This window comes from Flavobacterium hibernum, assembly GCF_000832125.1.
Lineage (GTDB): Bacteria > Bacteroidota > Bacteroidia > Flavobacteriales > Flavobacteriaceae > Flavobacterium > Flavobacterium hibernum.
Genome location: NZ_JPRK01000023.1, coordinates 115,343 through 173,013, shown reverse-complemented (window position 1 = coordinate 173,013; position 57,671 = coordinate 115,343). Strand labels below are relative to the sequence as shown.

Annotated in this window: 53 protein-coding genes (2 of these 53 running past the window's edge); 36 read left to right on the top strand and 17 right to left on the bottom strand. The window is 34.0% G+C overall.

Features of this window, described 5'->3' with window-relative positions; genetic code table 11:
• From IW18_RS21425 to IW18_RS21415, 3 genes are all read left to right on the top strand, one after another.
• Nucleotides 1–259, top strand: the end of a protein-coding gene (locus tag IW18_RS21425; RefSeq protein WP_041520236.1) for a SusC/RagA family TonB-linked outer membrane protein. Its footprint begins 3,026 nt before the window's first position; the window shows 259 of its 3,285 coding nt (coding positions 3,027–3,285); the start codon falls outside the window, past its left edge; its stop codon occupies nt 257–259.
• Nucleotides 260–265: 6 nt separating this feature from the next.
• Complete coding sequence (locus IW18_RS21420) at nt 266–2,038, top strand: RagB/SusD family nutrient uptake outer membrane protein (protein WP_041520235.1); 1,773 nt, start codon at nt 266–268, stop codon at nt 2,036–2,038.
• 323 nt (nt 2,039–2,361) lie between these two features.
• Entirely contained in the window at nt 2,362–2,742 is a 381-nt protein-coding gene (locus IW18_RS21415; protein WP_041520254.1) for a SpoIIAA family protein, read from the top strand.
• A 105-nt stretch (nt 2,743–2,847) separates the two neighbouring features.
• Here the strand turns inward: IW18_RS21415 and IW18_RS21410 are convergent, their stop codons facing one another.
• From IW18_RS21410 to IW18_RS23260, 4 genes are all read right to left on the bottom strand, one after another.
• A complete protein-coding gene (locus IW18_RS21410) occupies nt 2,848–3,117 on the bottom strand; it encodes a hypothetical protein (protein WP_041520234.1) in 270 nt (89 codons plus the stop codon).
• 39 nt (nt 3,118–3,156) lie between these two features.
• Nucleotides 3,157–3,552, bottom strand: a complete 396-nt coding sequence (locus IW18_RS21405; RefSeq protein ID WP_041520233.1) for a hypothetical protein — start codon at nt 3,550–3,552, stop codon at nt 3,157–3,159.
• 188 nt (nt 3,553–3,740) lie between these two features.
• Nucleotides 3,741–4,097 carry a hypothetical protein gene (locus IW18_RS21400; RefSeq protein ID WP_041520232.1) on the bottom strand — a complete coding sequence of 119 codons (357 nt, stop codon included), beginning with the start codon at nt 4,095–4,097 and terminating at the stop codon, nt 3,741–3,743.
• 22 nt (nt 4,098–4,119) lie between these two features.
• Nucleotides 4,120–4,269 carry a hypothetical protein gene (locus IW18_RS23260; protein ID WP_160113222.1) on the bottom strand — a complete coding sequence of 50 codons (150 nt, stop codon included), beginning with the start codon at nt 4,267–4,269 and terminating at the stop codon, nt 4,120–4,122.
• Nucleotides 4,270–4,534: 265 nt separating this feature from the next.
• On the opposite strand from IW18_RS23260, the gene IW18_RS21395 reads away from it, so the two are divergent.
• From IW18_RS21395 to IW18_RS21385, 3 genes are all read left to right on the top strand, one after another.
• The gene (locus IW18_RS21395) at nt 4,535–4,933 is read left to right on the top strand and encodes a hypothetical protein (RefSeq protein WP_041520231.1); all 399 of its coding nucleotides are present in this window, start codon (nt 4,535–4,537) and stop codon (nt 4,931–4,933) included.
• A 138-nt stretch (nt 4,934–5,071) separates the two neighbouring features.
• Nucleotides 5,072–5,545: a TlpA disulfide reductase family protein gene (locus IW18_RS21390; RefSeq protein WP_041520230.1), complete on the top strand. Its 474-nt coding sequence runs from the start codon at nt 5,072–5,074 to the stop codon at nt 5,543–5,545.
• An 11-nt stretch (nt 5,546–5,556) separates the two neighbouring features.
• On the top strand, nt 5,557–6,168 hold the full coding sequence (locus IW18_RS21385) for a thioredoxin family protein (RefSeq protein WP_041520229.1): 612 nt from the start codon (nt 5,557–5,559) through the stop codon (nt 6,166–6,168).
• A 51-nt stretch (nt 6,169–6,219) separates the two neighbouring features.
• Here IW18_RS21385 and IW18_RS21380 read toward each other — a convergent pair whose 3' ends face one another.
• Nucleotides 6,220–6,954 carry an AAA family ATPase gene (locus IW18_RS21380; RefSeq protein WP_041520228.1) on the bottom strand — a complete coding sequence of 245 codons (735 nt, stop codon included), beginning with the start codon at nt 6,952–6,954 and terminating at the stop codon, nt 6,220–6,222.
• Between the two features lie 309 nt (nt 6,955–7,263).
• On the opposite strand from IW18_RS21380, the gene IW18_RS21375 reads away from it, so the two are divergent.
• Entirely contained in the window at nt 7,264–7,497 is a 234-nt protein-coding gene (locus IW18_RS21375) for a hypothetical protein (protein ID WP_041520227.1), read from the top strand.
• 83 nt (nt 7,498–7,580) lie between these two features.
• Nucleotides 7,581–7,841, top strand: coding sequence for a DUF2024 family protein (locus tag IW18_RS21370; RefSeq protein WP_041520226.1), 261 nt, complete (start codon nt 7,581–7,583; stop codon nt 7,839–7,841).
• 60 nt (nt 7,842–7,901) lie between these two features.
• On the opposite strand, the gene IW18_RS21365 is transcribed toward IW18_RS21370, so the two are convergent.
• Genes IW18_RS21365 through IW18_RS21355 form a run of 3 tightly spaced genes read right to left on the bottom strand, consistent with a single transcriptional unit; the run spans nt 7,902 to nt 9,990 of the window.
• A complete protein-coding gene (locus IW18_RS21365) occupies nt 7,902–8,195 on the bottom strand; it encodes a DUF3861 domain-containing protein (RefSeq protein ID WP_041520225.1) in 294 nt (97 codons plus the stop codon).
• A 17-nt stretch (nt 8,196–8,212) separates the two neighbouring features.
• Nucleotides 8,213–8,944 (bottom strand): LytR/AlgR family response regulator transcription factor, encoded by a 732-nt coding sequence (locus IW18_RS21360; RefSeq protein ID WP_041520224.1) that lies wholly within the window; start codon nt 8,942–8,944, stop codon nt 8,213–8,215.
• The gene (locus IW18_RS21355; RefSeq protein WP_041520223.1) at nt 8,941–9,990 is read right to left on the bottom strand and encodes a sensor histidine kinase; all 1,050 of its coding nucleotides are present in this window, start codon (nt 9,988–9,990) and stop codon (nt 8,941–8,943) included. The genes IW18_RS21360 and IW18_RS21355 overlap by 4 nt, the downstream gene beginning before the upstream one ends.
• 266 nt (nt 9,991–10,256) lie before the next feature.
• On the opposite strand from IW18_RS21355, the gene IW18_RS21350 reads away from it, so the two are divergent.
• From IW18_RS21350 to IW18_RS21295, 14 genes are all read left to right on the top strand, one after another.
• Complete coding sequence (locus IW18_RS21350) at nt 10,257–11,420, top strand: efflux RND transporter periplasmic adaptor subunit (RefSeq protein WP_041520222.1); 1,164 nt, start codon at nt 10,257–10,259, stop codon at nt 11,418–11,420.
• Nucleotides 11,421–11,427: 7 nt separating this feature from the next.
• Complete coding sequence (locus tag IW18_RS21345; RefSeq protein ID WP_041520221.1) at nt 11,428–14,598, top strand: efflux RND transporter permease subunit; 3,171 nt, start codon at nt 11,428–11,430, stop codon at nt 14,596–14,598.
• An 18-nt stretch (nt 14,599–14,616) separates the two neighbouring features.
• Nucleotides 14,617–16,023 carry an efflux transporter outer membrane subunit gene (locus IW18_RS21340; RefSeq protein WP_041520220.1) on the top strand — a complete coding sequence of 469 codons (1,407 nt, stop codon included), beginning with the start codon at nt 14,617–14,619 and terminating at the stop codon, nt 16,021–16,023.
• Between the two features lie 341 nt (nt 16,024–16,364).
• Complete coding sequence (tssD, locus tag IW18_RS21335; protein ID WP_041520219.1) at nt 16,365–16,757, top strand: type VI secretion system tube protein TssD; 393 nt, start codon at nt 16,365–16,367, stop codon at nt 16,755–16,757.
• A gap of 20 nt (nt 16,758–16,777) precedes the next feature.
• The gene (locus IW18_RS21330; protein WP_041520218.1) at nt 16,778–18,628 is read left to right on the top strand and encodes a phage baseplate assembly protein V; all 1,851 of its coding nucleotides are present in this window, start codon (nt 16,778–16,780) and stop codon (nt 18,626–18,628) included.
• A 12-nt stretch (nt 18,629–18,640) separates the two neighbouring features.
• A complete protein-coding gene (locus IW18_RS23255) occupies nt 18,641–18,811 on the top strand; it encodes a hypothetical protein (protein ID WP_160113223.1) in 171 nt (56 codons plus the stop codon).
• On the top strand, nt 18,795–19,682 hold the full coding sequence (locus IW18_RS21325) for a hypothetical protein (protein ID WP_041520217.1): 888 nt from the start codon (nt 18,795–18,797) through the stop codon (nt 19,680–19,682). The genes IW18_RS23255 and IW18_RS21325 overlap by 17 nt, the downstream gene beginning before the upstream one ends.
• A complete protein-coding gene (locus IW18_RS21320) occupies nt 19,679–20,335 on the top strand; it encodes a membrane lipoprotein lipid attachment site-containing protein (RefSeq protein WP_041520216.1) in 657 nt (218 codons plus the stop codon). The genes IW18_RS21325 and IW18_RS21320 overlap by 4 nt, the downstream gene beginning before the upstream one ends.
• Before the next feature lie 97 nt (nt 20,336–20,432).
• Nucleotides 20,433–20,675, top strand: a complete 243-nt coding sequence (locus tag IW18_RS23470) for a hypothetical protein (protein ID WP_394331637.1) — start codon at nt 20,433–20,435, stop codon at nt 20,673–20,675.
• A gap of 150 nt (nt 20,676–20,825) precedes the next feature.
• The gene (locus tag IW18_RS21315; RefSeq protein WP_041520215.1) at nt 20,826–21,323 is read left to right on the top strand and encodes a hypothetical protein; all 498 of its coding nucleotides are present in this window, start codon (nt 20,826–20,828) and stop codon (nt 21,321–21,323) included.
• Between the two features lie 200 nt (nt 21,324–21,523).
• Complete coding sequence (locus IW18_RS21310; protein ID WP_041520214.1) at nt 21,524–21,832, top strand: hypothetical protein; 309 nt, start codon at nt 21,524–21,526, stop codon at nt 21,830–21,832.
• A 134-nt stretch (nt 21,833–21,966) separates the two neighbouring features.
• Nucleotides 21,967–23,703: a thiamine pyrophosphate-dependent enzyme gene (locus IW18_RS21305; RefSeq protein WP_041520213.1), complete on the top strand. Its 1,737-nt coding sequence runs from the start codon at nt 21,967–21,969 to the stop codon at nt 23,701–23,703.
• 28 nt (nt 23,704–23,731) lie between these two features.
• Nucleotides 23,732–25,024: an MFS transporter gene (locus IW18_RS21300; RefSeq protein ID WP_052480266.1), complete on the top strand. Its 1,293-nt coding sequence runs from the start codon at nt 23,732–23,734 to the stop codon at nt 25,022–25,024.
• A gap of 3 nt (nt 25,025–25,027) precedes the next feature.
• Complete coding sequence (locus IW18_RS21295) at nt 25,028–25,906, top strand: urea transporter (protein ID WP_052480265.1); 879 nt, start codon at nt 25,028–25,030, stop codon at nt 25,904–25,906.
• Between the two features lie 122 nt (nt 25,907–26,028).
• Here IW18_RS21295 and fucP read toward each other — a convergent pair whose 3' ends face one another.
• From fucP to IW18_RS21260, 7 genes are all read right to left on the bottom strand, one after another.
• The gene (gene fucP / locus IW18_RS21290) at nt 26,029–27,330 is read right to left on the bottom strand and encodes an L-fucose:H+ symporter permease (RefSeq protein WP_041520212.1); all 1,302 of its coding nucleotides are present in this window, start codon (nt 27,328–27,330) and stop codon (nt 26,029–26,031) included.
• A 119-nt stretch (nt 27,331–27,449) separates the two neighbouring features.
• Complete coding sequence (locus IW18_RS21285; RefSeq protein ID WP_026983107.1) at nt 27,450–27,893, bottom strand: MaoC/PaaZ C-terminal domain-containing protein; 444 nt, start codon at nt 27,891–27,893, stop codon at nt 27,450–27,452.
• A 105-nt stretch (nt 27,894–27,998) separates the two neighbouring features.
• On the bottom strand, nt 27,999–29,060 hold the full coding sequence (locus IW18_RS21280; RefSeq protein ID WP_041520211.1) for a Gfo/Idh/MocA family protein: 1,062 nt from the start codon (nt 29,058–29,060) through the stop codon (nt 27,999–28,001).
• A gap of 2 nt (nt 29,061–29,062) precedes the next feature.
• Nucleotides 29,063–30,286, bottom strand: a complete 1,224-nt coding sequence (locus IW18_RS21275) for an extracellular solute-binding protein (protein WP_041520210.1) — start codon at nt 30,284–30,286, stop codon at nt 29,063–29,065.
• Nucleotides 30,286–31,425: a CaiB/BaiF CoA transferase family protein gene (locus IW18_RS21270; RefSeq protein WP_041520209.1), complete on the bottom strand. Its 1,140-nt coding sequence runs from the start codon at nt 31,423–31,425 to the stop codon at nt 30,286–30,288. Before IW18_RS21270 ends, IW18_RS21275 begins: the two co-directional genes overlap by 1 nt.
• 5 nt (nt 31,426–31,430) lie before the next feature.
• Entirely contained in the window at nt 31,431–32,573 is a 1,143-nt protein-coding gene (locus IW18_RS21265) for a CaiB/BaiF CoA transferase family protein (RefSeq protein ID WP_041520208.1), read from the bottom strand.
• Nucleotides 32,570–33,718, bottom strand: a complete 1,149-nt coding sequence (locus IW18_RS21260) for an ABC transporter substrate-binding protein (RefSeq protein ID WP_041520207.1) — start codon at nt 33,716–33,718, stop codon at nt 32,570–32,572. The genes IW18_RS21265 and IW18_RS21260 overlap by 4 nt, the downstream gene beginning before the upstream one ends.
• 327 nt (nt 33,719–34,045) lie before the next feature.
• On the opposite strand from IW18_RS21260, the gene IW18_RS21255 reads away from it, so the two are divergent.
• The 5 genes from IW18_RS21255 (at nt 34,046) to IW18_RS21235 (ending at nt 38,764) form a co-directional block, all read left to right on the top strand.
• Nucleotides 34,046–34,810, top strand: coding sequence for an SDR family NAD(P)-dependent oxidoreductase (locus IW18_RS21255; protein ID WP_041520206.1), 765 nt, complete (start codon nt 34,046–34,048; stop codon nt 34,808–34,810).
• A 293-nt stretch (nt 34,811–35,103) separates the two neighbouring features.
• Nucleotides 35,104–35,958: a fumarylacetoacetate hydrolase family protein gene (locus IW18_RS21250; protein WP_041520205.1), complete on the top strand. Its 855-nt coding sequence runs from the start codon at nt 35,104–35,106 to the stop codon at nt 35,956–35,958.
• 18 nt (nt 35,959–35,976) lie between these two features.
• Complete coding sequence (locus IW18_RS21245) at nt 35,977–36,990, top strand: zinc-binding alcohol dehydrogenase family protein (protein ID WP_041520204.1); 1,014 nt, start codon at nt 35,977–35,979, stop codon at nt 36,988–36,990.
• A 140-nt stretch (nt 36,991–37,130) separates the two neighbouring features.
• The gene (locus IW18_RS21240; RefSeq protein ID WP_041520203.1) at nt 37,131–37,928 is read left to right on the top strand and encodes an SDR family oxidoreductase; all 798 of its coding nucleotides are present in this window, start codon (nt 37,131–37,133) and stop codon (nt 37,926–37,928) included.
• A 5-nt stretch (nt 37,929–37,933) separates the two neighbouring features.
• Nucleotides 37,934–38,764 carry an amidohydrolase family protein gene (locus IW18_RS21235; RefSeq protein ID WP_041520202.1) on the top strand — a complete coding sequence of 277 codons (831 nt, stop codon included), beginning with the start codon at nt 37,934–37,936 and terminating at the stop codon, nt 38,762–38,764.
• 323 nt (nt 38,765–39,087) lie between these two features.
• On the opposite strand, the gene IW18_RS21230 is transcribed toward IW18_RS21235, so the two are convergent.
• Nucleotides 39,088–40,776, bottom strand: coding sequence for a glycoside hydrolase family 28 protein (locus IW18_RS21230; protein WP_041520201.1), 1,689 nt, complete (start codon nt 40,774–40,776; stop codon nt 39,088–39,090).
• 399 nt (nt 40,777–41,175) lie between these two features.
• On the opposite strand from IW18_RS21230, the gene IW18_RS21225 reads away from it, so the two are divergent.
• The 4 genes from IW18_RS21225 to IW18_RS21210 all read left to right on the top strand — a co-directional run bounded on the left by IW18_RS21225 (nt 41,176) and on the right by IW18_RS21210 (nt 48,365).
• Nucleotides 41,176–43,683 carry a right-handed parallel beta-helix repeat-containing protein gene (locus IW18_RS21225; RefSeq protein WP_041520200.1) on the top strand — a complete coding sequence of 836 codons (2,508 nt, stop codon included), beginning with the start codon at nt 41,176–41,178 and terminating at the stop codon, nt 43,681–43,683.
• A gap of 177 nt (nt 43,684–43,860) precedes the next feature.
• Entirely contained in the window at nt 43,861–44,925 is a 1,065-nt protein-coding gene (locus tag IW18_RS21220) for a Gfo/Idh/MocA family protein (protein ID WP_041520199.1), read from the top strand.
• The gene (locus tag IW18_RS21215) at nt 44,922–46,505 is read left to right on the top strand and encodes a sodium:solute symporter (protein WP_041520198.1); all 1,584 of its coding nucleotides are present in this window, start codon (nt 44,922–44,924) and stop codon (nt 46,503–46,505) included. Before IW18_RS21220 ends, IW18_RS21215 begins: the two co-directional genes overlap by 4 nt.
• A 165-nt stretch (nt 46,506–46,670) precedes the next feature.
• Complete coding sequence (locus IW18_RS21210) at nt 46,671–48,365, top strand: ATP-dependent nuclease (protein WP_041520197.1); 1,695 nt, start codon at nt 46,671–46,673, stop codon at nt 48,363–48,365.
• A gap of 48 nt (nt 48,366–48,413) precedes the next feature.
• Here the strand turns inward: IW18_RS21210 and IW18_RS21205 are convergent, their stop codons facing one another.
• Nucleotides 48,414–48,626 (bottom strand): helix-turn-helix transcriptional regulator, encoded by a 213-nt coding sequence (locus IW18_RS21205; RefSeq protein WP_041520196.1) that lies wholly within the window; start codon nt 48,624–48,626, stop codon nt 48,414–48,416.
• 163 nt (nt 48,627–48,789) lie between these two features.
• Between IW18_RS21205 and IW18_RS21200 the strand changes: the two genes are divergently transcribed.
• The 5 genes from IW18_RS21200 to IW18_RS21180 form a co-directional block, all read left to right on the top strand.
• The gene (locus tag IW18_RS21200; protein ID WP_041520195.1) at nt 48,790–48,999 is read left to right on the top strand and encodes a SymE family type I addiction module toxin; all 210 of its coding nucleotides are present in this window, start codon (nt 48,790–48,792) and stop codon (nt 48,997–48,999) included.
• A gap of 311 nt (nt 49,000–49,310) precedes the next feature.
• A complete protein-coding gene (locus IW18_RS21195) occupies nt 49,311–51,497 on the top strand; it encodes an alpha-L-rhamnosidase-related protein (RefSeq protein WP_041520194.1) in 2,187 nt (728 codons plus the stop codon).
• 218 nt (nt 51,498–51,715) lie between these two features.
• Nucleotides 51,716–53,389: a glycoside hydrolase family protein gene (locus IW18_RS21190; protein ID WP_041520193.1), complete on the top strand. Its 1,674-nt coding sequence runs from the start codon at nt 51,716–51,718 to the stop codon at nt 53,387–53,389.
• A gap of 214 nt (nt 53,390–53,603) precedes the next feature.
• Complete coding sequence (locus IW18_RS21185) at nt 53,604–54,737, top strand: glycoside hydrolase family protein (protein ID WP_041520192.1); 1,134 nt, start codon at nt 53,604–53,606, stop codon at nt 54,735–54,737.
• Between the two features lie 194 nt (nt 54,738–54,931).
• Nucleotides 54,932–57,671 carry the 5' portion of a glycoside hydrolase family 2 TIM barrel-domain containing protein gene (locus IW18_RS21180; RefSeq protein ID WP_041520191.1) on the top strand. 596 nt of this gene lie beyond the right edge of the window, so only the first 2,740 of its 3,336 coding nucleotides appear in the window; it begins with the start codon at nt 54,932–54,934; its stop codon lies off the right edge, out of view.

The following is a 57,671-nucleotide window of genomic DNA, read 5'->3' as shown; positions in this document are numbered from 1 at the left end:
GTTTTTAGAGAAATCAGACTTTATCAGATTGAATACAGCACGTATTGGTTACAATTTTGACTTAAAAGGTGTGAATTGGATAAACGGATTGACGCTTTACGTAACAGGTCAAAACTTAATTACAATTACAAACTATTCTGGTTATGATCCTTTAATCAATAGTCCAAAATCAAACGGAGGAAATCAATCTATTGGTATTGATTATGCTAGTTACCCAACTTCTAGAACATTTAGTTTTGGAGCAACTTTAAAATTATAATTTATTATGAAAACAAATACATTTTTTAATATAAAAGTAATAACGGTATTCTCATTTATCTGGTTGTTTACCGGTTGTACCAATCTTGATGAGGTGGTGCTTGATGAGGTATTAGGAGACAATGCTTCAAATCCTGCCGGAGCGCTTGCAGCAGCTTATGACAGGTTAGGAGACGGAACTTTTGTAGATCATGGTGGTGTTTTTTCTTTACAAGAATATACTACAGATGAGGCTATTTTACCAACTCGTGGAAGTGACTGGGGAGATGGAGGAAAATGGAGAGATATGCATGAGTTTACTTGGAAGTCTGATAATGCAATTGTAGGTAGTAACTGGAATTTATTGACCAATGGTATCACACGATCTTTAACAGCAATTCAATCTGTTGAAGAAAGCTCAATTTCGCAAAAGAAGTTATTTTTAGCAGAAGCAAAAGGACTTTTAGCATATTATTTGTACACCACTTTAGATTTGTACGGGCAAGCACCATACAGAGATCCAATGAATCCAAGCGCGCCATTGCAAATTTTAAAAGCCGATACTCAAATTGATAAATTAATTACTGATGTTGAAGCTTTAATTCCTGATTTGGCTGATCTTGGAGAGCAACAAACCCATAACGGGCGTTTTACAAAGCAAGCAGCATATGGTTTTTTAAGTGTTATGTATTTAAATCGTGCTGTGTTTAAAGATCGTTTTAATACGTCTTCAAATTTTAATTTTAATGAGCCTGCCGTAACCGGATCAACAGGAACAGATATGGATCGTGTAATTTATTATACATCATTATTAATTAATTCAGGAAAGTTTAGTTTAGAAAGTGATTACTTTAAAAACTTTGCAAGAGACAATAATAACGGAAAAGAATTAATTTTTGCGATCACTCAAAAAATAGATTACATCCGTAACGGTTCAAACAGTTTTGCTTACGTATGTATGGAGCGTAACCAGAGAACATCGGCAGCAAATAGAGGAACAAACGCAGCTTGTACAACTCCGGAATTCTACGCAACTTGGGATGGAAATCATGAAGACCCAAGATTCAATCAAGCTTATCAATATTCTGATGGAACATGGTTTACAAACGACGGTACAACGCCAAGTGTTCCTGCAACAGATATTGTACCTAAAAGTACAAATCTACCTTGGTTTCATTTTACAAGAGGTATTGTAGCCGGACCACAATTTGGCCCAATATTATTACCTTCAGGTTCTCTAGAAATGGTTGGTAATCGTATTAAAGTTTCTCCGTTATATATGGAAAAAAGTACCACTACAAGAATGGATTTTACGCCATCTTTAACCTTTAAGAATCCAACTCAGGCAGTTTTTGCACAAAACGAAATCAATCAGGGAGCACGTATTTTTAAATATGAATTTGATCCTGAAGGAGGAAACGGAAATAGTAATGTCGATATTCCATTATTTCGTTTAGGGGGAATGTACACAATGAGAGCTGAAGCTTATTTTAGAAAAGGAAGTGCAGCATTAGCGATGGATGATCTTAATAAATTACGTACAAGCAGAAAAAGAGAATCTCTATATGGAGGTGTTTCCGGTAAAGCATTAACATCATTAAATGCAACGCAATTGTACAACGAAATAGGTTTCGAATTGTACTGGGAATTGTATAGAAGACCGCAAATGATCCGTTTTGGTAAGTTTGATTTACCAGGAACTGCAAAACCTGCATCAGAACCTTTTAGAAGAGTATTCCCAATTCCGCAAGGAGTAATAGATGTTACCAAAGAATTCAAACAAAATCAAGGATATAATTAAAGTTTCGTGTTAGTGTGTTTATTTATTTTTTTTACAAAAAGCCTGTTTCGAAAGAAACGGGCTTTAGTTTTTATATACCAGTATCTAGTAAGTGTTTGAAGATCTAAGTTTTAACTTTCATATAATAGAACATAAGGCTAAACCTTTGTACCTTTATGACTTATAAATTAAAAGCCTTAAAAATATAGTTATTGTATAAAAATGCGATTAGAAATAGATATTATTTGAATTGAGATCTGCAAGTACTAGTGATAAGATTTTGTATTCAAATATGAAATGTGGACGACTTAAAATTAGTAACAATTCAAAAAAACAAGAATATCATGATACATCAAATTGACACTACTGATAATATAGTAGCTTTTCGAGCATTGGCAGAAGTAACAAATGAAGATTTTTTAAGTGTAGTTATTCCTGCAGTTGAACATTTGGTAAAGCAAACCAACGAAATTAATTTTTTATTAGTTTTAGATACAGATAATGATGCTCAAAGTTTTTCGTCTGGAGCTTGGTTGCAAGAAGCTTTGCTAGGATTAAAACATTTAGGAAAATGGAATAGAGCTGCAATAATTTCAGATTCTGAAGAAATCATTTCTTTTACTAACGGTTTTAGCTACGTAGTTCCGGGAGAATTTCACGGTTTTAAAAAAGAAAATTTTAATAAAGCCCTAAATTGGGTCGAAGGGAATATTAATATTTCTTAAAGTAAATCTTTTTGATTCAGGTTTTCTTTGTTTCAAATTGTCTTAGGTATTATAAAGATTACTTAAAACTCGAAACAAAGAAAACGTGAAACTTATAAACAAAAATTAGTGATTGTATTCGATACCACTACTATCTGTAATTTCTTTTTTTGCTTTATGATTTTTAGACAACTGCTTATAACAAGCCGATGCCAATAATGGTAATGCTAGACTTCCAACAACTGCGGCAGTTTTATTTTGTCCTGTTTTTTTTAAAACAGCACCAACTAAAAGCGAACCTACTCCGGCCAAAACCAAATTTTTTACAGAAAGTTTAGAAGGCGGATTTGGTGTAATTCCGTGTAATAGAGGGTCTATAAAATTTAATTTTTCCATGATTTTAATAATTTATTTAATTAAACGTGTTTGTATTTACTAAGATAGTTTCTCACTATCAACTTCATTTTCAATTTTTTCAATTTCGACTTTTTCTTTTTTTATAGCCTGTCTCAGCAATGCAAAAAGACTCATATAGATATTTGCCATAAAAATAAGCGAAAATCCTGCCAAAATATATCCTCGCCAATCATTTAGCAAAAGTTTATAATTACAAAGTATCAAAAAAGCAATTGTAACATAATGACTAAAACAATATTCGCATGTAAACAAATAAAACGCTTTTCTCGTCAAAAGATACCTATCATTTTTAGAATGCTTTGTGCACCATTCACGAGGTTCTTTAAATATTTCTTCGTGCGTTACCGTCCAGCTAATACAAGCTATTGGAAGAGCCAAAACAAACAACCAGACAATTTGAATTGTTAAATCCATGATACAAATGCATTTACTCAGTCTATTTTAATTTATCCAAAACAGATATTTTTAAAATTACTTAAATTCAACTTAGTAACATTATATAGTTTTGGACATTTGTTATAAAATTTCATTCTAAATTTAAAAAAAATAACCGTTAAAGCTTATGTCTTTAACGGTTATTTAAGTGTAATATGTCATAATGTCTAAAATTTTTCCGGATTTAAACTCGGAAAAGGATCGTGTGTTACTTCTTGTAAATCCTCATCCAAATCATCCTCGTCTTCTTCTTTTAAATCATCCTCATCCTCCTCATCCTCATCAAGGTCATCAGATTCCTGATCATTTGTAATTTGATCTTCATCGTTTACTATTGGTTCTTCGCCAGGATTATTTTCATTTCTGTTATAATCATTAGTTTGATGATTTATATCATCAATAAACTCTTCCTGATTTTGATGTTTATCGTTTTGATAGTTATTTTCTTTATCGATAAGAGTATCTAAGTCTTGATTAAAATCACGATTATCTTGATCGTAATTTTGATTGTTTCCATTTCCCATAGTTATTATACTTTAGAATTAATTACTTTTTTGTTGTCGTAGGTTTTTTATCGTCTTTTTCATTGTGCTTAACTTCTCTTTTTGGAGAGGTTTCTTTTTTATCTATTTTTTTGTCCATAGATTTTGCACCAGAAGTTGAAGTGCTGCTGCTTTTTTGATCTGTAGTTTTCATGATATTTTTTTTAGTTTGTTATTATACAAATCTAGCTTCTAATGCTTCGTAACTATTTATAGAAAAACAGAATGTAATTGTATAATTAACAGTTGGTTATGATGTAATTTTTCTATTTAATGATATAACTTGTAAAATGAAGTAAAATTTTATTTTTTTACTTCAGAAAAGCGGTTAACAATCTATTTAATAAAATATTAATTTTGTCAAAAAAAAGAAAACTTCTAAGATAAAATCGAAACACATAATTAAACAATAAAGAAACATGAAAAAGCTGTTTTTTGTTTTACTGTTGCTCTTACAAATCCCAACCACTTTTGGAAATAACCAAAGTGAAGATCCTTCATCAAAAAAAATAATTGGTACATGGTACACAGATACCAATCGAAGTACAAAATGGGTATTTACTCCGGATGGAAAGGTTTACAATTATAACAAAGACCGTTTTCAGGTAATGTATCGCTATAGAATTTCGAATAGTTGCCAGAACAACTCAGATGATACTACTGAATTTATAACTTTAATGGACAGAGATGCTAATGAATATTGCTTTAGAATCAATTCAATAAATGTGAATAAAAACGGGATTTTATCACTTACTAAAATGGATAATATGGAGCAATTATTGTTTGTTAACGATATCAATTTAAAAATAACAAACTAGTTTTCCAGAATTATCTTGAGTTTCAGTAAAAGCTTAATCTAATTTCAACTTATTTGATATTAGGCTTTTATTAACAAAAACTAAAATTTCATTCGGTTATATTTGTAAGACACAAATTTATTCTAAGCACTTTACCCTATGAAAATCAAGTCAGTTTATATTTTTTTACTGTTCATTTTTACGACATCGGCTTTTAGCCAAAATGTAAAATTGATAAATATTGATCAGCTGAATGAACGAATAAAAAAAGGGAAAGACAGTACTTATGTCGTTAACTTTTGGGCGACTTGGTGCGCGCCTTGCGTTAAAGAATTACCTCATTTTGAAAAGCTGAGTGCAGAACATAAATCAGATAAATTAGCGGTTTTATTAATAAGTCTGGATTTTAAATCAAAACTTGCTTCGAACGTGATTCCATTTGTGAAAAGAAAAAACTTAAAGAATAAAGTTTTTTTGTTTAATGAAAGTAGCCCGCAGGAATTTATAGATCGAATTGATCCATCATGGTCAGGAGGTATTCCGGCAACACTTTTTATTAAAAATGATAAACGAAAATTTGTCGAAAGCGAATTTACCTACGAACAATTATTAGCTGAATATAAAAAACTGTAAATCCATAAACCATGAAAAAAATAATTCTTTTATTAGTATTAGCATTCTCTGCCTTTATTGCTCAGGCACAAACAGCAACTCTTAAAGCCGGAGATACCGCACCAGATTTTAAACTTAAAAATGTAAATAATAAAGAAGTTTCTTTTGCCAGTTTTCCAAAAGCAAAAGGTTTTATTGTTGTTTTTACTTGTAATACGTGTCCTTATGCTGTAGGTTACGAACAAAGAATTATCGATTTAGATAAAAAATTCAGTTCGCAGGGATATCCAGTAATTGCGATAAATCCAAACGATCCAGAAGCTTCAAAAGCAGATGCGTTTGATAAAATGCAGGATTTGGCAAAACAGAAAAAATATCCTTTCCCGTATTTATTTGATGCAGGACAAAAGGTTACAGATGCATATGGTGCAAAACACACACCGCATATTTTTATTGTTTCTAAGACTTCAAAAGGTAATGTTATAGAATATGTTGGTGCAATTGATAATGATCCAGAGGGAACTAAAGCAGAAAAAATAAAATATGCCGAAGATGTTATTGCAGCATTAAAAAGCAATCAAAAGCCAGCCGTTACACAAACTAAAGAAATTGGCTGCTCCGTAAAAAGAAAAGCAAAAGCTTAAACTGGATAAGTTTATAAAAGAAAAAACGCCTCAATTTTTTGAGGCGTTTTTTTATGCTATTGTTTCGTTGAGCTGCTGTTGTTCAAGAAGTTCAAGCTCGGCAATAATTTGTCTTTTCATTGTGGTATGAATATAATCTTTTGCTTCGGCATAGGAGATATTATATGTACGTGGAATATCTTGTAAATGATCCGGAAAATGAAACAGTAATTTATCGTAATAAATATCAAGCTCTTCATTATTTGGCATTTCAAATTTTAAACGAATCTGAAATCTTCTTAAAATCGCTTTGTCAATACTATTATAAAAATTGGTGGCACAAATAAGTAAAGTGTCTGCAGGCAAATAATCAATTAATTGAATTATGGTGTTTGCCAAACGTTTCATTTCGCCAACATCCGTATCTTCGGCATCTCTGCTTTTGCCAATTTGGTCAAATTCGTCTAGAAATAAAACGGCTCTTTCGCGACTGGCTTTATCAAAAACAGCCTTAACATTTTTAGATGTTTCACCAATTCGCGAACTAATTAAAGTACTTAAATTAATAATGACAATATTTTTGTTTAATGCCGTTGCAATGGCTTTTGCAGTAGTTGTTTTACCACATCCGGAATAGCCGTGAAGCAGTATTTTATGATCGACCTTAAGATTGTATTTTTTTAATTCGTCAATATATTTATGCTCTTTTATAGTTTGCAATAATGCAGTTTTATTCTCTTCGCTAAAAAGTAAATCGTTCAGAGCGATTTTTTCAGTATCATTTACAACAAGTTCGTACAGATTCATTTGAGATTTATTTGATGCAAAATTATGTTTTATTCCTACCCGTTGGATGCAATTCTAAATATTTTATTTAAACAGATAGAAACATAGATTTTATACCTGGAAAAGAATACAAAAAGAAACACATTTCTTTAACACAGCTGCAAATTTAGATAGAATGTAAACTATGAGCAAGATCCAGTTTTTAGTATTTAAAATAGTCCAGATTGCGCTTTAAACTGGACCAGAAAGGTGTTATAAATCGGAAAACTGGATTATTTACCCGCGTCATGTTCTATCTAATTTTGTAGTGAAAATTAAAACTCTATTAAAATGAAAAAATCAATTTTTTATCATGCCGGTTGTCCGGTTTGTGTAAGTGCTGAACAAGATATTTTAAATCTAATAAATACTTCAGAAATTGAAGTAGTTAATCTTGGCGAAGATAAATCTAGAATTCCTGAAGCTCAAAAAGCAGGATTATTGTCTGTTCCTGCATTGGTAACTCCAAACGGAAATGTGTTGCACATTAATTTTGGTGCTTCAATGGCAGATGTAATTGGATAAGTATAACGACCTCTCTAAATTTTTTGGAGAGGTTTTTAAATTGATGTCAAAAACTAATTTTAGTTCTATAAAAAAAAAATAAGATGAAAGTAGCAGTATGGGATACTTATGTAACCCGAAAAGATGGAAAAATTATGCATTTTGATATTCTCGTAAATGAGAGTGATAAGGCAGACCAGGTTTTTGAATATGGTAAAAATTACCTTAAAACAATTTCTCAGGAAGGGCAGGTTTTAACTTCAAAAGAATGTAAGTTTTGCCATATTGATAAAGCTCCTGAAGCGATAGAAAATCAGATTTTAAAAAATGGATTCTCTATTATCGAAATGGAAAATTGTAATTGATTGTTTTTTAATCAAACAAAAAAAGAGCCAAACTTATTGATTAGTTTGGCTGTTTTGATTTTACATGCTTTTAAGTTTTTTCATAAATACAGGAAAGACTTCGTTCAATTCATCAAACAAAGGATTCTTGCGATGTTTGAGTTTTATTTCTCCAAATAATTTAAGACCCAACGCAAATTGTGTTGCTTCTTGATCGTTATCAAATAAGTTCTTTTCTTTTATTCTTTCGATGATACTAAAAATTTCATCGTGATTGTCAAATTCTATTCCAAGTTCTTTTGCTGGAGTAGTTTCACCATTTGCATATTGTTTTAGACTTAATGTCAAATAATATTTGTTTGATCTTTTTTCCATGGGGTATTATATTATAGTTATTTCAACCATTTTTCAACGATGGTTTTAAAGGTTTCTTTGTATTGCTCGCCAACAGTTATTTCGGTTTTATTTACAAAAATGGAGTTTTTGCTAATAGCATTTATTTTTTCAAGAGAAACTATGAAAGAGCGATTAATACGCATAAATTTTAACGTAGGTAATTTTTCTTCTAAGGCTTTTAAGGAAATCAACGAAACTACTGATTTTTGAGTATCTTCCAGATGAACTTTTACATAATCCTTAAGACTTTCGATGTATAAAATATCTTTTAAAGGAATTCTAACCCACTGATATTCTACTTTTAAGAAAATAAACTCTTCATCAGTTGTTACAGAATTATATTGGTTTGAGGCTTCTTCAGTCAATTGTAATACCTTGTTGGCTGCTCGCAAAAATTCTTCGTAGCTAAAAGGCTTTAAAAGATAATCAACCGCATTAACTCTATAACCTTCTATCGCATAATGATTGTAAGCTGTTGTAAAAATGATTTTAGGCAAAGGTCCAGGCTGTTCTTGTAAAAGTCTAGCCAATTCCATACCTGTTAAGTTGGGCATGTTTATGTCTAAAAAAACAATGTCTGGCTGTTGTTCGCGAATTAAACTCATAGCTTCGACAGCATTATCGCAACTACATGCCAATTGCAAAAATGGCGTTTGTTCTATAAAGGTTTCCACCAGCCTTAAAGCTAGTGGTTCATCATCTACTGCTATACATTTTAATACCGTCATTGTTCAAGAGTTATTTGCAGATTTACTTTGTATTTTCCGTTTTGGTCAATACCCGCCGTCATAACATGGTTGTTAGGATAAATCAAATGTAACCTGCGTTTTGTATTCGTTAATCCAATTCCACCTTGATCTGTAGTCGTAGTTTTTTCAAAAAAAGTATTTTCTACTTCAAATTCAAGATTGGCATCCTTTTGCTTCAGTGTAATATGAATTTCACTTTTATCTGTTGCATGTACACCATGTTTGAAAGCATTTTCGACTAAAGGTAATAACAACATTGGAACAATTGGATAATCGTGTATTTTTTCGGGAATATCTATTGTTATCGTTAGTTTACTATTGGCACGGAGTTTCATCAAAGCTATAAAATCTTTCATGAAATCTGCTTCTTTTAATAAAGTAGTTCTTTCTCCTTCGGTGCTGTAAAGTAAATACCGCATCATACGGCTTAAGGTATGAAGGGCCTTGCGGGAATCTTCGATATTACTATAAGTAAGCGAATAAATACTATTAAGAGAATTAAAGAAAAAGTGTGGGTTAATTTGTGCTTTTAACATTGCCAACTCTGCCATTGTTTTATCCTGTTCCAGCTTTTGTTTATGCTGTGCAGCTTTTTGCCAGTGATGTAACATTGCCCAACTGGTACTAATACCAAGAACCAATAACGTTATTGTAAAAACATAATTGTCAAAATAATCATTTCGGTACTTTTTAAAACCTAGAATTTCTGCCAATTTACTGTGCAAATCAGTATTGATATTATAAACATATGCAACAAGCTGCATGGCAAAAATGATAAAAAGTGCCCACAAGAAAAACGGACTTATATTGTCTTTAATAATGGTTTTTGGAACTATTATTTTGGCATTAGAATAAAAAATGACAATCATAAAAAACAAGACTATAGATTGCCATATCCAAAAGATTATTGGAAGCACAATATTCCAGGTCAAGGGTATGTAAAATAACAGCGTAAAGCCTAATAATAACCATCCCAGAATATGTAATCCGGCGTGAATATAAGGTTTGAAAAAGGTTGGTGACATTGTTAATTGTTATTTTTAATGACAATATTACATTATATTTATACATAATATAAAATCAATCGCCCAAAATAGACTTAGAACCTCTAAAAACCATTTTAGAGCCGACGAGCCTTTTTTAAAATACATATTTAAAGTAGAATAAGTTCCATCGGTTCTTATGTTACATCTATCGATTGTCTTATGCCCTTCGTCTATTGAAAATTTTTCGTTTAAGATATTTTAGTTCTTTTGTTCACATATAAATTGATAATTACACATTTTTCACAATGAATAAGCAATCCTTTTTAAGCATTCTCGCAGTAGCTGTTATGATCGCATCTTGCGGTAATAAAAACGACAAGTCGGCTCAGGCCGGAGGTGCACCACAAGTTAAAGAGTATAAAACGCTGACTTTACAGCAAAAATCAGCAACTTTAAATACAGACTTTCCTGCGAGTATTCAGGGACAGCAAAACATTGAAATCCGACCAAGGGTGGAAGGTTACATTGATAAGATTTTTGTAGATGAAGGTGCAGTCGTTAAGGCCGGACAACCTTTGTTTAAAATCAATGCTCCAGAATACGAACAAGAAGTTCGTACGGCAACAGCAAGTATAAAAAGTGCTCAGGCAAATTTAAGTTCTGCAAAACTTGCGGTAAACAAAGTAAAACCTCTTGTAGAAAAAGGAATCATTAGCAAGTATGATTTAGAATCTGCTCAATATACTTACGAATCAGCTTTAGCAACACTTGCGCAGGCAAATGCAGCTTTAGTAAATGCTAAAGTAAATTTAGGATATACTACTGTAACAAGTCCAGTAAATGGAGTTGTAGGTTCAATTCCGTTTCGTTTAGGAAGTTTAGTAAGTTCTAATACTACAGAACCATTAACGACCGTATCAAGCATAGGAAATGTATATGCTTATTTTGCCGTGAATGAAAAAATGTTTTTAAAGTTTACTGAAAAATCAGGTTCAGGAGCTTCAATGGCGCAGAAAATTAAACAAATACCTGCAGTGTCATTACTTCTTTCTGATGGTTCTATTTACAGTGAAAAAGGAAATATAGAAACTGTAAACGGATTAATCAATACAGAAACTGGTTCAGTAAATGTTAGAGCTCGTTTTCCAAATCCAAAAGGAATTATTAGAAGCGGAAGCAGTGCAACAGTTAGAATTCCAAATGAAGTTAAAGACGTAATTATAGTACCTCAGAGTGCAACATTCGAGCTTCAGGATAAAATTTTCGCAGTAACCGTTGGGAAAGATGGTAAAACAAAAAATGTCAATATCACCGTACTTGAGAATACTGCAGGAAACTATTATGTTGTAACAAGTGGTTTAAAACCAGGCGATCAAATTGTATTAGAAGGAGTAGCTTCATTAAAAGATGGAAGCGAGATTAAACCTCAGAATCAAAATGCCGAAACTGTTTACGCAGACTTAAAATAAGAAAAAAATGTTTAAAAAATTCATACAAAGACCTGTACTTTCGACAGTAATATCTGTTATTATTGTCATCCTGGGTGTTTTAGGCTTGATTGAACTGCCTATTTCTCAATATCCAGATATTGCACCACCAACAGTAAACGTTTCAGCAAGTTATACAGGAGCCAATGCAGATGTAGTATTAAAAAGTATTGTAATTCCGCTTGAAGAACAAATTAATGGTGTAGAGAACATGACATACATGACCTCTACAGCAACAAATGATGGTAACGCTTCTATAAAAATCTTCTTTAAAGTAGGAACAAACCCTGACTTAGCAGCGGTAAACGTTCAGAACAGAGTTTCCAGAGCTACCAGTTTATTACCTGTAGAGGTAACTCAGGCCGGTGTAACTGTAACAAAGAGTCAGAGTAGTAACTTGTTGATTTTCTCTTTATACAGCGATGGTAATGCCTACAGTCAGACTTTCCTTCAAAATTATGCTAAGATCAACCTTGTTCCACAAATTCAGCGTGTAGTTGGAGTAGGAGATGTAACCGTATTTGGAGCAAACGATTACTCGATGAGAATCTGGTTAAGACCAGATGTAATGCAACAATACAAATTGATTCCAAGTGATATTTCGGCTGCATTAGCAGAACAAAATATCGAAGCAGCACCAGGTAAATTTGGTGAGAATGGAAATCAGGCTTTTCAATACGTAATTAAATATAAAGGTCGTTTAACAAGTGCCAAAGAATTTGGAGATATTATCATTAAATCTGTTGGAAACGGACAATTGTTACGATTAAAAGATGTTGCCAAGGTAGAACTAGGTTCACTTAGTTATGCTTCGACAACCAAAACAAATGGTATCGAATCTACGGCTATGGCGATTAGCCAGACTCCGGGATCTAATGCACGTGATGTAATCATCAACTCAAAAAAGCTTATTGAAGAAGCAGCAAAGACTTTCCCTAAAGGAGTAAAATATACAATTCTTGTTGACGTTAACGAAAACTTGGATGCTTCTATCTCAAAAGTAATTCATACTTTAATCGAAGCTTTTATATTAGTTTTCATCGTAGTATTTATTTTCCTTCAGGATTTTAGATCAACCTTAATTCCGGCGATCGCAGTTCCGGTAGCTATTGTAGGAACATTTTTCTTCCTGAATTTGTTTGGGTTTACGATTAACTTACTAACGCTTTTTGCAATGGTTCTTGCCATTGGTATTGTGGTCGATGATGCCATTGTAGTCGTCGAGGCCGTGCATGCCAAACTAGATCATGGTTATAAATCGTCGAAGAAAGCTACTATTGATGCGATGGACGAAATTTCGGGAGCGATTATTTCGATTACACTTGTAATGGCTGCTGTATTTATTCCAGTAACTTTTATTACGGGTTCTACAGGAGTTTTCTACAAACAATTTGGTATTACATTGGCGGTTGCGATTATTCTTTCGGCAATTAACGCCTTGACTTTAAGTCCTGCATTGTGTGCTTTACTTTTAAAACCACACGCAGACGATCATAAACATAAAAGCTATTTACAAAGATTTTATACCTCGTTTAACGTTGCATTTGATAATGTTACGGGTAGATACAAACGTTCGGTTCAGTTTCTTTCAGTAAAAAAATGGATTGTATTAGGCTCAATTGTGGTAGCCGGTGCAGCATTATTTTATATGATGAAAACTACACCATCTGCTTTCGTTCCTGCAGAAGATCAAGGTACCGTTTTTGCCAACATTAGTTTACCGCCATCAGCTTCTATGGAACGTTCTGATGTAATTGCTAAAAAAGTAGACAGTATTGCCAAAACAATTCCAGGAGTTAAAAATACACTTCGAATCGTAGGACAAAACTTTACCGCTGGAGCAGGTAGTGCTTACAGTATGGTTATTATAAAATTAGAAACTTGGGAAAAACGTGATTTAAGCGTTAACGATGTAATTGGTCAGCTTTTTGCCAAAACAAGTGGAATACGTGAAGCTAACATCTTCTTTATTTCGCCACCTACAATTCAGGGATTTGGACAAAGTGGTGGATTCGAATTCCAATTGCAGGATAAAGGAGGACATACTACAGCAGAATTCTTTAAAGTGAATACGGACTTTTTAGAAAAATTGTCTAAACGTCCGGAAATACAATATGCAACAACACCTTTTAACCCAGGATTTCCACAATACATGATGGATATTAATCTGGCAAAAGCAAAAGATGCTGGAGTTCCCGTAAATACGATCTTGTCGACAATGCAAGGTTATTATGGTGGATTGTATGCATCGAATTTCAATAAATTCGGAAAACAATACCGTGTAATGATTCAGGCTTCTCCAGAGTTTAGAACAAATACAGAAGGACTGAATAAGATTTTTGTGAGAAACAGTTCTGGAACAATGGCGCCAATTACAGAGTTTGTAAAAATGACCAGAGTTTTTGGACCGGAATCTATTTCAAGATTTAACCTTTTCTCTTCTATTGCAATAACTGGAGCTCCAAACCCTGGATATAGTTCGGGAGATGCGATTAAAGCAATTCAGGAAGTTGCCGCACAAGAATTACCTGCCGGTTATGGTTATGAGTTCTCTGGATTAACGCGTGAGGAATTAGCATCAGGAAGTGAAACTATTTTCATCTTTATATTATGTCTGGTATTCGTTTACTTCTTATTAAGTGCACAATACGAGAGTTACATTTTACCATTTGCCGTTTTATTCTCTATTCCGTTTGGATTGGCCGGAGCATATTTGTTCTCGATCATATTCAAATTAAACAGTAATATTTATTTACAGATTTCCTTAATCATGTTGATTGGATTGCTGGCGAAGAACGGTATTTTGATTGTCGAATTTGCGCTGGACAGAAGGCGTAAAGGAATGCCAGTTGTACAAGCAGCAGTCGAAGGAGCAGTAGCGCGTTTAAGACCAATCTTAATGACCTCTTTTGCCTTTATTTTAGGACTTGTTCCTTTAATGTTTGCTTCTGGAGCAGGAGCCGTTGGAAATAAATCTATTGGAACAGGAGCTGTTGGAGGTATGTTAATAGGAACCATTTTAGGAGTATTTGTTATTCCTGTATTGTTCATTATTTTTCAAACATTGCAAGAAAGAGTGAGTGGTCCGCCTAAAGAAAATTATGATGACGAAGGAGACGACGAAGACGAAACACTTGCAATAGAAGCTCATAAAGAGTAATAATTTAATTAAGAAAAAATGACTCATAGTTCAAATAAATATATTCTTATAGTAATCACAGCCGCACTTTTAAGTGCGTGCTCGATTACTAAGAAATACGAACGTCCATCGACAATTGAGACGGATAAGTTGTATAGAGATCAGGCTTCTGCCGATTCGACTACGATTGCCAATATGCCTTGGCAAACTGTTTTTAAAGATCAAAAACTGAATGCCTTAATTCAAAAAGGATTAGATCAGAATTTGAATTTAAAAAATGCGATCGAAAACATCGTGCAGGCGCGTGCTACATTACGTCAAACCAAGTTGGCTTATTATCCAACTTTAAATGTAGATGCAAATGCAACACGTAACAAGCAATCAGTAGCGGCATTAAACTTTCCTCCGGGAATTAATATTAATACCTTAACTACAACCTATAAATTAGGTTTAAGTACTTCTTGGGAAGCTGATATTTGGGGAAAACTAAGCAGTTCTAAAAGAGCAGCTTTGGCAACTTACCTTTCTACAGATGCTGCAAAACAAGCCGTGCAAACACAATTAATTTCAGATATTGCCAATAATTACTTTTTATTGATATCGTATGATAAACAATTAGAAATTACAAAAGCAACATTGGCAAGTCGTATTAAAAATGTTGAGGTTATAAAAGCCCTAAAAGAAGGAGCAATTGTAACCGGTGCTGCAGTAGTACAAAGTGAAGCAAACCAACATGCTGCAGAGGTTTTGATTCCAGATTTGAAAAGAAATATTCGTGAGACCGAAAACGCCATTAATATCTTGTTAGGCCAAGCTTCCGGTCCAATCGAAAGAGGAGTTTTGGGAGATCAGGTAATTCCTGAAAAAATTGCTATAGGTTTACCGGCTCAATTGTTAGAAAATCGTCCGGATGTTCGTCAGGCGGAGTTTAATTTCAGAACAGCTTTTGAAACCACAAACATGGCTAAAACCTATTTTTATCCAAGTTTGACGCTTACAGCAAGTGGCGGATTATCGACTTTGCAATTAGAGAATTTCTTTAATAATTCTATATTTTATTCTTTAATTGGAGGATTAACACAACCAATTTTTAATCAGGGAATAAACAAAGCAAGATTAACAAACGCACAATCAAAACAAGTTCAGGCTTATAATAGTTTTCAACAAAGTCTTTTAGTAGCAGGTCAGGAAGTTTCGAATGCTTTATATGCATACGAAATGGCTGTTGACAAAGAAGATTCAAGAGAAAAGCAAATTGAAGCATTAGAAAAAGCAGTAGATTTTACACAACAGCTTTTAGAATATAGTTCTGCAACCAATTATACAGATGTATTAACTTCAGAACAAAACCTTTTAGCAGCACAATTAAGTGGTGTTAACGATAATTTACAAAAATTACAAGCAGTAGTCGATTTGTATCGTGCTCTGGGTGGTGGATGGAAATAGATATTAAATCTACGGTAAATTAAAATTGTTAAAAACGAAAAGCGCCTCAAATATTTTAGGCGTTTTTTTTTATTAAAAAATAATATTTTATAAGAAAATATTTATAAATTTGCAATATACTTGTTCAGTGAAAACTGGGCCTTAAACCTCGGAAGCTATTATTGACTTTCGGGGTTTTTTATTTTTATGAATATTAAATTAATATTTTTCTTACATTTAAAAATATTCGCTATATTCACAACTAAATTATATACTATTTTATTTACTTAAATACCACTTTTCTAATCGATTAAGGTTATAAAAATTATGTACAACTTAATGCATAATCAATACCTACATATATGAGTTTTTTAGCAAAATTAGAATTAGACAATGAAACGTTCAATGTTTTAGAATTTGACGTCACTTTTACTCAAAGTATCGACAATAACGGAAAGCCATCTAATAAAACAAAAGGCGGACAAATTAGACTAATTGTCGAAAGTACACAAACAGATTTGTTTTCGGATTGGATGGTTTCGAATACCAGTGTAAAGGACGGAAAAGTTAAATTTTTTAGAAGAGATGCCATGAGCACCATGAAGAATGTGGTTTTTAAGAATGGATATTGTATTTCCTATCACGAAAGTTTTCGCAGTGAAGGATCCGTTCCAATGAGAACAGAGATTACAATTACCTCCAATGAAATGAAAATAGGGAACACCTTATTTGAAAACAATTGGAAAAATTCTTAAAAAATAAAAACTTCTAAAAAATGGCTTTACAAACAGTAACCACAATAAAAATTGGTGAAACGATTATTAATAATTTCAGCAATTTACAAATAGTCCAAAAAATACACGATCATCATACATTTTCGATTGAAGTACGACAAGATTTGCTCGTAAGCGAGTTCGAAAGTGCAATGCCGGTTTCTCAACGTTATTTTGGCGAAAAAATAAGCATTGATATTAAGCCATTACCCGGGCTTGATGATCTAATGATAATAAGCAATCCTAATGATTATATCCTGCAGTTTAGCGGAATTGTAACAAACATAAAGTTAACAAAATCGCGAGTAAATGAGATAGAAGAAACCATACTGATTCAAGGATTTAGCAGGTCTATAATTTTAGATAACGGTGCGCAAACAAACTCTTTTACTCAAATGACTATAGCAGATATAGCAAGTAAAATTAAAACAGGATATGATATTGATTTGGATATTCAGCCTTTTTTTAAAGAAAAATTAGCATACACCGTTCAGTATAACGAAAGCGATTTTGAATTTCTGAACCGTTTGTCGAAACGTCACGGACAATGGTTTTTTGATAATGGATACAAGATGGTTCTTGGGTACGGAGGTAGTAGTGTGGTACCAAAATTAGCATACGGAATCAACATGCATAATTTTTATTATGATATGAAATTAGTTCCATCCTTGTTTAAAGTTCTTGAAAATGACAATAGATCCGGAGAATTCTTTGCAGATAACCCCTTAGAATATAGAAACGAAACCGACGGCGCACATCAAAATTATATCAACAAGTCGAATCAGGTTTTTAATAAAGAAACCACCATACAAATCAATCAAAATGCAGTTGGTGGTAGCGGAAATAGTAGTCTTGAAGAGTATTCAAAAAACAAAATTCGTGCCTCGATGGGTAAAATGATGGAGATAAACGCCTCGAGTGAAGTTCCGGGTATTACAGTAGGAGGTAATGTTAGAATTACAGGAGTCGACAAATGGCTTGAAAGTTCGTATAACGTCACCCAAATAACACATATTTGCGATGACGGCGGTGGCTACGAAAACCAATTTACCGCTGTAAATATTAGCGGTGCAGTATTTTCGCCAGAAACAAACCCAGATTTAGTGCCGTATTGCAAAAGCCAAACCGCAGTTGTAATTGCAAACGCAGACCCAGACGGACTAAGTGGCGTAAAAGTACAAATGCCTTGGCAAGAAGCCAAAGGCGAAACTACACCTTACATTCCGTTATTGCAAAAATACGGAGGCGATGCCAGAGGCGCCCATATAATTCCTGAAATAGGCGACACCGTTTTTGTAGACTTTCAGGGCGACAATGCCGAGTTGCCTATAGTAATAGGAACTTTGACCAGCGGGAAAGAAAAAAGTGGTTACAGTACACCAAATAATGATTTGAAGGTGTTAGAAACCAGAAGTGGTAACAAATTAATCTTAGATGATAATAAAGGCGACATTACCATAGAAAGTAAAATGGGACAAACTTTGGCGGTATTATATGGTGATGGAAATATAAAATTTAAAGCGCCTAAAAATATAGAGCTTGAAGCTGGTGAGGATGTTTTTATTACAGCTGGAAGAAATGTAAAAATTGAAGCTAAAGAAAATATTGGTATTGATGCAGGAAGTAATATAAACCAAGAAGCAAGAAATAATATTCTTATAAAAGCAGAAGGAAATATTATAGAAAAAGGCGATGAGAAAATGGAACTTATTGATAAAAAAATAACCATCAATTCAGCTGAACATATTGAAACTGCACAAAAGATTAACTTGAATGCTACAAATGGTGATATGACACTAAAAGCTTCAAAAACAATTCATGCCAATAGTGGAGAAAACAGCAATTTCAACTAAATCTTAAAAATTATGGCTATTATAAAAAACGCCAAAAATAGCATTCTAAAAATAAACAAAAGACATGTTGTTTTAGCAAAAGAAATAGAAAAAACTAGCGAGACTATAAAGTTAGTCGCCACATACGGAAATATAGAATTAAACAGCACACAAAAAATTATAAAAAATGGGAACATCAATTAGTTTAGGCAATTACGAACCAGACGAAGTGCCAGAACCTTGGGAAGAATATCAATTTAGAGAATTATCTAGAGCGTATTATACACAAAGTGTAAATATGGTTTTTAAAAGTGGTGATATTAATTTAGTGCACTGTATTACAGCGCTAACCTCATTAGAATTGAATAAATGTTTTACAGATTCTGCAAAAGATATTACAATAGACAAAGTTCCAAGAAAATGTTATTTAAGTGCTTTAACTATTTATATGGATAATAAAGGCAAAATAGTGAAAGGCGAAAAAGTACTGACAGAATTTAAACTGATTTATGATTACTCCGAAAAGAGACATCTTCTTGATACTTCATATAAAATAAGAAAAGAAAAAGAAGTCTGTATACATGCTAAAGAATTGCATAGGGATATTTTAGAAAATAAAACCGTGACCTTTAGAACTGGAAAAATTTATGTATTTAAAAAATTTCATGAATATATTAAACAGGCATCACTGTGCAACCGTAGAACCGATGTCAATTATACAAATCTAAAGGTTGCAGAAAACCGTGATGAACTAAATAAAACCTTAAGCTTGTTAGGAATAACAACATCATCCGTAGGTTTCATACCAGGTAAAGCACCAATAATTGCAGACACAGCAATGAAAATTTTGGGACTAGCATTAAGCGCAGAACCAAGATTCAGTCTTGCAGAATATACTCATCCTATAAAAGGACCAGTTTATTTGGATCAAACAACCAAAGTTGAAAATTATGAACGAAAAAACACTAATGGTTATATATCTCCTCAGGAATTGACATATCCTGCTCCTTATAAAGAAAACAAGGATATTTTAAAAGAATTAGAAGATTATGGAATAAAATTAACAACAAAATGAGAAAAATAATATTCTTAATACTAATATTAGTAATGCTAGTTTCTTGTAATAAAAAAGATAAAATTAATCATTACCTGAATAAAGTTGTAACGCAAAAGGAGCTCATAGATAATGGATTTTATAAATACTCATCTGTCTATACTCCTGATGAAGATGATAAAATTAATGGAGGTTTCAAATATGTTATCAAATTTGATATGTATTCAAATGTGAAACCTGTAAAAAATGAAGAAGGTAAATTATGTCCAACGCAATTATGGCATTTTTACAGAAAGGATTCAATCAAAGAAAAAAGAAATAGAGATTATCTTAAAAATAAATTAAATAATAGGATTATAACTTATCTTTTTAGAAATGATACACTTTTATACAAAGATATAATTGTAGACTCTATTGATAAATCTCGAAAAGATATAGCTGATTTTACAAGTATAGATAAAATTATTAAATACTATAAAAGTTTAAAAATTTCAATTAAACCTAAAATCAAAAATAAGGAAACGGGAGAAATGTATTCTAATCGTTTTATAATAGATAATTATAAAACTCGATTTTATATGGATAATAACTCTTATGAAATGTTTGTAGATTACAAAGGAGATAATTTTCATGATGTTTTAAACCATATATATGGCGGTTATAACTGCTTCTAAATAATGAAGAATCATCTTAAGGATTAGATAAAATAAAGGATACTATTCTGGATGACCCTTATTACAAAACTACGGAGGCGATGAAAGAGGTGCTCATATAATTCCTGAAATAGGCGATATTATTTTTGTAGACTTTCATGGCGACAATGCCGAGTTGCCAATTGTAATAGGAACTTTGACCAGCAGGAAAGAAAAAAAGCGGTTACATTACACCAAATACAAAATCAAAAACTTATTAATGCATTTTTTGATAAATAGTAAGGTTAATGCCATTTTTAAACGAAAAATAATCTCAGGTAAATTAAAATTGTTAAGGACAAAAAGCGCCTCAAATATTTGAGGCGTTTTTTTATTAAATAAGTTTATGTCGGGTTAAAAGGCGTATTCGTCGATTATGGTAGTCGTTCTGTATATTGCGTATGATAAGCCAGATTATTGGCACTACTTTCGCTTAGTATTAAAATAATATTAATACTTAATACCACTAAAAATGAAAAAAATAGGAATTGCACTAATACTCTTGATGAGTGTTTTTGCTCACGCACAAGTTTCGATAAATGTAAACATTGGAACTCCTCCAAATTGGGGACCACAAGGAAATGATGATAGCAGATATTATTATTTACCAGATATCGATATATATTATGACGTTGCTAAAAGCCAGTACATTTATGATAACAACGGCAAATGGATGCGTCAAAACAGACTTCCGGAAAGATACAGACAATATGATTTGTACGGAGGTTATAAAGTAGTTTTAAATGATTATAAAGGAGATGCACCTTATACATATCATAACAAACACAGAGCTAATTATCCAAAAGGATATCACGGAAAACCTCAAAAAAATAGAGGAAACAAACCAGAGAAAAATAATAAATCTGATAATAGACAAAAACCGAATAAAGAGTATTCAAAAAATGATAACAAGCACTCAAAAGGAAATTCTAATAAAGATCAAAAGCATTCTCGCGACGATCGTCATTAATTAAAAATTTAACAAGTTAAGGAAAGCCTCATTTATGAAGGCTTTTTTTTATGATTTATATTGATTTTAAAATTATTAAAAAGTTAAAAAAGACGCTAGAGAAAAGGGAATGAAAATAATTGATTAACTTAGAATACTGCAAAATAAAATTCAATACATAAATTTTTCTATGTTTCATTAAACTAAAAAACAATCTCAAAATGAATCCATATAATAACTTAACAGAAGCTTTAGAAGGTTTGATTTGTCAAGGATACAACAAAAATTTTGTTCTAAAAAAGGATTGTTTAAAAGTTAGAAATAGTAAAGACAAAATCAATTTGAATGAATTTCAAGTGCAACAGATGTATCATTTTGATGATCCTGATCCAAAGTTTAAAGCTATAATCTATGGCGTTTTTTGTGAAAGGGATGGTACCAAAGGTTTGTTGGTAACAGATCGAGAGATATTGTCCAAAAGTAATTCTCAGGAAATAGAAAATAAGTTGGAGCAAAAATCAATTTTATAGTTTTCTGTTTTAATTAAAAGCACACTTCTTTTAAGCTTTTAGAAACTTGTGTACTCAAATTTTAAAATCCAATACGATAAAGAATTCAAAACCCATAAATACCACTAAAAGTATTAATTCTAAAAAAAGATTTCATGAGTAAGATAGTAGCAGAACAATTAGTTGATATGTTAGTAGAAGCCGGAGTAAAACGCGTGTATGCAGTTACCGGAGATAGTTTAAATCATTTTAATGATGCAATACGCAGAAATGGCAAAATAAAATGGATTCATGTACGTCATGAAGAAGTAGGAGCGTATGCAGCTGCAGCAGAGGCAGAACTTGACGGATTTGCAGTTTGCGCCGGAAGTTGTGGTCCTGGACACGTACATTTAATCAACGGTTTGTATGATGCGCATCGTTCTCATGTACCATTATTAGCCATAGCCTCGACAATTAATACAGACGAAATGGGAATGGATTATTTTCAGGAAACCAACACCATTCGACTTTTTGATGATTGCAGTTGTTACAATCAAATGATTATGACCGCAGAGCAGGCGCCACGAATTATACAAACAGCAATACAACACGCATTGGGCAAAAAAGGTGTAGCAGTTATTGGTTTACCGGGCGATGTTTCTCAATTAAAAGCCGTTGAAAGCAATATATCTACCCAATTTTTTAAATGCAATCCAGTAATCAGACCTTCAGATTTTGAATTGCAACAATTAGCAAATGTTATAAACGAGAGTACAAAAATAACTTTGTTCTGCGGAATTGGATCTGATAAAGCACACGATCAGGTCGTGCAATTATCGCAACACATAAAAGCTCCTGTAGGATATTCTTTTCGAGGAAAAATGAGCATTCAGCCCAATAATCCTAACGAAATTGGAATGACAGGTTTGCTTGGTCAGCCATCGGCATATCATAGCATGCACGAATCGCATTTAGTATTGTTATTAGGAACTGATTTTCCGTACGACAAATTCATGCCCACAAACAATAAAATCATTCAAATAGACACAAGTACAGAACGTTTAGGACGAAGAGCTAACCTTCATCTTGGTTTATGTGGAGACGTTGGACATACCATAGAGGCTTTATTGCCATTATTAAATGTAAAAGAAGATGATAGTTTTTTACAAGCACAACTTAAGTTCTACAGCAGTGTAAAAGAAAACATGAACATTTACATTGATGATAATGGAGGAGAAGATACCATTCAGCCAGAATACCTTGCTCATATTATCGATAAATTAGCCAATAAAGATGCCATTTTTACGGTAGATACAGGAATGACTTGCGTTTGGGGAGCCCGTTTTATTAAAGGTACTGGAGAACGAAAAATGTTAGGTTCATTTAATCATGGTTCAATGGCAAACGCAATGCCTATGGCCATTGGTGCAGCTTTATCACATCCGGAAAAACAAGTTATTGCAATGTGTGGTGATGGCGGAATATCAATGCTTTTGGGCGATTTGGCAACCATTCATCAATACAATTTACCCATTAAAATTATTGTTTTTAATAATCGCGCTTTAGGAATGGTCAAGCTCGAAATGGAAGTTAACGGTTTACCCGATAATGAAACCAATATGGTAAACCCGGACTTTGGTTTAATTGCTCAGGCAATGGGATTTCAAGGTATAAACGTTCATAAACCCGAAGAAGTTGTTGATGCCATCGAAAAAGCATTTTTATTTAACGGCCCAGTTTTACTAAATGTCTTTACGAACCCAAATGCACTGGCAATGCCTCCAAAAGTAGATTGGGCGCAAATTTCGGGTATGGCAAAATCGATGACCAAATTAATGCTTGGAGGAAAAATGGACGAAGTTTTCGAAACAATTAAGTCTAATTACAAACATCTAAAAGAAGGTTTATAAATTTGTACTTTAATAAAAAATGGATTTGATGGATACAAATGATAATAAGTCGTATACCAAGTATTATATCATTGCTTGGAGTTTTGGTTTAGTGTTTTATTTTTTAGATTATGTAATACGTTCTGCGCCAGCAGTAATGATTCCAGAACTTTCGCATAGTTTTTCTGTAACTGAGGTAGGATTAGTGTCTATAATTGGCACCTATTATTATACCTATTCAACCTGTAGTTTAATTGCCGGAATCGCCTTGGATAGATTTGGTGCTAAATATTCACTTTTTGCCGGGGCACTTATTTTAGGAATAGGTTGTTTACTATTTTTAATTTCAAGTCAGGTTGCCGGAACTACAGGGCGATTGTTTCAAGGCGCGGGATGTGCGTTTGCATTTCCGGGTTGTGTGTATTTGGCCAGTAAAGGATTTTCGGCAAAATCATTGGCGACCGCAATAGGATTTACCCAATGTCTTGGAATGCTTGGCGGGTCAGCAGGACAATTTGTTGTAGGGCCATTGATCGAAAAAGGAATAGATAATACCGTTTTTTGGTTGTGGATTGGAGTCTTCACAATAATAGTTGCCTTTGGACTTTATTTTGTAACTCCTGCAAATAGAACTGAAAAAATTGAAGCAGTAACTCCTAAAAAGCAAAGTCTGCTAAGTCCTTATAAAATTGTTTTTAGTAATCCGCAATCATGGTTGTGCGGTATAATTTCGGGATTATTATTTGCACCAACTACAATATTTGCAATGACATGGGCAGTCGATTTTTTTCAGAAAGATCGCGCTCTAGATTTTCATACCGCAACAATTTCGAGTGCAATGGTAGCTTTTGGTTGGGTATTTGGTTGTCCGTTGTTAGGTTATATAACAGATAAAATCAGAAAACGAAAACCAGTATTAATGTTCGGAGCATTATTCATGATTTTAAGCCTAGTTCAATTGCTATACTTTCCAGAATTACTTCCAACCAAAATTAGTATGTTTTTATTAGGAGTTGGATCAGGAGCAGCAATGATTCCGTATTCTATTATCAAAGAAGCAAATCCCGATAATGTAAAAGGTAGTGCCACCGGAGCTATAAATTTTATAACTTTTGGAGTTACCACTATTTTGAGTCCAATTTTCAGTCATTTATTTGGAAAAACCTTGGCAGATAATACGGATAAAGCACTACACTTTCAACAAGCAGGTACATTTTGGATTATCGGAATTGCTATAGCTATTTTAGTTAGTTTTATATTAAAAGAAACTGGTGAGGGAAAAGTAAATAATAGTGATGAACTAACAGCCAAAGGAACAACTGGAAATTTAATCAAGGAGTAAAAATTGGAAAAACAATTGTCATTCAGTATCACACTATTAAAAGGTGTAGGACAAATTATGCTTCAGGAAAGCGCTTATACCGGTTTGTTGTTTTTCGTCGGAATTTTTTACGGATCACTCCATATGGGTTTTGCTGCACTTCTGGCAGTTTTTATTGGTACCATTACCGCAAAACTTTTAGGCTTTAATGAAACCGAAACCGCACAAGGTATTTATGGTTTTAGTCCCGCTTTGGTAGGAGTTGCGCTTTTGTTTTATTTTGAATCTAATCTATTTGTTTGGTTAGCTGTAATAATAGGTTCAGTATTGGCAGCAGTTGTACAACATTGGTTTAGCGTAAAAAAAATACCCGTATTTACATTTCCTTTTATTCTAGTCACTTGGATTTTAATCTACATACTAAATAATAATATTGGAGTTTCGGCATCAGAATATTTGAAGAGTGATGCAGTCTTATCGCAGGATTTTGCATTTGCTCTTAGAGGTTACGGTCAGGTTATCTTTCAGGGGAGTACTTTTGCAGGTGCAGCCTTTTTTATTGGAGTATTTGTAAGTTCACCCATTCGTGCGCTTTACGGATTAGTTGCAGCGTTAATTGCAGGTATTTTGGCAGGTTTATATCATGCACCTACAGATAGTATTATGTCTGGTCTGCTTAGTTACAATGCTGTATTGTGTGCTATTGTTTTCGCTGGTAATAAAGCGATCGATGGAGTATGGACATTTGTTGCCGTGGCTTTGTCTCTTGTAGTTAGTTTTGTTATGAACACGTACAATTTTATACCATTAACATTTCCGTTTGTTGTAGGAACCTGGATAGTTTTAGTATTGCAAAAGAGTATTAAGACATTCTTTTTAAATCAAAGAGAAATCATAAATTAATAATGTTGAGGTTTTAAAAGAGTTATAATATAAATTTAGATTCTAAAAAGATTTAAAAGCAAAAAAGGGTTGAATCAGATATTTTTGATTCAACCCTTTTTTATGTTTTTTAGATCAGAGTATTATTTTACAGTCTTTACTTTGTGTCCAAAAACACCAAAATAAAGAATAATAACAAAACACAATAATGGAATGATATATCCCGCCTGAATATCATCGTGTTTCATATCGATTAAAGTTCCCATTCCATAAGGAAGAATTGCACCACCAACAATGGACATAACCAACCATGAAGAACCTGTTTCAGTATTTGATTTTAAACCTACCAATCCTAAAGAAAAGATTGTTGGAAACATAATCGACATAAAAAATCCGATTCCGCCAAGAGCATAAATTACATAAATTCCCGTTCCGTAAATCGCTACCAAACACAATAAAATACTGCAAACAGCATAAATAGAAAGCAAAACATAATCCTTAACAAACTTCAAAAAGAAAGTTCCGCTAAAACGTCCCACCATAAACAAGAAGCCATAAGCCGTAAGGTAATAAGCCGCTGTTTTTTCGTCAAGACCCGCACCTTTTTGTGCAATTCTAATAAAGAAACTCGTAATACAAACTTGCGCGCCAACGTAGAAAAATTGTGCTACAACTGCCCAACTTAAATGCTTAAATTTTAAAACCGAGAAGAATCCAGGTTTAACTTCAGCTTCGGTAGGTTGAGATTTCATAGAAGGCAAATGCATGAAATAGAATAAAATGGCTACCAAAACCAAGACAGTTCCTAAAATAATATAAGGCAATTTTACAGATGAAGCTTCTTCAAGCAAATATGCCGCTCTTGAAGCATCAGTCATCGCAGCCAATTGTTCTGGAGTATGATTGACTCCCGATAGTATAAAAACACCTCCTAACAAAGGTGCTAATGTTACAGCCAAACCATTAAAAGAAGCCGCTAAATTCAATCGTTTCGAAGAAGATTCCGCAGGCCCTAAAATAGCTGCGTACGGATTTGCACTCGTTTCCAAAATCGTTAATCCGCAACCAATAATAAATAAAGCCAGTAAAAAAAGCTCATAAGTTCTAGTATTAGCAGCCGGTACGAACAAAAATGCACCTGCGGCAAAAACTAATAAACCTGTTATAATACTATTTTTATATCCAATTTTTTTAATAATAATTCCCGCTGGAATTGCCATTATAAAATAAGCAAAAAAGATCGCTGTATCAATTAAGGTCGATTGTCTGTTATTAAGCTGACAGGCTTTTTTTAAATGCGGAATCAAAATTCCGTCTAAACCATGCGCCATTCCCCAAAGGAAAAATAAACTGGTAATTAATATAAAAGGCAAAAGGTATTTATTGCCCTGAACTTTTTCTGTAGCGACTTCGTTTTGATCGCTAATTTGGTTGGTTATTTGCATAGTTAGTTTTTGTTAATAGTTTCAAAGGTTCAAAGGCGCAGAGGGGCAAAGTTTTTTAGGTTCAAAGGAAGGAAACCTCTGTACCTTTGAACCTCTGCCACTTTGAACCTTAAAAAAAATCAAAGATTTTTTTTAACCAATAATAAATGATCACAAACCAAAACTACTTCACCTCTTTGGTTAATAATTTCAACGTGTTCAGTAACAGTTCCCATATCTGGTTTTTTGGCTTCGCCTTTTTCTGAGATGGTAATTTCAGAATGAATAGTGTCGCCAATATGTACAGGTTTTACAAATCGCATTCGATCGTAACCTTTCGAAAAAGCTTCGGGATTAATTTCGGATGCGGTCAAGCCGATTCCAATACTAAAAACCATAGTTCCGTGCGCAATACGTTGTCCAAAAGGTTGTGTTTTACACCATTCCTCATCCATGTGATGCGGGAAAAAATCTCCTGTATGACCTGCGTGAACCACAAAGTCAGTTTCGGTAATCGTTCGACCAAAAGTGACGCGTTTATCGCCAATTTGGTAATCTTCAAAAAAGGTTGATTTGAAATACATATTTTTTTAATTGTAAATTGTGAATGGTTAGATGTGAGTTGGCCTTACTTATTAAGTTATTTTTGGTCTTTTACTAAATAACATTTCACACCTCACATAAAACATTTAACTTAATAAAACGCCTCCGTTGGTATTACTGATATAACAGGCTTCAACGACTTTCATCGTGTCTAGAACGTCTTGTACACTTGCGAGTAATTGCGTCTCAGAACCTTCTTTAAAACGCATTAAATTTGACATTGTACCAATAAAAGCTTCCGGAAACCACGAACCTTCAAGTTCTATTTTTTTCCATTCGTACGCGCCATTTTCATTCGCCAAAGCATATTCAAATTCGTCAGGCAAACCGTGTGGATAATTCATCAATAAACCCATTTTGGCTTTAATTGCGCCTTTTGTACCTTCCCATTTAATGTAACTTTCTTCATGTTTAGGTCCAAAATGATGATCATGATTCGTATTGATTACTACATGTTTATCTTCGCCATAATCTAAAATAATTGTAGAACGACAAGAAGATAATTTTTTAAGCGGATGTTTGGCCGTTTTTGCCATTACGCTTTTTGGGTTTCCTAGAAACGATCTGATGCAATCGATATAGTGAACGCTGTGAAAAAGAATTTCCAATCTAGGATGTTCCTTGATAAGCGGAAACAATTCCCAAGGCGTATTTACAGTAACTTTAAACTCAAAATCATACAAGTCACCAATAATACCCTGATCGATTATGTAGCGTGCAGCACTTACAAATGAAGCAAAACGCAATTGAAAATTAATTGCCGCAACTAGATTTTTACGTTCGCAAACCTCCACAATTTCTCGGGCTTGTGCTAAATCATTTCCCATTGGTTTCTGAATCAAAACCGCAGCCCCATTAGGCAATTGTTCCAGAATTTCAATATATTGATCAGGTAAAACCGTTATATCATAAACTGCGTTTGATGGCGCATTTTTAACTGCCTCGGCAACATTTTCAAAAACATGCGCAATATTAAACTCTTTGGCAAGATCGTGCGCTTTTGAAATGGTTCTGTTCGTAATACCAAAAACTTCAAAACCAGCCATTTTGTAAGCAGGCAAATGTGCATCTTTTACAATTCCGCTTGCGCCGATAATGATAATTGGTTGTTTGGTTTCGGGCAATTTTGGTTTATAGGGAATATTCATGTCTATTCTATTTTTTGAATATTAATTTGTGTTTCTTCTAATAATTGTGCTGAGGGAATATCGCTATTTATAGCTTTTAAAACCATATGATCGATAAATTCAGCAACTTTTGGCCAAATTGGCGTTTGTGGTAATGTCAGCGCATTTTCGTGAAGCATTTCCAATTTATGATAAAACGGAATTAAAGTATTAATTTCTTCATCTTTCCAAGTCGATTTTCGGCAACCAATTCCGCCTTCAATGGTCAATAATTTGTCACTTTCTGGCGTTGTAGCAAATCGTAAAAAATCATATGCTAATCTTTTGTGTTTGCTTCCGGAACCAATTGTATACAACCAATACACATTCAGCGAAGCTGTTTTATGATTTGGATCAGATGGGAGAGGAGCAATATCAATTTTACCTTTTACTTTCGATTCTTCAATAACTTCAGCCATCGAGGCAAATCCAAACCAATTAATTGCCATTGCAGCTTGTCCTTCGGCGAAAGCCAAACCTGCTTCTACAGAACCAAAATCCTTAGATTTTGGATGAACGGCATTTTTGTCATTTACGATTTTACGATAAAAATCTAAAGCCTGAACCGCTGCATCACTATGAATAGAAATCTGATTTTTATCGTTAATTAAAGATCCGCCACGCGTCCATAATTGCAGGCAAAAATCAAAAACCATATTGTGCCCGTCTGGATAATTGGCAAAAATGCTGCCGTATAGATTTTGCTCAGGGCGATTAAAGAAAGTTGCAATTTCTGTAAATTCTGTCCAGGTTTTTGGAGTAGAAAGCTCGTAACCAAATTGCTTTTTAAAATTTTCTTTTTCAGTTTCGTTTTCGAATAAATCCTTTCTGTAAATCAAACATTCGGGTCCATCGTGAAAAGGAAGCCCGTACGTGCCATTATCCAATTGTTGTAATTGCAAAAGCGATTTGTGCCAACCGTGTGGATAATTTTCTGGAGGATTTTCGGCTATAAAGGAATATAAATCAACAACCGCTTTTTCGTGTACGGCATCAAAAATCCAATCGGTATTGATGTGTGCAATATCCCATTTTCCTTGTTTTAGACCTTTTTTTAAAATTGTAGTTTCATAAAGTTCGTGCAATTCCAACGGAACCATTTCGGCTTCGACCTGAATATTGTTTTTAAGACAAAACAAATCCCATAGCTTTTGCAGCGTACTTTCGAAAGGATCAAATTTGCGAACAGCGATTCTTATTTTATCCATTATACAGCTATAAATTCTTTAATAATTTTCTCGTTGTCCTGTCCTAATTTGGGAGAACCTGTAGTAGAAACAAAATATTCGCCATCAATTTTTATTGGGCAACGCGTAGTTTCATAAGAGTAACCGTCGAGCATTGTTACTTTTTGTGTAAAATCTAAAACCTTAAAACCTTCTTCGGCAAATAGTTGCTGATAGTTTAAAACTCCGGCACACCAAATATCAGCAGGTTCTAAAATGTCCAGCCAAAATTGTGTTTCCTGCGTTTGTAAATGTGTGGCAAGAATATTTTTAATTTCGTCTCTTAAAGTAAATTTATTTTCGGGATAGGCTAAAAGCGCTTCGCATTTTAACAGGGTAGCTAAGACAGGAATCGAACCCATTGCGAGCGCTAAATAGCCATTTTTTGTTTTGTATATTCCGTATGGCGCACCCAAATAAGCGTGCGCATTGTTGGTTTTAGTTCGAACGGGCAATTCGCCACCATCATTAAAATAAGTGGTAATAGTTTCAAACTGAAAATCAAATGCCGATTCTAACATGCTTACTTGAACAGAAGCGCCAATATTGTGTGTTGCTTTTCGATACAAAGCAGCCAAAATTCCTTGTGCCAAATGTGCTCCGGCAAGCATATCTACAATTGATAAACCCATTGGTACAGGTCCATCGTCTTGATTTCCGCTTAACCATGTTAAAGCCGTTAAAGATTGCAAAAGCAAATCTTGTCCAGGTAAATCTTTTAAATCAGGATGATTTCCAAAACCAGTAATTGAAGCATAAATAACCGTTGGGTTTATAGTTTTAAGATCGTCATAACTTAAACCTACGCGTTCCATAACTCCGGGTCTGAAATTATGCATTACAACATCGGCTTTAGCCAATAATTTTTTTAATTTTTCTAATTCTAATGGATCTTTAAAATCAATTGCAAACGATTCTTTATTTCTGTTAATGGTATGAAAAACAGATGATTCTCCGTTCATGATTAAATCAGACGTATATAAAGTTCTGCAAATATCGCCTGTTCCCGGTTTTTCAATTTTTATAACGCGTGCGCCCAAATCTGCCAATCGTAAACTAGCCGATGGGCCTGAAAGAAACTGACTAAAGTCTACTATTAAATAATCTTCTAATGGTTTCATTTCTATTATTTTAAAAATTGTTCGTGTATCTGGAGATTATCTTCTCCAACTTTTGGAGCTGCTTTTGAACTGGTTAAATAATTTCCGTCAAGCTGAATAGGATTTCGGGTTGTAACTAAGGTTTTACCATCAGAATTTTTAACGGTTTGTTTCAACTGTAATTCGTTTACAAAAGGTTGACTGTCTAATTCTTCGTAATTGAAAACTTTTCCACACCAAATCCCTTTTTTTTGAAGCAATTCAATCCAAAAATCTGCTGTTTGCGAGAGAAGTTTATTGGCTAAAATTTGTCTGATTTCGTTTCTTTTTTCAAACCAAAGATGTTTATCAGCATAATCATTTAAATCAATGCCAAGCGTATTTCCTATAAAAAGTAAATCGCCCATTGCCAAAGAAAGATAACCGTTCTGAGTTTCGTAGACACCGTAAGGAGCACTCAAAAAAGCATGAGCCGTTCCTTTTACATCGCCTCTTTCTGGCAATTGACCGCCATCATTTAAGAATGAAGTAATGGCTTCAAATTGTACATCGAGTACAGATTCTAACAAACTTACTTCGACTAAAACACCTTTTCCGGTTTTGGCTCTTTTAAGTAAAGCAGCCAAAATTCCCTGTACAAAATGATTTCCGCACATTAAATCGGCGACAGCCAAACCAAACGGAACGGGTTCCTGACTTTTTCTTCCGCTTAAATAACTTAAACCCGAAAGGGATTGCAGTAATAAATCTTGTCCTGGTTTTTTTGCCCACGGACCAGTTGTACCGTAACCCGTAATGGTTCCGTATATTATTTTAGGATTAATTGCCAAAGCTTCATTAAAAGCCAAACCAATTTTTTCCATTACGCCCGGTCTAAAATTATGTGTCATAATATCGGCCTGAGCGATTAATTTTTTAATTAAAATTATATCGTCAGGATTTTTAAGATCGGCAGCAAAAGATTCCTTATTTCTATTAATCGTATGGAAAAGCAAACTGCTATCGTCTACAAACAAATCCTTAATGCTCAATTGTCTACACGCTTCGCCTTTTACAGGACGCTCAATTTTAATTACGCGTGCGCCCAAATCAGCAAGCTTTAATCCTGCTGAAGGTCCTGCCAAAAACTGGCAAAATTCTAAAACAATTAATCCTTCTAATGGTTTCATGTAGTCTGCAAGTTTAAAGATTTCGCATAAAGCGAATTCATAGCTTCAAGAACCAATTTTTCGTTGCCTCCATTCATCAAATAATCGCGCACTACATCGCCGGCATGATCTTGAAAATACATGTGTCCGGAATATCTTGGGCGTAAAAAAGCACGTTCCAGCGCCGGTAAAGTATTCTTGAAATAATCGTGCGTTAAAGCATTAATTCGCTCGCTTTTCCAGGCTTGTAAATGCCCCGGTTGTCCGCCGTTGTCTGCAAAAATATTTTGCTGAACTTGCGATGAGCCAGTAAATTCGGCATATCGAATTGCTTCCGGAATATGTTTACTGAATGAAGAAACCGCTAAACCAGTTCCTCCCAAAGAAGTAATCATAGGGTTATCATTCAAACGTACTAAATCGTAAAAATGAAGCAGGTTTTTGCTATAGCCCGTTCTCGAATAATTAGAATAACCATAAGCAAAAGGGCAATAAGCAATTTCATCAGAATTTACCATTGCTTCGTAAACCTGAATTGGATTTCGGTTAAAATTAGCCGGATCAATTAATTGCGCCAATTCTCTAAAAAGTTGTAACGCTTTTGTTCCCGTTTCAACAGAAATAACTTCGTCTTGCGTTTGAAACGGAGCTTCGCCCAAACTGCAACAGTACATATAGAAACTCATTAAAACATCGACCGGAATTCCGGCAAACGCAACGAGACCTTTTTTGGCTAGAGCCAATAAATCGTCATAAGTTTGAGGTACTTTTAAATCTTGTTTTTCTAAAATATCCAATCGCGCCGCTGCAACCGGAGTTGCGGCATCGATAGGCAATGCCCAAAGTTTGTTACTAAAAACATAACTTCCGTAAGAGCGTCCAACGGTATTAATTTCCTGATCTTTTATATATTCTGACGGAAGATGATCGGAGAGGGGAAGGATGGCATTAGTGTGCGCTCCAAAACCCGTCCAAGGATGATCGATTACCAAAAGGTCAAATCTTTTTGCAAGATCTTCGATAGAGGCATCTGCAAATTCTTGTAGACTTCTTTTCTCCCAAGTAATTTCAATATCAGGATTTAGTTCTGTAAAACGCTGTGCTGTTGCAACCATTGGCAATAAACCTCTTGTATGATTCCAGGTTATCCCTTTAAGTATCGTCATTTTTATTTTAATTTATTTGGATGATTTAGCTTGAAAAATAATAAATGTAAAAAATACAATTACAAAAATAGAAATAAGATTGAATTGCACAATACATGTTACATTTATTAACAATTGTTTTTTGCGGTTTATTAATTCTGTGTATTGTTTTTTTACAAATGATCTAAAAAATGTTATAAAATATTAAAGTATGATCATTTTTGAAGATTCATATGAAAATTTATCTCAGATATAAAATTAAAAATTACTTTTGTAATTGTGTTTTTTACATTTATTTTTTTTAATAAAATTTACAACACTATATAAAAGACTAAAAAACGAATAAAAATGTTTTCATTACAAAATAAAAAGGCCGTTGTAACTGGCGGCGGAAGTGGTATTGGTAGAGCAATTGCAACACTATTTGCTAAGCAAGGTGCAGAAGTACACATTCTTGATTTGACACTCGAAAGTGCTCAGGAAGCAGTTGAGGATATTAAAAAAACAGGAGGAACTGTATTTTCTCATGCTTGTAATGTGGCGAACCAAAAAGAGGTTGTAGCTGCTTTTGAAGCGATAGGAAATATTCATATCCTGATTAATAATGCCGGAATTGCCAATGTAGGTAAAGTTGACACAACTTCTGAATCTGATTTTGATCGTGTTATGGAAGTAAATGTAAAAGGAGTTTACAATTGTTTGTACGCTGCAATTCCACAATTCCGACTTTCAAAAGGTGGTGTTATTTTAAATATGGCGTCTATTGCGGCATGGGTTGGTATTCAGGACAGATTTGCTTATTCGACTGCCAAAGGTGCTGTAATGGCAATGACTTTGTCTGTAGCGAGAGATTATATTGGCGAAAATATTCGTTGTAATTCGATTTCTCCTGCACGAGTTCACACGCCATTTGTGGATGGTTTTATTTCGAAAAATTATGCTGGAAAAGAAGCGGAGATGTTCGAAAAATTATCTCAATCACAACCTATCGGACGCATGGGTAAACCCGATGAAATTGCAACTCTTGCCTTGTATTTATGTAGCGACGAAGCCGGATTTATTACCGGAAGCGATTACCCAATTGACGGAGGATTCATTAAACTAAATAACTAGAAAAGGGGCTAAGTTGCTATCCCGAAGCTTCGGGACTGAGTTGCTAAGTTTTTAGTGGACTTTGAATTTTAGTGATCCAAGATATCTAACAGTCCCGAAGCTTCGGGATAAAACCAGTTAGGTCTGAAAATGCAAATTAAGTATTAAACTAAAAAATAAAATAAAGGTGCTAAGGTTATTAGTTACTAAGCTTTTAAGCTAGTGTTTCACTAACCTGTCAGGTTTGTTAACGTAAACAAAGAAAACCTTAGTAACTAAGAAACTTAGTACCTCAGAACCTTAAAAAAATATATATGAAATTAATACGTTTTGGAGCAGTAGGAAAAGAAAAACCAGGAGTTTTAATTGGTGAAAAAAGATATGATGTTTCTTCTATCGTTTCAGATTTTAACGAAAGTTTTTTCGAAGAAAACGGTTTAGAAAAATTGCAAAAAGCTTTAGAAGCAAATCCAACTTTACAAGAAGTTGACGCAAGTGTACGTTTAGGGTCTCCGGTAGCGAGACCATCAAAAATAATTTGCATTGGTTTAAATTATGTAGATCACTGTAAAGAAACAGGAGCAGCAATACCAACAGAGCCTATTATCTTTTTTAAATCGACTACTTCTTTATGTGGTCCTGATGATGATGTTATTATTCCTAAAAATAGTGTAAAAACAGATTGGGAAGTAGAATTAGCATTTGTAGTAGGTAAAAAAGCAAGTTATGTAGAAGAAGCCGAAGCTTTAGATTATGTTGCGGGTTATGCTTTATTGAACGATTACAGCGAAAGAGAATTTCAAATTGAGCGTGGTGGACAATGGGCAAAAGGTAAAGGTTGTGACACATTTGCACCACTTGGGCCATTTTTAGCGACAAAAGACGAAGTAAAAGATGTTGATAATTTATCGATGTGGCTTTCTGTAAACGGTAAAAAATACCAAGACAGCAACACCTTAAATTTAGTTTTCAAAATTCCTTATTTATTGCATTATTTAAGTCAGTTTATGACTTTGCTTCCTGGCGATATTATTAGTACAGGAACACCTCCTGGAGTTGGTTTAGGAATTAAGCCAGATCCAATTTACTTAAAAGCCGGTGATGTTGTAGAGCTTGGTATTGAAGGTTTAGGAACAAGTAAGCAAACCGCTGTAGCATATAAAAAGTAATCTAAAACAAAACAAATGATGAAATTTATAGTATGCGAAAAACCGCAAGAGTTTGTAATTAAAGAAAAAGAAATTCCAGAGCCAAAAGAAGGTGAGGTATTGCTTAAAATAAAAAGAATAGGAATTTGTGGAACTGATATTCACGCTTTTGGCGGAACGCAACCTTATTTTGAATATCCTAGAATTCTAGGTCACGAGCTAGCAGCAGAATATGTAAAAGGAAATGCAGAAGATTTTAAACCAGGCGATAAAGTAACTTTTATTCCGTATTTTAATTGCGGAAAATGTGTAGCTTGTCGCAATGGATTAACAAACTGTTGTGTAAATATCAAAGTTTTTGGAGTTCATATTGATGGCGGAATGTCTGAATATGTTACGATTCCGGAACAGTATTTATTGCATGGTCAAGGATTAGATTACGACCAGTTGGCATTGGTTGAACCTTTGGCAATTGCTGCGCACGGAGTAAGAAGAGCGGCCGTTGGACCAAATGACACCGTTTTGGTTATGGGTGCAGGACCAATTGGTATTGGATTAATTCAGTTTGCTAAAATTGCCGGAGCAAAAGTTATTGTAATGGATATCAATGATTACCGTTTAGGTTTTTGTAAAAATGAATTGAATGCCGATGCAACAATTAATCCGTTAAACGAAAATGTAAACGCAAAACTGGCAGAACTTACCAGTGGCGATATGGCAAATGTTGTAATTGATGCCACAGGAAACAGAAACGTGATGAACGACGCTTTTAATTACATTTCGCATGGTGGAAGATTTGTTTTGGTTGGGCTTCAAAAAGGTGAATTAACGTTTAGTCATCCCGATTTTCATAAAAGAGAATCTACTTTAATGAGCAGTAGAAATGCAACTATTCAGGATTTTGAATATGTGATGGAATGTCTTAAAAACGGAAAAATTGATCCTAAAAAATACATTACCCACAGAACAAGTTTCTCTGAAATGATTACTGATTTTGGAAATTTGATTGATCCAAAAAACAATGTGATTAAAGCATTGATTGAGATTGAGTAATTAGTAAAAAGTGAGATGTAAAAAGTCAAATGTGAGATATGAAATTAGATAAATTTTATATTTTTTTACCGCATAATTTACATATCACAAGAGAAAAAAACATTTTACATTTTACAAGCCACTTCTAACACAAAAAAGAAATGAATTTAAATTTAAATAATAAAATTGTTGTCGTTTCTGGTTCAGCCGGAAAAGAAGGCAGTATAGGTGAAACCATTATTAAAAGATTGGCAGATGAAGGCGCAATTCCCGTACTGGTAGATCGAAATAGCAGAGGTTTTGGTTATGCCGAAGCATTGCAGAAAAAAGGAATAGATGCTCTGTTCGTTCAAACAGATGTTACAGATCCTGTTGAAATCGAAAATGCAGTACAAAAGATTGTTGAAAAATATGGCAGAATCGACGCTGTTATTAATAATGTTGGTGTAAACGATGGTGCAGGTTTAGATTCAAGCTACGAAGAGTTTATGAATTCGCTAAAACTAAATGTAGTAAGTTATTTTTTATTGGTAAAATATGCGCTTCCGTACTTAAAAGAGTCAAAAGGAAATATTTTAAATATAGGTTCAAAAGTAGCATTAACAGGTCAGGGCGGAACATCTGGTTATGCCGCTGCAAAAGGAGGAGTTTTAGGACTTACCAGAGAATGGGCGGTAGATTTAATTCAGTTTGGAATTCGTTCGAATGCTATTATTATTGCCGAAAGTTATACTCCTGCATACGAAGATTGGATTAAAACTTTGGAAGATGGAGAAACAGTTTTAAATAAAATCAACAAAAGCATTCCGTTTGAAAGTAGAATGACAAAAACAGAGGAAATTGCCGATACTGCACTTTTTGTAATTTCAGATCGTTCTTCGCACACTACAGGGCAATTTGTTTTTGTAGATGGTGGATATGTGCATTTAGATCGTGCTTTAATTAGTGATGTAAATTAATAAAGATGAATAATCGTATTGATTCACATCAGCATTTTTGGAAATTTGATCCCGTTCGCGATAGTTGGATTGATGATTCAATGCAAAAGATTCAGCGGGATTTTTTGCCAGAAGATCTTTTGCCTTTGCTTCAGGAAAATCAGTTTTCAGGTTGTGTAGCGGTACAAGCAAGCCAATCTGAAGATGAAACGAACTTTTTGATCGAGTTGGCTTCAAAAAACGATTTTATAAAAGGAATTGTAGGTTGGGTTGATCTTCGAGATAAAAACATTGCAGAACGATTAAGCCATTTTTCAAAGCATAAAAAGCTAAAAGGATTTCGTCATGTTGTGCAAGGCGAAGCCAATGATTTTATGTTTAGAGAAGATTTCCGTAACGGAATTTCAGCTTTAAAAACATTCAATTATACTTACGATATTTTAATTTTTCATAGACAGTTACCCGCAGCAATAAGTCTGGTAAACGATTTTCCGGAACAAAAATTTGTGATCGATCATATTGCAAAACCAGATATTAAATCGGGCGATTTTCTTTCGTGGAAAAAAGGAATAGAGCAAATCTCAAAATACGAAAACGTAAGTTGCAAAATCTCCGGAATGGTGACCGAAGCCAATTGGAAGTCATGGAAACCCGAAGATTTAAAGCCGTATTTAGACGTTATTTTCGAGAATTTCTCTGTAGATAATTTAATGTTCGGCTCAGATTGGCCGGTTCTTAATGTCGCTTCAGATTATACTGAAGTTGTAAAAACACTAGACGATTATATTGCGAAACTTTCAATCGAAGATCAAAATAAGATTTGGTTTAAGAATGCGAGTTCTTTTTATAGTTTATAAGATATTTATTTTGATTTTCATATTATGTGACATCGTTTGTCATTTCGATCCCGAAGCTTCGGGAGAGAAATCACACGCAAAATTATATAAAGATTGGCAATTTTAGTTGTTGAATTACTAGTGTGATTTCTCCTTCGTCGAAATGACAAAAACTAGAAAAAAATAGTGTCAATTAAACCCGACAGGTTTTTAAAACCTGTCGGGTTTGGCGTTGAAAATAAATAGACAAAAAAAATCAGGCTGTTCGAATGAACAGCCTGATTTTTTTAAACATCTAACATCTAACATCTAACATCTAACATCTAACATCTAACATCTAAAATCTAAAACTTCACAGCACCTTTAGGAACCGTTTCTCCAACAGTAGTTCTTTTAGAAAAATCTAAATTTTGAGACGAGATCAATTCAATATTAGTATTTGCTTCACCATTAATATTTACTGCTTTTGCAGATGTCGAATCGAACTCAATATTTTTAAGAGACATATTTTTGACATTGTAAATTTCGAATACATTGCTGCTTGCGATATCTAATTTAGCATTGGTAATTTTGATTCCGTTTGCGTCGATGATAGAAAAACCTTTATCCGCTTTTGCAATTAAGTTAGAGATTTCGATATTTTGCAGATTCATTTCGGGTAAACCTTGTAAAAATACAGCTTGTTGAGCTCCTTTAATTGTAATGTTTTTAATTGAGATATTTTTAAATTGAGGCGTTTCTTCGTTTACAGGAACTGCTTTTGTACTTACAGTGTTTCCACCTTCAGCCAAAGTTTCGGCAATAGATTTTCCACCATAATACAAATCAAAAGAAATAGCTTGAGATGGAATATCAGTCATAAAAATATCTGAGATGAAGATGTTTTCTACGATTCCTCCGCGTCCACGCGTACTCTTAAAACGTAAACCAACATCAGTTCCCATAAAAGTACAATTTGAAACGTGCAGGTTTTTTACACCGCCAGACATTTCGCTTCCAACCGTTACACCACCGTGACCGTGATATACAATATTGTTTTTTACAATGATGTTTTCGCAGGCAACACCGCGATCGCGACCATCTTTATCTTTTCCTGATTTAATGCAAATAGCATCATCGCCAACATCAAAACTAGAATTTTCGATAATCACATTTTTGCAAGATTCAACATCAAGACCATCTCCATTTTGAGAAAACCAAGGATTACGAACAGTTATGTTTCGCACAATTAAATCTTCGATCATAAACGGGTGAATGTTCCAAGCCGGAGAATTTTGAAAAACCGGACCATCAAACAATACTCTTTTACTGTTTTGAATACTCACCAAAACCGGACGTAGAAAATCATGAATAGCTTCAAAATCTTCTTTGGTTTTTAAGTCAGGACGAACATTTTGATCTGCGCCTTTAGAACCTTTTAAATACTGCTCAGACGGATACCAACTGTCCTTTTTATCATTCAAAACTCCGCCCGAAGCCACAAACTTCTTCCATTGTTCATCAGTTAATTTGCTCTTTTTAACTTGTCTCCAAGCTTCGCCTGAACCATCCCAAACTCCATTTCCGGTAAAAGCAATGTTTACTAAGTTTTTACCATAAATAGGAGAGATACAACGCCATGTATTTAAACCCTCAAAACTGGTTTCAATAATGGGATATAAAGTTTTATCTGTCGAAAATTTAATTAATGCTCCAGTTTCGGCATGTAATTCTAAATTACTTTTTAAAACAATAGGACCAGTAAGCCAGATTCCCGGAGGAATAATAACTTTTCCACCGCCTTTTTTCGAAACCGCGTCTATAGCATCGGCGAAAGCCTTAGTATTTAAAACATAGCCGCCATTTACCGCACCAAAGTCTTTTAGATTTACAGTGTTTTTTGGGATAATTGGTTCGTTGACTTTAGCCATTTTAAATTCAATGCCTTTATAAGTGTCATATGACTTTGAATTTTGGGCAAACATGTTTTGCGAACAACTGGTTATCATAAAGACCAGAGCAATGCGTAAAAGGTTAATTGGGTTAGTTTTCATTCTGATTGAATTTTATTTGAAATTTAATTATAAATGGAAAGCGTTTGTTTACTGAATCTATTTAATGATGGATGATTTTTTATGAATTTGAAAAAAAATAGGTTTCATAAAAATCAAAACTTAAATGTAATCGATTACACAAATCTATGAAAAAATATTCTATAAAAAATAGTTCGTTAGCCGTTTACCACAAAAGAAAAGTTAAAAGTTATGAAATTACATTCCGAAAATCATTTAGATAATGCAGGAGGGTACAGGACACTTATGTTTTACGGTTCTGCTAAATTGTGCCATATATTTAATATTAATGTTAAAAAAAATGGAGATGTAAATTTTTTATTACTTTAAATTATCTCTCTTGTAATTTTAATAACAAAAAGAAGCTAAAAAATAAAAATAATGCGATTAAATACTTTTACTAAACTACTACTGTCCATTTTTACATTTTGTACCATATTTTCGGCAAGTGCGGCCGAGATTTGGGTTTCTCCAAACGGAAAAGATACCAATGTTGGAACCAAAGCAAACCCTCTGGCAACTGTTCAGATGGCGATGAGAAAAGCAAGAGAATTGCGCCGATTGAAAGATGTATCGGTAAAAGACGGTATTCGTATAATAGTAATGAACGGTACGTATTATTTAAATGAACCTTTATTTGTTCGCCCAGAAGATTCTGGAACTCCAGATAGTCCAACTACAATTGAAGCCGATACGAACTCGAAACCAATTATAAGCGGTGGATTCGAAATAAAGAACTGGAAAAAAGCCCTTTCTATAAATGGAGTAAAAAAGTCGAATGTTTGGGTGGCTGATGCACCTCAAATTGCGGGCGAGATTATCAATTACAGACAATTATGGGTAAATGATAAAAAAGCAGTAAGAGCAAAAAGTACAGCAGGAAACACAATGGATCGCATTTTATCATGGGATAAGGAAACTGAAACTTGTTGGATTCCGTTTAAAGACAAATCAATAAAGTTTGAGCCAGGAATGGAAATGTTTATTGTGCAATGGTGGTCGATTGCGAATCTTAGAATCAAGAATATCGAAGTTAAAAAAGACAGCGCCAGACTTTCGTTTGAGCAACCAGAAAGCCGTATTCAGAGCGAGCATCCTTGGCCAGCGCCTTGGATTTCTAAAAACAACGGAAATTCAGCATTTTATTTGAATAACGGAATTTCAATGTTAAACGAACCTGGAGAATGGTTTTTGGATAAAAAAAATGCCAAAATTTATTATATCCCAAGAGTTGGAGAAGATATGAATTCGGCCAAAGTAACCGTTCCGGTTTTAGAAAATTTAGTCGAAGTAAAAGGAACAATCGATTCTCCTGTACATGATTTTAGATTTAAAGGAATTTCATTTCAATACAGTAATTGGCTTCGTCCGTCGCAACAAGGACATGTTCCGTTGCAATCAGGAATGTATTTATTAGATGCTTACAAATTAAAAATTCCCGGAACTCCAAATCAGGCAACATTAGAAAATCAGGCTTGGGTAGGAAGACCACGCGCAGCTGTAGAGGTAAACTATTCGAATAACATTCAGTTTGAATCTTGTCGCTTTGAACATTTGGCTTCAACAGGTTTAGACTTAAATAAAGGAACAAATCACAATACCGTAAAAGGAAATTTATTCAAAGACATTGGCGGAAGTGCCATAAATATTGGCGTTTTCTCTGAAGAAGCTTTTGAAGCGCATTTGCCTTTGGTTATAAAAGATGAAAGAGAAATTTGCTCTGATGAAGTAATTGCAGATAATTTAATTACCAATGTTACCACCGAAGATTGGGGAACACTAGGAATTAGCGCAGGTTTTGTTCGTAATCTAACAATAGAGCATAACGAAATATCTGATGTATCATATTCTGCAATTGCAATGGGTTGGGGTTGGACACACACCACAAATGTGATGAAAAACAATAAAATCTTAGGAAATAAAATTCATCATTACGCCAAACATTTACACGATGTTGCGGGAATTTATACCCTATCGTCTCAGCCAAATAGCCAAATTGAAGAAAATTACATCGATAAGGTTTATAACAGTCCGTATGCACACGATCCGTTTTTATGGTTGTATTTGTACACAGATGAAGGATCTGAAGGTTTTACAATCAAAAATAACTGGATTGCAGAAAAGAAAATATTAAAAAATCATAATGGTCCAAAAGGAAATATATGGGGAAATAATGATCCTTATGTAAGTACAAAAATTAAAGATGCTGCAGGAATTAGAGCACCTTATACTGATTTAACAAAAGAAGTTGTAATTGACGAACCGTGGGGATTGCAAGAAATGCCAAAAGCGGTTGCAATCGAGTTGATTGGTTCTGACTTTGATATCGAAAAAATAAGATCGACTATAAAAGGTTTCCGAATTGTAGGAGAAGAATTGTACCAATGGAAAAATCATTTAGTGATTTACGGAAAGATGAATCAGCCCGAAAGAACCAAACGAAAATTGGCGTTGGCTTTTCCTTCTTTACAAATTAAGATATATGAAAATCCAATCTACGATTTTCAGAATTTTGAAAGATGCAAAGATTCAAAACCGGCAGCAGAATGGGAAAATATTGTTTTGACTGCTAATTTAGTTTCAGATGAAAAATTGCAAAAAGAATATGTTGATTATCACACCACACAATTCGAAAAATGGCCAGAAATCGCAAAAGGATTCTGCAATGCCGATTTTCAGCAATTACAAGTTTTTAAGTTTGAAAAGCAATTGATATTGGTAATCAGTATTCCAAAAGGAGAAAGTTTGGATAAACTCAATCCAAAAACAACCCAAAATAATCCACGCGTAGACGAATGGAATGCTTTAATGAAAAAATACCAAACCGGAATTGAAGGCGCAAAACCCGATGAAACCTGGATTTTCTTAAACAAAGTAGAAACAAAATAATTACATATCAGTTTAAACCTGACGGGTTTTTAAAATCCGTTAGGTTTTCGATGAGATTAATAAAAAATATTTTGCCACAGATTAAAAGGATTAAAATGATTTTTCTAATCTGCGAAAATCCTTTTTAATCTGTGGCAAAAAAAGTCTAAAATCAACAATCTAAAATAACCACACCTCATGTTAAAAATAGCCATTTTAGGACTTGGAGAAGGTCGAAGCACAATGTCGGCAGCTTTAAAGAGTTCAAAAGTAGAACTCGTAAAAGTTTGTGACCGAAACGAAGATTTGTGTAAACAAAGAGCAAAAGAGTTTGATTTTCATTCGTACACAACGAATTATGAAGATATATTAAATGATACATCAATAGATATTATTGCCATTTATACGCCGGATCATTTGCATGCTCAACATGTAAAACAAGCATTGTTGCACGGAAAGCATGTAGTTTGCACCAAACCGTTTATCGATGATCTTTCAGATGCGGCTGCGTTATTGGAACTAAGTAAAAAAACAGGAAAGAAAGTTTTTATAGGTCAAAGTTCGCGCTTTTTTGAACCGGCAAAACGTCAGCGAAAAGATTTTGAAGAAGGTTTAATAGGCGATTTAATTACTATTGAAGCACATTATCATGCAGATCACAGATGGTTTTTAGAAAAAGAATGGTCGTTGTTGCAATCGTTTAAATGGTTGTACGGAGGTTTAAGTCATCCAGTAGATTTTATCAGATGGTATTTACCCAATATTGAAGAAGTTATGGGGTACGGAATGATCAGTAGCAACGGAAGTGCTGCGGGTTTGAAAAACGAAGATACCATGCACTTTATCTTTAAAGCAACCGATGGAAGAATTGCCAGAGTAAGTGGTGTATATACTTCGCCAACACAACCTGCACAACGCGATAGCGGAATGAGTACAATACTAAGAGCGACCGAAGGCGCAAGCCAATCTGATTATCACGAATTGCGTTATGCTATTACAGATAAAACTGGCGAAGAAAAAATAATTACTTGGGGAGATTCGACCTTAAAACACTATTTCCGTTTTGAAGGGCAAAGCCATCACGCAGGCGAATATCAAAATTATTTGGAATATTTTGTAGACAGTATCGAACTCAATTTTACAGCATATCCAGATATGGAGGAAGGAATTGGAACCGTAGCTTTATTACAAGCAATGGATAAAACTTTAAAAACCGGAATGCCAGTAAAAATAGCTGATATTCTTAACGAATACGGACTATGAATAATACCATCTACGATAAGTTAACCACCTTAGATTTTATAATTGTAGGCGTTTATTTGGCTGCTTTATTAATTATAGGATACGTTGTAAGCGTTAAACAAAGCAAGAAAAACGAAACCCTTTTTCTGGCAGGTAATTCCTTAAAATGGTATAGTATAGGGTTTAATATGTGGGGAACCAATGTTGGACCATCATCATTATTGGCTTTTGCGAGTATTGGTTACGCAACCGGAATTGTAGCTGGAAATTTTGAGTGGTATGCTTTTGTATTTCTATTGCTTTTGGCAATGGTTTTTGCCCCGCGATATATTGCGAGCAAAGTAAGTACAATGCCCGAATATATGGGAAAACGTTATGGCGATAGTACTCAGAATATTTTAGCGTGGTATGCTTTAGTCAAAATATTAGTAAGTTGGTTGTCATTAGGATTATTTAGCGGAGGCGTTTTAGTACGTCAGATTCTTGGAATCCCAATGTGGCAGAGCGTTACCGTTTTAGTAATCTTTTCTGGAATTTTTACTTTCGCAGGAGGACTAAAAGCAATTGCCAAAGTCAACGTTTTTCAGATGATTTTGCTAATTGTAGTTTCGTTAACCTTATCTTATCTAGGTTTGCAAAAATTAGGAGGAATTGATGTTTTAATTGCCAAAACACCGTCTAATTTCTGGAATTTAGTGCAACCTGCAAACGATGCACATTATCCGTGGCCGGCCATTTTATTGGGTTATCCTGTGGCTGCTGTAGCATTCTTTTGTACAGATCAATCGATGGTGCAGAGTGTTTTGGGAGCTAAAAATTTAGAACAAGGACAACTTGGAGTAAACTTTATTGGCTGGCTAAAAGTAATGGCATTGCCGTTGTTTATTTTACCTGGAATTCTTTGCTACGCATTATATCCGGAACTCGGAAAAAACTCCGATTTGGCTTATATGACAATGGTTACAAACCTGTTTCCAAGCGGAATGAATGGTTTAGTAATTTGTGTTATGATTGCCGTTTTGGTAGGGACAATTGGTTCATCGCTTAATGCCTTAAGTACTGTTTTTACCAATGATATTTATGTAAAAAAAATAAACCCAACTGCAACGATTAAAGATCAAATTAAAATTGGAAGAATCACCATTGCAGCCGGATGTTTGTTTGCAATTCTTATCGCAGTTGCGATTGATAATATAAAAGGGCAAAACTTATTCAATATATTTCAGGCCGTTTTGGGCTTTTTAGCGCCATCTTTATCAGTAGTTTTTCTGTTGAGTATTTTCTGGAAACGAACTACAAAAAAAGCGGTAAATGCTACACTTTCTTGGGGTTCTGCTTTTAGTTTATTTGTTGGAGTTTTATATTTATGGATATTCCCTGCCGATGTTTACACCATTTGGCCACACTTTTTATTGATCTCATTTTACATTTTTGCAGTATTATTATTTGCTGCAATTATTATTTCATTAGCCGATAAAAATCCTGAAGTTAATTTTTCTGAAGAAGCCGATATTCCTAAAACCAGTAAAAAGGTAAAGCTGTTATTTGGATTATTGGGATTGACGATTTTGGCTTTGTATTTGGTTTTTAATGGGAATTGAAAGTTTTTCAAATTGTTATAATTTTAAAAACGCTTCCTTGATAAAGGAAGCGTTTTTGTTTTTTCAAATGGGCAGGTTTGTTAAAATACTTTAAAATCTACTATATTTGAATGGATATAGATAAGAAAAGACTTTTGATCTAACATTAAATTAATTTATTAAAATATGAAAACTGAATTTTGGCTTAATTCACTTGAATTTAAAAACAACTTAACTGTTGATTTAAAAAAGGACTCCATAGTGGTATTTGTAGGCCCAAATAATAGTGGTAAGAGTCGAACACTCCGTGAAATTTTTCAATTGACTAAAGGACAAAAATATAATATTGAAATTTTGAAGTCATTGAAAGTTTCAGCGTCAGGGACTGCTGATGATTTTTTAGAGCTTATAAAAAGTAGAAAGAAAGACGGAAGTTATCGATATTATGAAAGCAGTAGTAATACTGGTATGGATGCGAATGCACTTAAGGGGTATTGGGATAGTTTAGTTGGAGGAAGCCAGAGTTCTGTGGGAGCAATTTCAAATTTTTTAGTAAAATCAATGGATACTGTTAGACGTCTTTCTTTAGTTTCTCCTCCAGAGAATATTGATATTATGGAAGAGATGCGAACACACGCAATTCATGTTTTAAAAGAAGATACAGATAAAGAACTTCAGTTCTCAAAATATTTTGAGCAAGCATTTGGGGAAGAAGTAATTGTCAATCATGGTGCTGGGAAAAAGATTCCTTTACATGTTGGAGAAAGACCTATTGTTACAGCAGAAAATGATCGAGTTTCGACAGAATATCAAAAAAAATTAAGAGAATTACCTTTTTTACATGAACAAGGCGATGGAATGAAAAGTTTTGCTGGTCTGTTTTTGTCATTATTTGCTGAAGATTTTCTTGTTAACTTAATTGATGAACCAGAAGCTTTTTTGCATCCTCCACAAGCAATGTTGTTGGGTCATATGATTTCGCAGAAGTTAGGAAATGATAAACAATTTTTTATTGCAACACATAGTGAACATTTTTTAAAAGGATTATTAGAAAGTGCAGTCGATAGGTTAATTGTAGTAAGAATAGAGCGAAGCAAATCAGCCAATTCTGTAAAAGTTTTAAATAATACTGACTTGCAGAACATTTGGAAAGATTCGATTTTAAGGCATTCAAATATATTAGATGGTTTGTTTCATAAAAGAGTAGCTTTAGTAGAAAGCGATTCTGATTGTAGATTTTATAGTGCAATTACTAGTGCTATTGTTGATAATGAAAAAATTTCTTCGCCTGATATACTTTTTATACAATCAGGAGGAAAACATCGTTTTCCAGTCATTATAAAAGCACTAAGAGAATTAGAAGTGCCATTAACTATTATTGGTGATTTTGATTTTTATCATGATGAAAATCCAACAAAATTTGTTTATGAAAGTCTCGGAGGAGATTGGAATATTATAAAATCTGATTTTATTAAAGTCAAAAAGGCAATAGATGTAAAACGCCCGGAATTAGAAACAGATAAATTGAAAGAAGAAATTAATTCGGTTTTTAGTTCATTTTCAGATAATATTATTCCTGAGCAAAAAATAAAAGATATTCAAAGTCTTCTTAAAAGGTCATCGCCATGGTCACAAGCAAAAGCATCTGGTAAAGCTTATCTTCCTGCAGGAGACATCACGGCATCATTTAATAAGGTGCAAAGTGCTTTCAAAGAAAAAAATTTGCATATTTTGGAATTAGGTGAAATTGAAGCTTTTGATAAAAGTGTGGGAGGTCATGGTCCCAAATGGGTTAATAAAGTTCTGGAAAAAGACTTACTATTAAGTGAAGAACTTGAAGAAGCACGTAAGTTTGTAAATAATACAATATTACAATCCTAGATGATAAAAAAAATGAAAAACGCTTTCCTAATAAGAAAGCGTTTTTTATTATTTATTAGCAGTCGAAACCAACAACTCCCGAATATCAACCTTCAAATATTTAGAAACCTCGTAAAGTGTTTCAATAGAAGGCTGATATTCATTTGTACACCAACGAGAAACAGTTGCTACTGTTTTACCTAAATGATTGGCTAGTTCCTTACTAGTTCTATTGTTTTCAACTAAAACAACTTTTATTCTATTTAACTTAAGTTTCGACACAATGATGATTTATTGCTATATTATGCAAATATGATGCATTTTAAATATAATAAAAAATATAATGAAATTACTTGAAAGCAACATGAAATTATAATTTCACAATATATAATTATTATTTGTAGTATAATTATTATTATTTTTGTTTCGTTAAAAGAGAAATAAAATGAAACAATCAGCGAAAAGACGATTAAAAATTCAACCCAAACATATCGCAAGAGCATATCATCGTTATGTAATATTTCCTGAAATCCGTCTTTGCGGAAAATGGCTTCAGAAAATCGGTTTTAATTATGGGAATTTCGTAACGATTGAACATCGGCAAAATAAAATCATCATTACAACTAATACCGAAAATGAAAAGATCAACAAGTAAGTTTTCAGTAATGATTTTCTACTTTAATAGAAATTAGACGCCGAGATAAACTTTAGAAAATAATTTAAAAATGCTTCATGAATATTGAAGCATTTTTTTGTGGTCAATCCGAAGATGTACTGAATGATAATTCTGACAAGTGGTTGTGATTTTGAAAAATTATAACCTAAATTTTGATGAATTACATAAAAAAAATCCATTAAAATTATCTGAAACATAGTATTTAAGTTAAATAAAGAGTGTTAAACAGGATAGTGCAGGGTGTGAAATGTAAAGATAACACTTATCTTTAGTCCCAAAATAAACTAACTATGCAAAACCGCTTTCCATTTTTTAAAGTTATACTTCTTTTTGTCGCTCTTTTTACTTGTACTTTGGTATCGGCACAGGAAAAATCTAAAGAAGCAACATGGATCTGGTATCCAGGTGATTTTGAAGTTTGGTTAAGCAATAAAATGCAAGTAAGACGTACAGAACGCGAAGCAGTATTTCCGCCGCTTTGGCAATATTACAGTCCTTATGCCTTAGTAACTTTTCAAACAGAAGTAGATATTCCAAAACCAGACGAGGTAAAAATCTACTCCGAAGGACCTTTTCAATTACTTTTAGATGGTGTTCAGGTTTATGGACAACCAAAATCGATAACAATTCCAGCAGGAAAACACAAAATTTCCTTCAAAGTTTATAATCAGGAAGTCTTGCCAGCCATTTATATTGCTGGTAATTATGTTAAATCTGATGCCTCTTGGAAAGTGACCAACGAAGATAAACTTTGGATTGATGAAACTGGAAAAGCACAACAATCTGGCACACCTTGGGTTCCTGTTGGTTCTTGGAATTTTGATGCACCGGAGAATAAACCATCTCAATTTAAACTAACAACAAAACCTTTAAATGCCCAAAAAACCGAAAAAATAGCTGGTGGTCAATTAGTAGATTTTGGTAAAGAAACATTTGGTTACATTAAAATACACGGCTTAAAAGGAAAAGGTAAAGTAGCACTTTATTATGGCGAATCTCGCGAAGAAGCTTTAGATTCTGCCAAATGCGAAACACTAGATCATTTATCTTTTGATGGAAAACAGCCGGAAACATACACACACAATGGATCAAAAGCATTCCGTTATGTTCAAGTACATGCAGATGCATCGGTAAAATACGATTCAATTTCAATGCTTTACGAATATTTACCATTAGACTATCGTGGAGCATTCAAATCATCAGACCAACAATTAAATCAAATTTGGGATGTGTCGGCCTACACAATGCATTTAACATCTCGCGAATTTTTTATAGACGGAATAAAACGCGACCGTTGGGTTTGGTCTGGCGATGCTTATCAAAGTTATTTAATGAATTATTATTTATTTTTTGATTCGGCTTCAGTAGAGCGAACGCTATTGGCACTTCGTGGTAAAGATCCTGTAACGGCTCATGTCAATATCATAATGGATTATTCGCTCTATTGGTTTGTAGGCGTTTACGATTATTACTTGCACACAGGCGACACGAAATTCATCAAAACTTTTTATCCGCGAATGAAATCACTTATGGATTTCTGCTTGGAAAGAAGAAACAAAAACGGATTCCTCGAACCTCTAGAAGGCGATTGGGTTTTTATTGATTGGGCAGACGGATTACCAAAAACTGGCGAAGTTAGTTTTGAGCAAATGCTTTTAGTAAGAAGCCTAGAAGCCATGGAAGTTAGTGCTAAAATTGCCGGCCAAAATGAAGACCAAAAACAATATCAAAAATTATCTAGTGATTTAAAAGCAAAATTATTTGAGGTGTTTTGGGATAAAAAAGAAAACGTGATGAAGCACCAGCGTATCGATGGTAAAGTACAAAACATTGTAACCAGATATGCTAATATGTTTGGTATTTTCTTTAATTATTTTAATGAAGAACAAAAGCAAAGTGTAAAGAATAAGGTGTTACTCAATAAAGATGTTCTTCAAATCACAACACCATACATGCGTTTTTACGAGTTAGAAGCATTATGTGCGATGGGCGAACAGAATTACGTTTTAAAAGAAATGAAAGATTATTGGGGTGGAATGTTGAACGAGGGCGCAACATCTTTTTGGGAAGAATACAATCCAAAGAAAAAAGGAACAGAACATTTGGCGATGTATGGACGTCCTTACGGAAAAAGCCTTTGCCACGCTTGGGGTGCGAGTCCAATTTATTTATTAGGAAAATATTATTTAGGTGTAAAACCAACTGCTCCGGGTTATTCAGAATATGAAATTAAACCAAATCTTGGAGGTTTAAAATGGATGGAAGGAAAAGTGCCAACACCAAACGGAGAAGTTGCATTGTATTGCAGTACCAAAGAAATTAAAGTAAAAGCAGGTGAAGGAGAAGGGAAATTAATTTTTGAAAGTTCAGCCAAACCCAAAGTAAACTCTGGAACTATTATAGAATTAGCCAAAAATAAATATCAATTGACAGTTAAACCAAATGTAGAATATAAAGTGAGTTATAAAGCTATTTAAGTTCTTAGTAATTAGTACATAGTAATTAGTACATAGTAATTAGTACGTAGTTTGTAGCGTCTAGTTTGTCATTTCGACGAAAGGAGAAATCACACGCGTAACCGCAAAGATTGTCGATTACAGTTACAGAGTTTCTAGTGTGATTTCTCTCCCGAAGCTTCGGGATCGAAATGACAATATTGAAGAAATTCAGAAGTCAATAAAAAAATAAATAACCAATGTCACCAAAAAATACAAAATTCAACTTCAAATTAAAAAGCACTTTCCTAATGCTTTTAGCTATCTGTATTCAAGTTTCAGCACAAAACTCAGCTTGGAAACCAGCATCTTTTGAAGTAATCAATAAGTACAAAACTTTCAAAACAACCAAGTATGCTCATGTTTTTTCAGGAAGTAAACACAACATTGTTAAACTTGCTCCAGAATTAGAAGGATTAACGGGAATAGAACTTCCGTTAGAAAGTTATAAAAACGGAACAAATGCTCCTTTAAAATTGAAATTTAAGGAATCAGTACAAATTCTTATTGGAGTTTTTCAAGAAAAAGATAATAAGGAATTTTTTCAGTTTACTGATGATAATCCAAATGCTAAATTAATTCTAAAAAATGCAATTACAATAACAGGATTGCCTCCAATAGACGTGTATGCTTTTTCTTGTCTCGAAGCAACATATTCGTTTAAAAATAAAGGATTATTCATCGTTTTAGGAGTTGTAAAAGCTTCAGAAAAATTAGAATCCAGAAATGCAGAACTTCCAGACGGAAAGCTTTGGAATCCAACATTTATTGTTGAAGGATTTTCAGATGAAAAACCGCTTTTCGAAATTATTGGCGGTGAAAACAAACCCGTTGTTGAAGAAGGAATGCCCGGAACAGAAGGAATTCAAGGTGGTTTTGAAGGCGGACGCGTCGTAAAAGTTGGCGATACCTATCATATGTTTCCAACAGAAAGAGCAGGAGAAATAGGAGTTGATTATTATTACGATCGTGTAAAAACCAAAATTGGACATTGGACTAGTAAAGATGCAATTCATTGGAAACGTGAATCGACAATCTACCAAGCCAGCGGAACTTACGCCATAACCGAGGATGATAACCCAATGAATGATCGCCGTGCCGCTATTTGGTCGTATATGCCTGTTTTTAACGAAAAGGCAAACAAATGGTACGGCTATTATTTAGCGTATACCGTTCATAAAGAAATACAGCCAAACCATTCATTTGGTAGAATTTGGCGCTGTGAATCAACCGTTGAAGGAATCAACGGAATTGGAGGTCCGTATAAAGATATGGGTATCATTATGGAACCCGGCTTAGATTCTCAACCATGGGAAGGACGTCAAGGAGTTGCCTCATTTTTTCCCTATAAAGTAGGCGATAAATACTTCGGATTTTATAGCGGAGCATATCCGTTCAATTCTTGGGCAGATTATCCGAAGAAATCAGGAAAAGGCTGGTTTGTAGCTTTGGCTGAATCTCAAAGTTTAGAAGGACCGTGGACTAGAATTAAAGACGAAAATACACCAATTAAGTCCATGCATCCGTTTTTTGTGGAGAATCCAATTGTGAGCCAACTTCCAAATGGTTTGTATATCGCTATTTTTGATGGAGGCCCGGAAGGTTGGGGACATCATTTGCCGAACATGATTGCCTATTCATTATCCAAAGATGGAAAAAAATGGGGTGAAGCAAGATATATTCCAATCGAAACAAAAGTCGATAAATGGTGGGATATTATGCGTACACCTTTATGTTTAATTCCAGAAGGAAATGATGTCTACACTATAGTTTATGCAGCAATTGACCTAAAAAGAAGATTTCACCCAATGGGAATGGTAAAAGTAAAACTGAACAAAGACGTAATGGAATCCAGATTGAAGGAATTGAAGTGAAAAAGTGAACGCGGATAAAACAGATTTACTTCGTAAAGACGCGGATTTACGCTGCTGTTTTTATTTTAAATGCGCACAATCTTTGTCAAAGTTTTAAACTTTGACAAAGATGCTAAATTGAAAAGTTGAAAAGAAAAAAATCCGTTTTTGATCTGCGTCTTTACGAAGTAAATCCGTGTCATCTGCGTTCAAAAACGTGTTATAATAATACAAAATGAAAAATACAATAAAATATCTCTTGGTTGGAATTACAACACTTTTTATCAGTAGTTGTGCCACCAAATACAAAAAAAGAGAAATTACCGAAACCGTAATGCAGGAAATTTACAATGAAGTAAAAACGCCTTACAAATACGGTTTAGTAATGGTTCCCACAGACAACTCATATAAAATGGATTGTCCGAGTGTATTTAGAAAAGACGGTAAATGGTATATGACCTATTTAATTTACGATGGAAGAGGTTATGAAACCTGGCTTGCAGAAAGTGACAATCTTTTAGACTGGAAATATCTAGGAAAAGTAATGTCTTTTTCAGAAAACGAAAAACATTGGGACGTTAACCAAAAGGCAGGATATATTGCTTTACAAGACCCAACTTGGGGCGGAAGCTACGAATGGGAAAAATACGATGATAAATACTGGATGAGTTATTTTGGCGGCGATAGCAAAGGTTACGAAGCAGGCGTTTTATCAATTGGAATGGCGTATACAAAAGAAGCACCAACAAAACCACACGAATTTCAAAGATTAGAAAACCCGGTTTTAACACCAAAAGACAAAGATGCGAAATGGTGGGATAATAGTACGATGTACAAAAACAGTGTGATTCGTGATAAAGATAAATTGACAGGACACAATTTTATAATGTACTATAATGCCCGTGGTGATAGCATAAATCCTGCTAAAGGCGCAGAACGTATTGCTATGGCAGTATCGAATGATATGAAAGAATGGAAACGTTATGGCGATAAACCTTTAATCAATCATCATAAAGGAATCTCAGGAGATGCTTATATTCAGCGTATTAATGATACTTGGGTAATGTTCTATTTTGGAGCTTTTTGGACAGGTTGGAATCAAGGAGCATTTAACCGTTTTGCAGTTTCGAATGATTTAGTAAACTGGACAGACTGGAAAGGCGATGATTTAATCAAATCATCGGAACCTTACGATAATATGTTTGCCCATAAGTCATTTGTTGTAAAACACGATGGAGTAGTATATCATTTTTATTGCGCCGTAAACAAAGCCGAACAAAGAGGAATTGCTGTTGCAACTTCAAAAGATTTAGGAGTTAGCAAATTGAATTTTGTTGCGCCGCCGGAGAAGGTTAAAAAGAGTAAATAATTTCGCTAGAAGACCTGACAGGTTTTTAAAACCTGTCAGGTCTAATAATTAGAAAATAATAAAGACACAGTTTGTCATTTCGAGGAACGAGAAATCACACGCGTAGCCACAAAGATTGTCGATCATAATTGCGGAATCCCTAGTACGATTCCTACTTCGTCAGAATGACAAAAAACTAAAAAAATATAGAATTAATGTTTAAGCCAGTTCAAATAAATCACTTTTCTAGGTTTCGATTTTCGAATCATAAATTACATTTTACGATTTACATTTTACTTCTAACAATTGGAGCACACGCACAATCTGTAACCGGTGAACCTGCGGGAATTCCTGAGATACCAAAAAAGTACGAATTTGCACCGTGGGAAGATCCAACAGTTACAAGTATAAACCGTCAACCATCACGAGCAACAGCTTATTCATACACCAATGTCGAAGATGCGCTTAAAGGCGATAGAACCAAAAGCCGTTTAAAAATGCTTACTGGCGATTGGGATTTTAAATATGCATCAAACTTAAAAGAAGCATCAAAAGATTTCTATAAAGGAAAAGTTGAAGACTGGAAAAAAATTGAAGTGCCTTCAAACTGGGAATTAAAAGGCTACGATATTCCCATTTACAAAAGTGCCGTTTATCCTTTCAGACCAATAAATCCGCCTTTTATTCCTAAAGATTATAATGGAGTAGGTTCGTATCAACGCAGTTTTACCGTTCCGGAAAACTGGAAAGATATGACCGTAACTTTACATTTTGGAGCCGTTAGTTCAGGCTTTCAAGTTTGGCTAAACGGAGAGTTTTTAGGATATGGAGAAGACAGTTTTTTACCATCAGAATTTGATATTACACCTTATTTAAAAGAAGGAGAAAACGTAGTTTCGGTACAAGTAATTCGCTGGACAGATGGTTCCTATCTTGAAGATCAGGATCATTGGCGCGTAAGCGGAATCCAGCGTGAAGTTTTTATAATGGCAGAGCCAAAACTACGCATTCAGGATTTCTTTTATCAAACTAAATTAGACAAACAATACAAAGACGCCTCATTTCAATTACGACCAAAAGTAGAAAATCTAACAGGCGAAAAAATCAAAGATTATACCTTTCAGGCACAATTATACGACGCAAATAATGTAGCATTATTCAAAGAACCGCTTCAGAAACCCGTGATCGACATGATCAACGAAAGTTATCCGCGTTTGGATAATGTTCGCTTTGGAATGTTTAAAGAAAATATCAGCAATCCAAAAAAATGGAGTTCAGAAGAGCCAAATTTATATACTTTGGTAATGTCGATAAAAGATCCAAAAGGACAAATTACCGAAGTTAAAAGCTGTAAAGTAGGTTTCCGTTCTGTCGAATTCTCTAAAGAAAATGGCAAAATGCTCATCAACGGAAAAGAAACTTACGTTTATGGAGTAAACCGTCACGATCAACATCCAACGAGAGGAAAAGCCGTTACAAGAGACGATATTAAAGAAGATATTACGACGATTAAAAAGTTCAATTTCAATTTTATACGAACAAGTCATTATCCAAACGATCCCTATTTCTACGATTTATGCGATCAATACGGAATTATGGTAATGGACGAAGCAAATCAGGAAACACACGGAATTGGTGGAAAATTAAGCAACGACCCAAAATGGACAAACGCCTATTTAGAGCGCATGACCAGAATGGTTGAGCGCGATAAAAATCATCCATCTGTAGTTTTTTGGAGTTTAGGAAACGAAGGCGGAAAAGGCCCAAATCATGCAGCAATGGCAGGTTGGGTTCACGATTTTGATATTACACGTCCCGTACATTACGAACCTGCACAAGGAAATCCAAGATTAGACGGATACATAGATCCGCTTGATCCAAGATATCCAAAAACAATCGATCACGCCTATAGATTCGAAAATCCGCAAGACGAACCCTATGTCGATATGGTCAGCCGTTTTTATCCGGGCGTTTTTACACCTAAATTTTTAGTAGACCAAAAGAAAGATACGCGACCAATTATTTTTGTCGAATATTCTCATGCAATGGGAAATTCAGTAGGAAACTTAAAAGAATTATGGGATGAATTCCGTTCGCTTCCAAGAGTTATCGGAGGTTGTATTTGGGAATTTAAAGATCAGGGATTAGTGAAAAAAGATCCTGCAACGGGACAGGAATTTTTTGCACACGGAGGAGATTTTGGCGAAAAATATCATGATGGAAATTTCAATACAAAAGGAATTGTCGACTCAAACGGAAAACCAAAAGGTTCTATTTATGAGAATAAATGGATTTATCAACCTGCAACGAGTAGCTTGAAAGATAACTTTCAATTAGAAATTAAAAATCGTCAGGCCGTAAAATCATTGACAGAATATATTCCCGTTTTAAAAGTTTTGGAAAACGGAAATGTTATTAAAACTCAAGTTTTAAAACCGTTCAATTTAGAAGCGGGACAATCAACCATTTTAGATGTAAAACAATATTTGCCAAAACTGAAAAAGGATGCTGAATATTTTCTAAATATTGAATTTCAACTTTCAAAAGATGAACTTTGGGCAACAAAAGGTTACGCTGTCGCGGAAGATCAGTTTCTGTTGAAAAAATCGGATGCCGAAATTGATTTTAGAAACCAAAAAGATTCTAAATACAAAACCACAGAAACAGATTCGGACTTTAAAATTAAAGGAAAGACATTCGAAATTAGTATTAGTAAAGGAAATGGAGCATTGAGTTCGTATGTTTACAATGGTCAAGAACAAGTTTTTGCACCTCTACTGCCTAATTTTGTCAGACCACTTACAGATAACGATAAAAGAGGTTGGAAATCACATAAAGTTTTAAAACCGTGGTATCAGGCAAAACCAAAAGTGTTGAGCACAAAAATGGCAATTGCAATTGATGGAACAATTATTACAAGTGAATATGAAGTTATAAAAGACAGTGCAAAAGTAC

Bases quoted from the DNA above. Each gene is read 5' to 3' on its own strand.
- IW18_RS21325 (WP_041520217.1), top strand. From the start codon at position 18,795: ATGGGAACATCAATTAGTTTAGGCAATTACGAACCAGACGAAGTGCCA.
- IW18_RS21315 (WP_041520215.1), top strand. From the start codon at position 20,826: ATGAAAAAAATAGGAATTGCACTAATACTCTTGATGAGTGTTTTTGCT.
- IW18_RS21255 (WP_041520206.1), top strand. From the start codon at position 34,046: ATGTTTTCATTACAAAATAAAAAGGCCGTTGTAACTGGCGGCGGAAGT.
- IW18_RS21250 (WP_041520205.1), top strand. From the start codon at position 35,104: ATGAAATTAATACGTTTTGGAGCAGTAGGAAAAGAAAAACCAGGAGTT.
- IW18_RS21190 (WP_041520193.1), top strand. From the start codon at position 51,716: ATGTCACCAAAAAATACAAAATTCAACTTCAAATTAAAAAGCACTTTC.
- IW18_RS21280 (WP_041520211.1), bottom strand. From the start codon at position 29,060: ATGAATATTCCCTATAAACCAAAATTGCCCGAAACCAAACAACCAATT.
- IW18_RS21350 (WP_041520222.1), top strand. From the start codon at position 10,257: ATGAATAAGCAATCCTTTTTAAGCATTCTCGCAGTAGCTGTTATGATC.
- IW18_RS21345 (WP_041520221.1), top strand. From the start codon at position 11,428: ATGTTTAAAAAATTCATACAAAGACCTGTACTTTCGACAGTAATATCT.
- IW18_RS21310 (WP_041520214.1), top strand. From the start codon at position 21,524: ATGAATCCATATAATAACTTAACAGAAGCTTTAGAAGGTTTGATTTGT.
- IW18_RS21260 (WP_041520207.1), bottom strand. From the start codon at position 33,718: ATGACGATACTTAAAGGGATAACCTGGAATCATACAAGAGGTTTATTG.
- IW18_RS21195 (WP_041520194.1), top strand. From the start codon at position 49,311: ATGCAAAACCGCTTTCCATTTTTTAAAGTTATACTTCTTTTTGTCGCT.
- IW18_RS23260 (WP_160113222.1), bottom strand. From the start codon at position 4,269: ATGAAAACTACAGATCAAAAAAGCAGCAGCACTTCAACTTCTGGTGCA.
- IW18_RS21405 (WP_041520233.1), bottom strand. From the start codon at position 3,552: ATGGATTTAACAATTCAAATTGTCTGGTTGTTTGTTTTGGCTCTTCCA.
- IW18_RS21415 (WP_041520254.1), top strand. From the start codon at position 2,362: ATGATACATCAAATTGACACTACTGATAATATAGTAGCTTTTCGAGCA.
- IW18_RS21230 (WP_041520201.1), bottom strand. From the start codon at position 40,776: ATGAAAACTAACCCAATTAACCTTTTACGCATTGCTCTGGTCTTTATG.
- IW18_RS21265 (WP_041520208.1), bottom strand. From the start codon at position 32,573: ATGAAACCATTAGAAGGATTAATTGTTTTAGAATTTTGCCAGTTTTTG.
- IW18_RS21420 (WP_041520235.1), top strand. From the start codon at position 266: ATGAAAACAAATACATTTTTTAATATAAAAGTAATAACGGTATTCTCA.
- IW18_RS21185 (WP_041520192.1), top strand. From the start codon at position 53,604: ATGAAAAATACAATAAAATATCTCTTGGTTGGAATTACAACACTTTTT.
- IW18_RS21410 (WP_041520234.1), bottom strand. From the start codon at position 3,117: ATGGAAAAATTAAATTTTATAGACCCTCTATTACACGGAATTACACCA.
- IW18_RS21395 (WP_041520231.1), top strand. From the start codon at position 4,535: ATGAAAAAGCTGTTTTTTGTTTTACTGTTGCTCTTACAAATCCCAACC.
- IW18_RS21360 (WP_041520224.1), bottom strand. From the start codon at position 8,944: ATGACGGTATTAAAATGTATAGCAGTAGATGATGAACCACTAGCTTTA.
- IW18_RS21365 (WP_041520225.1), bottom strand. From the start codon at position 8,195: ATGGAAAAAAGATCAAACAAATATTATTTGACATTAAGTCTAAAACAA.
- IW18_RS21320 (WP_041520216.1), top strand. From the start codon at position 19,679: ATGAGAAAAATAATATTCTTAATACTAATATTAGTAATGCTAGTTTCT.
- IW18_RS21240 (WP_041520203.1), top strand. From the start codon at position 37,131: ATGAATTTAAATTTAAATAATAAAATTGTTGTCGTTTCTGGTTCAGCC.
- IW18_RS21375 (WP_041520227.1), top strand. From the start codon at position 7,264: ATGAAAAAATCAATTTTTTATCATGCCGGTTGTCCGGTTTGTGTAAGT.
- IW18_RS21245 (WP_041520204.1), top strand. From the start codon at position 35,977: ATGAAATTTATAGTATGCGAAAAACCGCAAGAGTTTGTAATTAAAGAA.
- tssD (WP_041520219.1), top strand. From the start codon at position 16,365: ATGAGTTTTTTAGCAAAATTAGAATTAGACAATGAAACGTTCAATGTT.
- fucP (WP_041520212.1), bottom strand. From the start codon at position 27,330: ATGCAAATAACCAACCAAATTAGCGATCAAAACGAAGTCGCTACAGAA.
- IW18_RS21305 (WP_041520213.1), top strand. From the start codon at position 21,967: ATGAGTAAGATAGTAGCAGAACAATTAGTTGATATGTTAGTAGAAGCC.
- IW18_RS21385 (WP_041520229.1), top strand. From the start codon at position 5,557: ATGAAAAAAATAATTCTTTTATTAGTATTAGCATTCTCTGCCTTTATT.
- IW18_RS21200 (WP_041520195.1), top strand. From the start codon at position 48,790: ATGAAACAATCAGCGAAAAGACGATTAAAAATTCAACCCAAACATATC.
- IW18_RS21210 (WP_041520197.1), top strand. From the start codon at position 46,671: ATGAAAACTGAATTTTGGCTTAATTCACTTGAATTTAAAAACAACTTA.
- IW18_RS21220 (WP_041520199.1), top strand. From the start codon at position 43,861: ATGTTAAAAATAGCCATTTTAGGACTTGGAGAAGGTCGAAGCACAATG.
- IW18_RS21380 (WP_041520228.1), bottom strand. From the start codon at position 6,954: ATGAATCTGTACGAACTTGTTGTAAATGATACTGAAAAAATCGCTCTG.
- IW18_RS21275 (WP_041520210.1), bottom strand. From the start codon at position 30,286: ATGGATAAAATAAGAATCGCTGTTCGCAAATTTGATCCTTTCGAAAGT.
- IW18_RS21215 (WP_041520198.1), top strand. From the start codon at position 44,922: ATGAATAATACCATCTACGATAAGTTAACCACCTTAGATTTTATAATT.
- IW18_RS21330 (WP_041520218.1), top strand. From the start codon at position 16,778: ATGGCTTTACAAACAGTAACCACAATAAAAATTGGTGAAACGATTATT.
- IW18_RS23255 (WP_160113223.1), top strand. From the start codon at position 18,641: ATGGCTATTATAAAAAACGCCAAAAATAGCATTCTAAAAATAAACAAA.
- IW18_RS21225 (WP_041520200.1), top strand. From the start codon at position 41,176: ATGCGATTAAATACTTTTACTAAACTACTACTGTCCATTTTTACATTT.
- IW18_RS21270 (WP_041520209.1), bottom strand. From the start codon at position 31,425: ATGAAACCATTAGAAGATTATTTAATAGTAGACTTTAGTCAGTTTCTT.
- IW18_RS21400 (WP_041520232.1), bottom strand. From the start codon at position 4,097: ATGGGAAATGGAAACAATCAAAATTACGATCAAGATAATCGTGATTTT.
- IW18_RS21370 (WP_041520226.1), top strand. From the start codon at position 7,581: ATGAAAGTAGCAGTATGGGATACTTATGTAACCCGAAAAGATGGAAAA.
- IW18_RS21300 (WP_052480266.1), top strand. From the start codon at position 23,732: ATGGATACAAATGATAATAAGTCGTATACCAAGTATTATATCATTGCT.
- IW18_RS21340 (WP_041520220.1), top strand. From the start codon at position 14,617: ATGACTCATAGTTCAAATAAATATATTCTTATAGTAATCACAGCCGCA.
- IW18_RS21235 (WP_041520202.1), top strand. From the start codon at position 37,934: ATGAATAATCGTATTGATTCACATCAGCATTTTTGGAAATTTGATCCC.
- IW18_RS21285 (WP_026983107.1), bottom strand. From the start codon at position 27,893: ATGTATTTCAAATCAACCTTTTTTGAAGATTACCAAATTGGCGATAAA.
- IW18_RS21390 (WP_041520230.1), top strand. From the start codon at position 5,072: ATGAAAATCAAGTCAGTTTATATTTTTTTACTGTTCATTTTTACGACA.
- IW18_RS21355 (WP_041520223.1), bottom strand. From the start codon at position 9,990: ATGTCACCAACCTTTTTCAAACCTTATATTCACGCCGGATTACATATT.